The 55,360-nt window shown below is 67.5% G+C and carries 54 protein-coding genes (2 of these 54 running past the window's edge); 26 read left to right on the plus strand and 28 right to left on the minus strand.

Annotated features, from left to right (window positions below):
- Positions 1 to 164, minus strand: partial view of a TRAP transporter substrate-binding protein gene (locus KQH53_09450; protein ID MCB2226891.1) — the 5' end (the start) only. Its footprint begins 820 nt before the window's first position; 164 of the gene's 984 nt are visible here — the first part of the coding sequence; its start codon is at positions 162 to 164; the stop codon falls past the left edge of the window.
- A 467-nt stretch (positions 165 to 631) separates the two neighbouring features.
- Entirely contained in the window at positions 632 to 1,336 is a 705-nt protein-coding gene (locus tag KQH53_09455; GenBank protein MCB2226892.1) for a Crp/Fnr family transcriptional regulator, read from the minus strand.
- A 193-nt stretch (positions 1,337 to 1,529) separates the two neighbouring features.
- Between KQH53_09455 and KQH53_09460 the strand changes: the two genes are divergently transcribed.
- The gene (locus KQH53_09460) at positions 1,530 to 2,006 is read left to right on the plus strand and encodes a hypothetical protein (protein MCB2226893.1); all 477 of its coding nucleotides are present in this window, start codon (positions 1,530 to 1,532) and stop codon (positions 2,004 to 2,006) included.
- A 130-nt stretch (positions 2,007 to 2,136) separates the two neighbouring features.
- Positions 2,137 to 4,095, plus strand: coding sequence for a PAS domain S-box protein (locus KQH53_09465; protein ID MCB2226894.1), 1,959 nt, complete (start codon positions 2,137 to 2,139; stop codon positions 4,093 to 4,095).
- 9 nt (positions 4,096 to 4,104) lie between these two features.
- On the opposite strand, the gene KQH53_09470 is transcribed toward KQH53_09465, so the two are convergent.
- The 4 genes from KQH53_09470 to KQH53_09485 form a co-directional block, all read right to left on the minus strand.
- Positions 4,105 to 4,896, minus strand: coding sequence for an AAA family ATPase (locus KQH53_09470; protein MCB2226895.1), 792 nt, complete (start codon positions 4,894 to 4,896; stop codon positions 4,105 to 4,107).
- A 284-nt stretch (positions 4,897 to 5,180) separates the two neighbouring features.
- A complete protein-coding gene (locus KQH53_09475; GenBank protein ID MCB2226896.1) occupies positions 5,181 to 5,975 on the minus strand; it encodes a transporter substrate-binding domain-containing protein in 795 nt (264 codons plus the stop codon).
- Positions 5,972 to 6,826 carry a 2-oxoacid ferredoxin oxidoreductase gene (locus tag KQH53_09480; protein ID MCB2226897.1) on the minus strand — a complete coding sequence of 285 codons (855 nt, stop codon included), beginning with the start codon at positions 6,824 to 6,826 and terminating at the stop codon, positions 5,972 to 5,974. Before KQH53_09480 ends, KQH53_09475 begins: the two co-directional genes overlap by 4 nt.
- 10 nt (positions 6,827 to 6,836) lie before the next feature.
- Positions 6,837 to 8,519: a 2-oxoacid:acceptor oxidoreductase subunit alpha gene (locus KQH53_09485; protein MCB2226898.1), complete on the minus strand. Its 1,683-nt coding sequence runs from the start codon at positions 8,517 to 8,519 to the stop codon at positions 6,837 to 6,839.
- Between the two features lie 228 nt (positions 8,520 to 8,747).
- Between KQH53_09485 and KQH53_09490 the strand changes: the two genes are divergently transcribed.
- A complete protein-coding gene (locus KQH53_09490; GenBank protein ID MCB2226899.1) occupies positions 8,748 to 9,632 on the plus strand; it encodes a hypothetical protein in 885 nt (294 codons plus the stop codon).
- Here KQH53_09490 and KQH53_09495 read toward each other — a convergent pair.
- On the minus strand, positions 9,629 to 10,501 hold the full coding sequence (locus KQH53_09495) for a CoB--CoM heterodisulfide reductase iron-sulfur subunit B family protein (GenBank protein MCB2226900.1): 873 nt from the start codon (positions 10,499 to 10,501) through the stop codon (positions 9,629 to 9,631). The genes KQH53_09490 and KQH53_09495 overlap by 4 nt on opposite strands.
- Positions 10,501 to 12,162 (minus strand): 4Fe-4S dicluster domain-containing protein, encoded by a 1,662-nt coding sequence (locus KQH53_09500; GenBank protein ID MCB2226901.1) that lies wholly within the window; start codon positions 12,160 to 12,162, stop codon positions 10,501 to 10,503. The genes KQH53_09495 and KQH53_09500 overlap by 1 nt, the downstream gene beginning before the upstream one ends.
- 222 nt (positions 12,163 to 12,384) lie before the next feature.
- Between KQH53_09500 and KQH53_09505 the strand changes: the two genes are divergently transcribed.
- Genes KQH53_09505 through KQH53_09515 form a run of 3 tightly spaced genes read left to right on the plus strand, consistent with a single transcriptional unit; the run spans position 12,385 to position 14,791 of the window.
- The gene (locus KQH53_09505; GenBank protein MCB2226902.1) at positions 12,385 to 12,900 is read left to right on the plus strand and encodes a type 1 glutamine amidotransferase; all 516 of its coding nucleotides are present in this window, start codon (positions 12,385 to 12,387) and stop codon (positions 12,898 to 12,900) included.
- A gap of 16 nt (positions 12,901 to 12,916) precedes the next feature.
- Entirely contained in the window at positions 12,917 to 13,849 is a 933-nt protein-coding gene (locus KQH53_09510) for a hypothetical protein (protein ID MCB2226903.1), read from the plus strand.
- 24 nt (positions 13,850 to 13,873) lie between these two features.
- Complete coding sequence (locus tag KQH53_09515) at positions 13,874 to 14,791, plus strand: hypothetical protein (GenBank protein ID MCB2226904.1); 918 nt, start codon at positions 13,874 to 13,876, stop codon at positions 14,789 to 14,791.
- On the opposite strand, the gene KQH53_09520 is transcribed toward KQH53_09515, so the two are convergent.
- Both KQH53_09520 and KQH53_09525 read right to left on the minus strand, forming a co-directional pair.
- Positions 14,788 to 15,849 carry a tRNA pseudouridine(13) synthase TruD gene (locus tag KQH53_09520; GenBank protein ID MCB2226905.1) on the minus strand — a complete coding sequence of 354 codons (1,062 nt, stop codon included), beginning with the start codon at positions 15,847 to 15,849 and terminating at the stop codon, positions 14,788 to 14,790. The genes KQH53_09515 and KQH53_09520 overlap by 4 nt on opposite strands.
- On the minus strand, positions 15,846 to 17,318 hold the full coding sequence (locus KQH53_09525) for a deoxyribodipyrimidine photolyase (protein ID MCB2226906.1): 1,473 nt from the start codon (positions 17,316 to 17,318) through the stop codon (positions 15,846 to 15,848). The genes KQH53_09520 and KQH53_09525 overlap by 4 nt, the downstream gene beginning before the upstream one ends.
- A 104-nt stretch (positions 17,319 to 17,422) precedes the next feature.
- On the opposite strand from KQH53_09525, the gene KQH53_09530 reads away from it, so the two are divergent.
- The gene (locus KQH53_09530) at positions 17,423 to 18,391 is read left to right on the plus strand and encodes a DUF523 and DUF1722 domain-containing protein (GenBank protein MCB2226907.1); all 969 of its coding nucleotides are present in this window, start codon (positions 17,423 to 17,425) and stop codon (positions 18,389 to 18,391) included.
- Positions 18,392 to 18,395: 4 nt separating this feature from the next.
- Here KQH53_09530 and KQH53_09535 read toward each other — a convergent pair whose 3' ends face one another.
- The 4 genes from KQH53_09535 to KQH53_09550 form a co-directional block, all read right to left on the minus strand.
- Positions 18,396 to 19,190, minus strand: a complete 795-nt coding sequence (locus KQH53_09535; GenBank protein MCB2226908.1) for a transporter substrate-binding domain-containing protein — start codon at positions 19,188 to 19,190, stop codon at positions 18,396 to 18,398.
- 128 nt (positions 19,191 to 19,318) lie between these two features.
- Positions 19,319 to 19,723 (minus strand): cytochrome c family protein, encoded by a 405-nt coding sequence (locus KQH53_09540; protein MCB2226909.1) that lies wholly within the window; start codon positions 19,721 to 19,723, stop codon positions 19,319 to 19,321.
- Between the two features lie 49 nt (positions 19,724 to 19,772).
- Positions 19,773 to 21,218 carry a (Fe-S)-binding protein gene (locus KQH53_09545; protein MCB2226910.1) on the minus strand — a complete coding sequence of 482 codons (1,446 nt, stop codon included), beginning with the start codon at positions 21,216 to 21,218 and terminating at the stop codon, positions 19,773 to 19,775.
- Positions 21,219 to 21,259: 41 nt separating this feature from the next.
- Positions 21,260 to 21,925, minus strand: coding sequence for a hypothetical protein (locus KQH53_09550; GenBank protein MCB2226911.1), 666 nt, complete (start codon positions 21,923 to 21,925; stop codon positions 21,260 to 21,262).
- 532 nt (positions 21,926 to 22,457) lie between these two features.
- Here KQH53_09550 and KQH53_09555 point away from each other — a divergent pair.
- The gene (locus KQH53_09555) at positions 22,458 to 23,441 is read left to right on the plus strand and encodes a diguanylate cyclase response regulator (GenBank protein MCB2226912.1); all 984 of its coding nucleotides are present in this window, start codon (positions 22,458 to 22,460) and stop codon (positions 23,439 to 23,441) included.
- A 99-nt stretch (positions 23,442 to 23,540) separates the two neighbouring features.
- Positions 23,541 to 24,521 (plus strand): diguanylate cyclase, encoded by a 981-nt coding sequence (locus tag KQH53_09560; protein ID MCB2226913.1) that lies wholly within the window; start codon positions 23,541 to 23,543, stop codon positions 24,519 to 24,521.
- 13 nt (positions 24,522 to 24,534) lie between these two features.
- On the opposite strand, the gene sfsA is transcribed toward KQH53_09560, so the two are convergent.
- From sfsA to KQH53_09575, 3 genes are read right to left on the minus strand one after another with little or no spacing between them, the layout of a single operon-like run.
- Positions 24,535 to 25,266 carry a DNA/RNA nuclease SfsA gene (gene sfsA / locus KQH53_09565; GenBank protein ID MCB2226914.1) on the minus strand — a complete coding sequence of 244 codons (732 nt, stop codon included), beginning with the start codon at positions 25,264 to 25,266 and terminating at the stop codon, positions 24,535 to 24,537.
- Positions 25,263 to 27,392, minus strand: coding sequence for a DUF1926 domain-containing protein (locus KQH53_09570; protein ID MCB2226915.1), 2,130 nt, complete (start codon positions 27,390 to 27,392; stop codon positions 25,263 to 25,265). Before KQH53_09570 ends, sfsA begins: the two co-directional genes overlap by 4 nt.
- Positions 27,389 to 29,776, minus strand: coding sequence for a DUF3536 domain-containing protein (locus tag KQH53_09575; GenBank protein ID MCB2226916.1), 2,388 nt, complete (start codon positions 29,774 to 29,776; stop codon positions 27,389 to 27,391). The genes KQH53_09570 and KQH53_09575 overlap by 4 nt, the downstream gene beginning before the upstream one ends.
- 101 nt (positions 29,777 to 29,877) lie before the next feature.
- On the opposite strand from KQH53_09575, the gene KQH53_09580 reads away from it, so the two are divergent.
- The 17 genes from KQH53_09580 to KQH53_09660 all read left to right on the plus strand — a co-directional run bounded on the left by KQH53_09580 (position 29,878) and on the right by KQH53_09660 (position 48,720).
- Positions 29,878 to 30,123 carry a hypothetical protein gene (locus KQH53_09580; protein ID MCB2226917.1) on the plus strand — a complete coding sequence of 82 codons (246 nt, stop codon included), beginning with the start codon at positions 29,878 to 29,880 and terminating at the stop codon, positions 30,121 to 30,123.
- Positions 30,120 to 31,541, plus strand: coding sequence for a SagB family peptide dehydrogenase (locus KQH53_09585; GenBank protein MCB2226918.1), 1,422 nt, complete (start codon positions 30,120 to 30,122; stop codon positions 31,539 to 31,541). The genes KQH53_09580 and KQH53_09585 overlap by 4 nt, the downstream gene beginning before the upstream one ends.
- Before the next feature lie 144 nt (positions 31,542 to 31,685).
- Positions 31,686 to 32,648, plus strand: a complete 963-nt coding sequence (locus KQH53_09590; GenBank protein MCB2226919.1) for an ABC transporter ATP-binding protein — start codon at positions 31,686 to 31,688, stop codon at positions 32,646 to 32,648.
- Entirely contained in the window at positions 32,645 to 33,412 is a 768-nt protein-coding gene (locus KQH53_09595) for an ABC transporter permease (protein MCB2226920.1), read from the plus strand. Before KQH53_09590 ends, KQH53_09595 begins: the two co-directional genes overlap by 4 nt.
- Positions 33,409 to 35,010, plus strand: coding sequence for a GldG family protein (locus KQH53_09600; protein MCB2226921.1), 1,602 nt, complete (start codon positions 33,409 to 33,411; stop codon positions 35,008 to 35,010). Before KQH53_09595 ends, KQH53_09600 begins: the two co-directional genes overlap by 4 nt.
- Positions 35,007 to 36,392, plus strand: coding sequence for a DUF4340 domain-containing protein (locus KQH53_09605; GenBank protein MCB2226922.1), 1,386 nt, complete (start codon positions 35,007 to 35,009; stop codon positions 36,390 to 36,392). Before KQH53_09600 ends, KQH53_09605 begins: the two co-directional genes overlap by 4 nt.
- Positions 36,393 to 36,404: 12 nt before the next feature.
- Positions 36,405 to 36,734 (plus strand): DNA-directed RNA polymerase subunit omega, encoded by a 330-nt coding sequence (gene rpoZ, locus KQH53_09610; protein ID MCB2226923.1) that lies wholly within the window; start codon positions 36,405 to 36,407, stop codon positions 36,732 to 36,734.
- A gap of 27 nt (positions 36,735 to 36,761) precedes the next feature.
- On the plus strand, positions 36,762 to 37,925 hold the full coding sequence (gene dnaJ / locus KQH53_09615) for a molecular chaperone DnaJ (protein MCB2226924.1): 1,164 nt from the start codon (positions 36,762 to 36,764) through the stop codon (positions 37,923 to 37,925).
- A gap of 10 nt (positions 37,926 to 37,935) precedes the next feature.
- Positions 37,936 to 38,406 carry a cyclic pyranopterin monophosphate synthase MoaC gene (gene moaC / locus KQH53_09620; protein ID MCB2226925.1) on the plus strand — a complete coding sequence of 157 codons (471 nt, stop codon included), beginning with the start codon at positions 37,936 to 37,938 and terminating at the stop codon, positions 38,404 to 38,406.
- A gap of 83 nt (positions 38,407 to 38,489) precedes the next feature.
- Positions 38,490 to 38,852, plus strand: coding sequence for an RNA polymerase-binding protein DksA (gene dksA, locus KQH53_09625; GenBank protein ID MCB2226926.1), 363 nt, complete (start codon positions 38,490 to 38,492; stop codon positions 38,850 to 38,852).
- Between the two features lie 60 nt (positions 38,853 to 38,912).
- Positions 38,913 to 40,310, plus strand: a complete 1,398-nt coding sequence (locus KQH53_09630) for an undecaprenyl-phosphate glucose phosphotransferase (GenBank protein MCB2226927.1) — start codon at positions 38,913 to 38,915, stop codon at positions 40,308 to 40,310.
- 12 nt (positions 40,311 to 40,322) lie between these two features.
- Complete coding sequence (locus KQH53_09635; GenBank protein MCB2226928.1) at positions 40,323 to 41,105, plus strand: ABC transporter permease; 783 nt, start codon at positions 40,323 to 40,325, stop codon at positions 41,103 to 41,105.
- Positions 41,102 to 42,346: an ABC transporter ATP-binding protein gene (locus tag KQH53_09640; protein MCB2226929.1), complete on the plus strand. Its 1,245-nt coding sequence runs from the start codon at positions 41,102 to 41,104 to the stop codon at positions 42,344 to 42,346. The genes KQH53_09635 and KQH53_09640 overlap by 4 nt, the downstream gene beginning before the upstream one ends.
- A complete protein-coding gene (locus KQH53_09645; protein ID MCB2226930.1) occupies positions 42,343 to 43,596 on the plus strand; it encodes a class I SAM-dependent methyltransferase in 1,254 nt (417 codons plus the stop codon). The genes KQH53_09640 and KQH53_09645 overlap by 4 nt, the downstream gene beginning before the upstream one ends.
- Before the next feature lie 3 nt (positions 43,597 to 43,599).
- On the plus strand, positions 43,600 to 45,945 hold the full coding sequence (locus KQH53_09650) for a glycosyltransferase family 4 protein (protein ID MCB2226931.1): 2,346 nt from the start codon (positions 43,600 to 43,602) through the stop codon (positions 45,943 to 45,945).
- Positions 45,942 to 47,123: a glycosyltransferase family 4 protein gene (locus KQH53_09655; GenBank protein MCB2226932.1), complete on the plus strand. Its 1,182-nt coding sequence runs from the start codon at positions 45,942 to 45,944 to the stop codon at positions 47,121 to 47,123. Before KQH53_09650 ends, KQH53_09655 begins: the two co-directional genes overlap by 4 nt.
- Before the next feature lie 13 nt (positions 47,124 to 47,136).
- Positions 47,137 to 48,720 (plus strand): hypothetical protein, encoded by a 1,584-nt coding sequence (locus KQH53_09660; GenBank protein ID MCB2226933.1) that lies wholly within the window; start codon positions 47,137 to 47,139, stop codon positions 48,718 to 48,720.
- 202 nt (positions 48,721 to 48,922) lie between these two features.
- Here KQH53_09660 and rplQ read toward each other — a convergent pair whose 3' ends face one another.
- The 11 genes from rplQ to rpmD all read right to left on the minus strand — a co-directional run.
- Positions 48,923 to 49,291, minus strand: coding sequence for a 50S ribosomal protein L17 (gene rplQ, locus KQH53_09665; GenBank protein MCB2226934.1), 369 nt, complete (start codon positions 49,289 to 49,291; stop codon positions 48,923 to 48,925).
- Positions 49,288 to 50,292, minus strand: coding sequence for a DNA-directed RNA polymerase subunit alpha (locus KQH53_09670; protein ID MCB2226935.1), 1,005 nt, complete (start codon positions 50,290 to 50,292; stop codon positions 49,288 to 49,290). Before KQH53_09670 ends, rplQ begins: the two co-directional genes overlap by 4 nt.
- A gap of 16 nt (positions 50,293 to 50,308) precedes the next feature.
- Positions 50,309 to 50,935 (minus strand): 30S ribosomal protein S4, encoded by a 627-nt coding sequence (rpsD, locus tag KQH53_09675; protein MCB2226936.1) that lies wholly within the window; start codon positions 50,933 to 50,935, stop codon positions 50,309 to 50,311.
- A gap of 35 nt (positions 50,936 to 50,970) precedes the next feature.
- On the minus strand, positions 50,971 to 51,366 hold the full coding sequence (gene rpsK, locus KQH53_09680; protein ID MCB2226937.1) for a 30S ribosomal protein S11: 396 nt from the start codon (positions 51,364 to 51,366) through the stop codon (positions 50,971 to 50,973).
- Positions 51,367 to 51,738 carry a 30S ribosomal protein S13 gene (rpsM, locus tag KQH53_09685; protein ID MCB2226938.1) on the minus strand — a complete coding sequence of 124 codons (372 nt, stop codon included), beginning with the start codon at positions 51,736 to 51,738 and terminating at the stop codon, positions 51,367 to 51,369.
- Between the two features lie 12 nt (positions 51,739 to 51,750).
- Positions 51,751 to 51,867 (minus strand): 50S ribosomal protein L36, encoded by a 117-nt coding sequence (rpmJ, locus tag KQH53_09690; protein MCB2226939.1) that lies wholly within the window; start codon positions 51,865 to 51,867, stop codon positions 51,751 to 51,753.
- Between the two features lie 71 nt (positions 51,868 to 51,938).
- Positions 51,939 to 52,688, minus strand: coding sequence for a type I methionyl aminopeptidase (map, locus tag KQH53_09695; GenBank protein MCB2226940.1), 750 nt, complete (start codon positions 52,686 to 52,688; stop codon positions 51,939 to 51,941).
- 29 nt (positions 52,689 to 52,717) lie between these two features.
- The gene (locus tag KQH53_09700) at positions 52,718 to 53,359 is read right to left on the minus strand and encodes an adenylate kinase (protein ID MCB2226941.1); all 642 of its coding nucleotides are present in this window, start codon (positions 53,357 to 53,359) and stop codon (positions 52,718 to 52,720) included.
- A gap of 70 nt (positions 53,360 to 53,429) precedes the next feature.
- Positions 53,430 to 54,737 (minus strand): preprotein translocase subunit SecY, encoded by a 1,308-nt coding sequence (gene secY / locus KQH53_09705; GenBank protein MCB2226942.1) that lies wholly within the window; start codon positions 54,735 to 54,737, stop codon positions 53,430 to 53,432.
- Between the two features lies 1 nt (position 54,738).
- Positions 54,739 to 55,182: a 50S ribosomal protein L15 gene (gene rplO / locus KQH53_09710; protein ID MCB2226943.1), complete on the minus strand. Its 444-nt coding sequence runs from the start codon at positions 55,180 to 55,182 to the stop codon at positions 54,739 to 54,741.
- Between the two features lie 9 nt (positions 55,183 to 55,191).
- Positions 55,192 to 55,360, minus strand: the 3' portion of a protein-coding gene (rpmD, locus tag KQH53_09715) for a 50S ribosomal protein L30 (GenBank protein MCB2226944.1). The gene runs 32 nt beyond the window's last position; 169 of the gene's 201 nt are visible here — the last part of the coding sequence; its start codon lies beyond the right edge, outside the window; its stop codon occupies positions 55,192 to 55,194.

The following is a 55,360-nucleotide window of genomic DNA, read 5'->3' on the forward strand; positions in this document are numbered from 1 at the left end:
AAGTATTGCACCTTCACCTTGCCCTTGGTGCGCTTCTCGACCTCTTTGCACCAGGCGTCGGCCAATTTGGACTGGATGTGGCTGGGCGGGAAGAAGCAAGAGTAGGTAAGCTTGATCTCCTCCGCCGCGGCCGCCGGCAGGGCAGTGATGGTGAATGCCGCCATCAACGCTGCTGCCAGAACTAGCACCATGAACTTTTTGGACATGATTCCCTCCCGTGTGCGGCGGCCTGCCCAAAGGCCGCGCAAGTAACCTTGTTTCCAGCCGCAGCCGGACATCCTTCAGATGTTCAAGCAAGGTTGCGAATCTGCGAGAAGGATAATATACGCGCGTACGCGGTTGCAAACGCGGCCTGCCCCCCGAGGCCGCGATTATTATCAGGTCCCGAGGGGGATGGCGTCTTGCCGGGCGGCGAAACCGCCCCCAGGGGCCGCTGGGCCGTGGGGCGCGCCGTACGTCCGGCCGGAGCAGGTGCTTTTCTCGGAGGTGTGGTTCGCGGGGATGATCATGAGCCGATCATAGAGACCCGGCCTCGCGCCAAACCATGACGGCGGTCATGTAGCGCATTTTTCCCGCTGGGGCCGCAAAGGGCCCTTGGCAACGCCGTATGCCGGCGCCCGGCGACGCCGAGCTAAACCCAGAGGGGGTCGTCTTCCAGATTTTTGAGCGAGGTGGGGGAGATGATGCGCACCTGGCCCCGGCGGCTCTCCACGATGCCCAGGCTCCTGAGGCGGCCCATGGTGCGCAGGGTGGATTCGGTGGTGGTGCCGGCCAGCTCGGCCAGCTCGCCGCTGGTCAGCTTTATCTCGGAGCCGAACTTATCGAAAAGGGTGGTGAGCACCCGGACCAGGCGCTGCTCCACCCGCTTTTCCACCATGTCCACGATGCGGCTGTTGGCGCTGTCGATGGCCTTGCCCAGGATGGTCATGATGTTGGCCAGGAGCAGGGGGTTGGCCAGGGCGAAGGCCACGAACTCGGTGCTGGGGATGCAGGCCACCACGCTTTCCTGCATGGCCTCGGCCGAGAGGATGCGGGGGCTGCCGGTGAAGGGACCGATGAGGTTGAGGGGCTCGCCGCGCTTGGCCAGAAGGTAGGTGACGCAGATGCCGCTGGAGGAGGAGATGAAGACCTTCACCAGGCCCTCGGCCACCAGGTAGAAGAACTCGCAGGGGTCCTCCTGCAAGAACACCGGCGCGCCCTTGGCGTAGTGGGCGTAAAAGGACATCTCGGCGATCGCCGCGATCTGCTCCGGCCCCAGGCCCTCGAAGCCCATGGCCCGCCCGAACAGCTCCCTGCGCTGCTCCGGTGTGCTCTCCAGCACCGTCCCCCGCGCCATGACCACCCCTTGCCGCGACAGGCCCTCGCCCCGCCGCTCAACGCCCCTCGATAGCATTCGGCTGTAGGGGCCCAGAATATCCGAGCCTCCCCGGGCCAGTCAAGGCGCGCCCGGGCTTGGCCCGCCGCCCGGCCCGGCGGTAAAATTAGAGCAGGAGGATCGCGGGAGAGCATTCAACCATTGGGGAGAGCGTATGGCCTTGACGAAGAGCAAGCGGGCGCGGGGCATGGCCCTGCTGCTGGCCGGTCTGATCCTGCTGGGGGCCGCGGCCTGCGGCGAGTATTACCTGGACCCCGGCCCCAACCCGGCGCGCATCCGGGTGAAGCTGTGGGCCATGGTGCCGGCCAGCCTGAAACAGACCCCGGGCGAGTGGATCTACTGGGACTGGAGCCTCAGGCTGGTGGCGCCCCAAGGGCCCTACCCCATGCTGCCGCCCACCACCAAGCAGGACTTCTACACCATCCCCAACACCAACCCCCTGGTGCGCGACGTGACCTTCCTGGCCCCGCCGGGCAAGCACAAGTACCTGCTGGAGGTGTACGGCTACGCCATCCGCCAGCGGGGGGAGCACTCCGGGCCCAAGGTGCTCACCGCCCTGCAACAGACCATCGAGCTGGATCTGGCGCCCGGAAGCAGCACCACCCTGGAACGCAAGGTGGGCGGACAATAGGGACGGGGGTGGTTCCCGGCTGAACCCGGCCGGGAGCTGCCTTATAATGAAACTATAGGGATGTCTGCCTGGTGGAGCCGCAGGTGGCTCCGCCCAGCCCGCCGTCCGGGCCAGGGAAAGGAGGCGCGCCATGGTGCCGAAGCATCCCCCGCCGAGCCAGGCGCAGCAGGAGATCGAGGCCCTGGAGAGCCGCCTGCGCGAGCTGCGCGGCGACGGCATCGCCAGCCGCCTGGAGCAGAGCGAGGCCAAGTTCCGGGCCCTCACCGAGACCGCGGCCTCGGCCATCTTCATCATCCAGGACGGCCGCTTCGTGTACATGAACCCGGCCGGGCAGAAGCTGGGCGGCTACGGCATGGACGAGCTGGGGGCCATGGACTCCCTGGCCATCGTGCACCCGGAGCACCGCGAGCTGACCGGCCGCTACGCCAGAGACTTGCTTGAGGGCCGCCAGGTCCCCGCTCATTACCAGATCAGGATCCTCGCCAAGGACGGCCGCGAGCTGTGGGCCGAGCTGACCGCCGCCCACTTCGAGCACCAGGGGCGGCCGGCCATCATCGGCACGGCCACCGACATCACCGAGCACAAGCAGGCCCAGGAGTCCTTGCAGGAGTCGCAAAAGCGCCTGGCCGACATCATCAACTTTTTGCCCGACCCCACCTTTGCCATTAACCGTGCGGGCCAGGTGATCGTGTGGAACCGGGCCGTCGAGGAGCTCACCGGCATTGCGGCCGAGGACATCGTGGGCAAGGGCGACTACGAGTACGCCCTGCCCTTCTGGGGCGAGCGGCGGCCCATCCTGGCCGACCTGGCCATGGAGTGGGACCAGAGCTACGAGGACCGCTACCCCTTTGTGAGCCGCCAGGGCCACACCCTGCTCACCGAGGCCTTCGCGCCGGGCATCCCGCCCGACGGGGCCTACCTCTGGGGCAAGGCCTCGGCCCTGTTCGACAGCCAGGGACAGGTGGCGGGGGCCATCGAGACGGTGCGCGACATCACTACCCGCCGCGACATGGAAGAGGCCCTGCGCGAGTCGGCCGCGCACCACCTGGCCCTGGTCAACAGCCTGCCGGTGGGGGTGATCTCGGTGGACCCGGATTTCCACATCACCGAGATAAACCCCCAGGGTCTGGCCATCCTGGGCTACGGCCCGGAGGAGGTGTTGGGCCTCCCCTGCGGCGAGGTGCTGCGCTCCGAGGCCTGCCACGGCACCTGCCCCATCCGCCAGTCCCTGCTGAGCCGCCTGCCCACCGGGCCGGTGGACACCAGCTTCGTGAGCAAGCACGGAGTGCGCAAGGCGGTGCGCCTGAGCGCCTCGGGGCTCTACAACGCGGCGGGCGAGCTGGTGGGCGGGGTGGAGGTGTTCCAGGACGTGAGCCAGCTCAAGGCCCTGGAGCGGGAGCGGGCCAACCTGGTGTCCATGTTCGCCCACGACATGAAGACCCCCCTGGTGGGCATCCAGGGCTTTGCCCTGCGCCTAATCAAGCGGGGTGAGCAGACCGAGCCCGCCAAGCAGCGGCAGTATCTGGAGGTGATCCGCCGCCAGGCCGAGCAGCTGGAAAAGATCATCAACGACTTTTTGGATTTCGCGCGCCTGGAGACCGGGCGGCTCAAGCTGAACTTCAGCGCGGTGGACCTGGAAAAGGAGGTCACCGAGCTGATGGAGGACTTCTCGCCCCGCTACGCCCAGAAGGGCCTGGAGCTGGTGCTGACCAGCGGGGAGAAGCTGCCGGTGATCGAGGCCGACCCGGTGCACCTGCGCCGGGCCCTGGGCAACCTCTTGGACAACGCGCTCAAGTATTCGGACCAGGGCGGCACGGTGAGCATCGAGTTCCAGGACGAAGGGCCCAAGGTGACCCTCAGGGTGCGCGACCAGGGGGCGGGCATCCCCCCGGCGGACCTGCCCTACATCTTCGACATGTTCTACCGCTCGGAAAGTCAGGGCAAGAAGGCGGGCCACGGCCTGGGCCTGGCCGGAGTGGAGGCCATAGCGCGGGGCCACGGCGGACGGGTGTTGGTGACCAGCGAGCCGGGGAAGGGCTCGGTTTTCAGCGTGGAGCTGCCCAAGCAGCAACCCCTGGAACAGGAGTAAGGCTCGAAGCTAATCCAGGACCGGCAGGGTCTTGGGCCGCAGGGTGGCGCCGAAGGCTTTTTCCAGCAGATCCTTGCTCTCGGCGCGCCCGGCGGCCTTGGCCGGCTCGTGGGGCGTGTCGTAGGAGATGCTGGCCTTGCTCGGCGGCAGCTTGCCCCGGCCCAGGGAGTAGTCGATGCCCTGCAAATGGCGGGGCCGCCGGCGGCGTTCGCCCTTGGCCTGGGGCACCGGCTCCTTGGGCTCCAGGCGCCGGAAGCGGCGCAGGTTGTGCTTGAGGTTGGTGGCGCCCATGCGCTCCAGCACCGGCAGAATCTGGGGCCGGGCGAAGAGGAACAAGTTGAGCACCCGGGGGGAGAACTGGTCGGTGTTGCCCAACAGCTCCAGCTCCTGGAGCATCTCCTCGCTGAGCAGGTGGGCGTCCTTGACCAGGAGCAGAATCTTGCGGCAGTCGCGGTGGCAGGTCTCGATCTGGGCCCGGAGGTCCAGGAGGAAGCGGGCCTTGTAGTTGCACTCCGGGATGTCCAGGCTGGGGCCCAATTCGCGGCAAAGGTCCATGGGCGAGTGCACCTTCTGGGCGGTGACCACCACGGTGAGGTACTGCGGGCCCAGGGCGGCCTTGAGGCAGTCGATCAGCTCGCCCTTGCCGCTGCCCGCCTGCCCCACCACCATGGCCCAGCCCTCGCTGCGCTCGGCGGACACGATGAGCGTGGCCAGAGCCTCCCGCTGGCTGGGGGTCAGGTCGCAGTCTTCCCAGTTGAGGGCGCCTTCGGGCTTGTTGTCGCTAGGGCGTGATGGTGCCACGGCTAAAGTTCTCCCGGCATGAATGCCAGTCCCAACTTTGCGCGGCCGGGGGGCGGGATTCCGGGGAAACTCGGTTAGCGCATCAAGTCAGGGTGCCAAGGGTCGAAGCTGTCAATCGTCTATCTATATCAGGATACTGCCGGATTTCCTCTCCGGCAACTCTAATCCAGCACGGATGCTTACTAATAATGATAATCAGCTTTGGAGGTCCTGCAAACTCTCCGTGGCCGATGCCACACAAATGTAACTATTTTAGTGGGAAATGATTCCCCCACGCCTACGCTTCAGCGAATATAGCGCTCCCGGATGCGCTGGATCTCCGCGCCCGAGACCAGGGCCAGGCCCTTGTTGAGGATGGACAGGAGCACCTCGTTGCCTTTTTTCACCGGCAGGGCCAGGTCGCTGCGCTCCACCACCGCGTTGCCCGGGGCCCAGGAGATGCGGTCGCCCAGCTTGAGGCGGTCGCGCCAGTAGAGCATCACCGGATCGTCCATGACCGCCGCCTCCACCCGGTTCGCGCCCAAGGCCTGCACGCAGGCCTCGTAAGTGTCGTAGAGGATCGGCTTGATGCCCGCCTTGATCAGCGCGGCCGCGCCGGAGTCGCCCTTGACCGCGCCGGTGGGCACCCCGTGCAGGCCGTCCAGCCCGCTCGCCGGCCGGCTGCCGATGTTCAAAAAGATGGCGGTGGTCACCGGGTAGAAGGGGTTGGAGAAATCCAGGTACAGCCGGCGCTCGGGCAGGGGGAACATGCCGGTGCTGGAGTCCAGGGTGCCCTGGCGCAGATCGGCGATCTCCTTGGAGTCGGCCATGGTCAGAAACTTGACCTGGAAGCGCAGCTTCTCGGCCATGACCTTCCACATGTCCACGCAGATGCCCTCGGGCTGGCCCGTGTTGCTCACGAAGGAGAAGGGGTGGTAGGAGAAATCGGTGGCCACGCTCACCGGACCGTGCTCCTCCAACCAGGAGCGTTCCTTGTGGCTCAGCGGGTCCTGGGCGTCTATCTGGCCACAGGCCGCGGCCAGGAGCAAAAGGACCAGCAGGCAGGCTGTCCGGGTGATGGGGCCGGGTTTTTTTATCAAGCGTAGCTCTCCAAGATTCCCTTGAGCTTGCCGTAATCGGTGCCCTGTCCCGCCAGGGGGCCGTCTTTGAGCACCGGGAAGAACTCCTGGAACGAGGCGCGCTGATTCTCGTAGATGACCCCCAGGGGGATGCTGTCGCCGAACTCGTAGCTGAGCTTGATGGCCGCCTCCCAGTCGGTGGGGTCGTGCTCGCCTTTTTCCAGCTTGCGCACCCTCTGTTTATACCACTCATAGGTGTTGAGTTTGTTGAAGGAAACGCAGGGTTGCAGAATATCCACCAGGGCCAGGCCCTTGTGCTCCAGGGCCTGGGCGATGAGCCCGGCCAAATGCTCCAGCTCTCCGGCGAACCCCCGGGCCACGAAGCCCACGTGCAGGCTGACCGCCACGGCCACCGGATTGAAGGGCACCAGGTGCACCCCGTGGGGCTGGGCCTTGGTGTGCATGCCTTCCAGGCTGGTGGGGCTGGCCTGGCCCTTGGTCAGGCCGTAGATCTGGTTGTCGTGCACCAGCATGGTCAGGTCCACGTTGCGCCTGAGCCCACCCAGGAAATGGTTGCCGCCCTCGCCGTAGTTGCAGCCGTCGCCGCTGGTGAGGATCACCTTGAGCCCGGGATGGGCCAGGGCCGCGCCGGTGGCCGCGGGCAGGCCCCGGCCGTGCAGGCCGTTGAAGGCGTTGCAGGGGATGTAGTGCGGGGTCTTGGCCGCCTGGCCGATGCCGCTGACCAGCAGGATGTCCTGGGGCGCCAGGCCCTTGTCCACCAGGGCCCGGATCAGGGCGTTCCTGATGCCGAAGTTGCCGCAGCCGGGGCACCAGGCGGTTTCGATCTCGCCGTAATCTTCTATCTTGACCATGACGGCCCTCCTAGTTGGCCAGTTGGCGCAGGATGTATTCCGGGGTGAGGTTCAGTCCGTCGAAGCGCCCGATGAAGCGCTGGGCGATGATGCCCGCCTCTTTCTTGAGCAGGCCCGCGAACTGGCCGGTGGCGTTGCCTTCGATGACCACCACCGAGCCCGCCCGGGCCATGCGCGGGGCGAACTGCTCCGGGTCCAGCGGCCAGACCTGGCTGAAATGGCAGGTGCCCACGGACTGGCCCTCGTCGCGCAAACGGCGGGCCGCCGCGGCCACCGGCCCCTGGCTGCTGCCCCAGCTCACCAAAAGCGTCTCGGGCTCCTCGGGACCGGCGAAGCTGGGCGGGATAGTCTCGGCCTTGAGACCCTTTTCCTTGAGCATGCGCTTGTGCTGCATGCGCACCCGGAGCTCCAGGTCCTCGGTGATGTGGCCCTGTTGGGTGTGCTCGTCGCTGTCGGCCACCACCAGCTCCGGGCCCATGCCCGGCAAACGGCGGGGGGAGATGCCGTCGGGGGTGATTTCGTAGCGCCGGTAGTCCGCGCCCTCTTTCCCCTGTCCTCCTGGGCGCACCGCCTCGCGGCCCTCCAGGCCGAAGGGCTCCAAGGCCCTGAGGCTGTCGGCCAGGAACTGATCGGTGAGGATAAACACCGGACCCTGGTATTTCTCGGCCAAATGCAGGGCGCGGTAGCCCGCCTCGAAGCACTGCTTCACGTCGCCCGGAGCCAGGATGGCCCGGGGGAACTCGCCGTGGCCGCCGTGCAGGGCGAACAAGAGGTCGCCCTGCTCGGTGCGGGTGGGCAGGCCGGTGGCCGGGCCGGGGCGCATGGCGATGGCGATGACGATGGGGGTCTCGGTCATGCCCGCCAGGGAGAGGCCCTCGGTCATCAGGGCATAGCCCCCGCCGCTGGTGCAGACCAGGGCCGGGGCCCCGGCATAGGACGCGCCCAGGGCCATGTTGATGGCCGCGATCTCGTCCTCGGCCTGCTCGTAGACCACGCCCAGTTCGTCGGCGTGGGCGATGATGGTGAGCGCGATGGAGGTGGAGGGGGTCATGGGGTAGAAGGCCAGGAACTTGAGCCCCGCGGCCAGGGCCCCCAGGGCAATGGCCTGGTTGCCGCCCAGCATCATGCGGGGCGGCGCCTCCTGGGGCTTGGGCAGCACCCCGCAGTCCGCCTCCTGCTTGGCCAGCCAGTCAAAGCTGGCGGCCAGGCCCTCGCGGTTGGCGGCCACCACCTTGTCGTCTTTCTTTTTGCCCAGGGCGGTGGTCAGGGTGTCGGCCACCAGCTCCTGGTCCAGCCCCAGCAGCCCGGCGGTCACCCCCAGGGCGATGGTGTTCACGTGGCGTCCCTCGGCCAGCTCTTTGTAGGGCACGCCCAGGCAGCGGGCCCCGGCGCAGGTCAGATCCTGGCCGGCCACCACCACCGCGCCGGAATTGAGCTCCTTGCCGTGCAGGTCCAGGGTCTCTTGGTTCAGGGCCACCAAGAGATCCACTCCCTCGGTGGGGCTGTCCAGCTCGCGGGCCGCAGCGCGGATGGTGAAGGTGTTGTGCCCTCCCCGCACGCGGGACATGTAGTCCTGGGTGACCAGGATGTGGTAGCCGCTTTTTATGAGGCACTTGCTCAGGACCTGGCCGATGGTGACCAGGCCTTGGCCGGCCTCGCCGCCGATCATGATGTTAAGGCTGTCACGGGACATGAGTTCCCCTCTTCCTGCCGTAAACAAGCAAGGCGGCCCGCCCGGCGTGGGCGATCCGCGCACATGGTGCTTTCATGGTAGCAAAGGGGCGGTGGCCCAACCAAGCCCGGCCTTTGAAGGCCCTGTGGCGGCGGACGTGGCACAAAAGGCGCGGGCGTGGGAAAATAGGGGCGAGCAAGAAAAGCACAACCCCGGCCCCGGCCGGGACACGCGCGCGGGAGGCGAATGATGAAATACCTGATTGCCCTGTTGATGGCCCTGACGCTTCTGTCCGCCGCGCCGGCGCTGGCCGCCTGGCACGTGGTGTCCGACAAGCAGCTGACGCTCCAAGGCCACCCCGAATCCGTGGCCTACGATGCCGCCGGCAAGGTGCTCTACGCCAGCAACTTCGGCGACGCCTTCAAGCCCGCCCTGGCCGACGGGGAGGGCTTCATCAGCAAGCTGGACCTCAGCGGCAAGGTGCTGGACAAGCATTATTTGCCCGGGCCGGGCCAGAAACTGAACAAGCCCAAGGGAATGTGGGTGGAGAACGGCCGCCTGTGGGTCACGGACATCGACGCGGTGTGGTGCTTCGACCTGGCCAGCAAGCAGGGCAAGCGCCTGGTCCTGCCCGGGGCCAAGTTCCTTAATGACCTGTGCGTGGGCGAGGGCAAGCTCTACGTGAGCGACACCGCCGCGGGCAAGATTTTCCTCATCGCCCCGGCCGACTTCCTGAAGGCCGAGCCCGCGGTGCGGGTGATGCTGAGCCCGCCGGGCTTCCACCCCAACGGCCTGTGGCCCCAGCCCGGCGGCGGGGTGATCATCGCCGCGCGCAGCGATATGAAGGGCCCGGGCGGCCTGTTCAAGGCCCGCGACGTGGGCCAGATGCAGCAGATACGGGGCGGTATGGGGCGGCTGGACGGCGTGGCCCTGTTGCCCGATGGGGCCATCCTCTACACCGACTGGGCCAAGGGCGGCCTGTTCCTTTTGCAGGGCGAGGCCGCCCCGGTGCAACTGGCCGGCGGCTTCGGCGGTCCGGCCGACTTCGCCCTGGTGCCCCGGGACAAGGGCTTCTTGGTGGCCGCCCCGGATTTGGTCACCGGCAATCTGCGCCTGATCGAGATAATGCCCTAGGGCCGGGGCAGGAAGCTCAGAAGATATTCCGCACTGGGGATGTTTTGGGTCAGGGCCAGCTCATCCGGGCCCAGGCCCATGCTCAGGCCCAATAGCTGGGGATAGAGCACCGGCCCCTGGATCAACTCCCGCTGGGGCTCGGGCCCGGCCAGGGTGTAGGCCCACTCGGCCTGCATCTGGGAGTAGGGGCAGGCGATGACCAAGATATGGGCCCCGGCGTCGCGGGCCTCGCTCAGGCGGTCCCGGATCATGGCCAGGGACAGCTCCTCGTTGCGCTCGCGCACCGGCGCGCCACAGCAGTTGAGCCGTCCGGCATAGGGCACCGGCCGCGCCCCGGTGAGGCTCACCAGCTGGTCGATGATATGGGGCCGGGCCGGGTCGTCGAAGCGGGTTATCTTGCTGGGCCGCACCAGATGGCAGCCGTAGAGCACCGCCGCGTCGAGGCCCTCGAAGGGCCGCACCACCCGCTCGCGCAGGGCCGGGGCTCCCAGCTCATCGTGCAGCACCTGCAAAATATGCAGCACCCTCGCCGCGCCGGTGTAGGCCAGCCCCTCTTCGGCCAGCTCTTGGTTGATCTCCTCCCGCAGCTCCGGACGCTCTTCCAAAAAGGCCCGCACCCGCTGGAGGCTGCCGAAGCAGCACTTGCAGGGCGTCACCAGGTCCAGGCCCCGGGCCTCGCTCAGGGCCATGGCGCGGGCCCCGGCGAGCAGATAGGAGCGGAAGTAGAGGTGGCGCAGGGGGTAGCCGCAGCAGGGGAACTCCACGTCCACCAGCTCCACCCCCAGCTCGGCCATCACCCGGCGGGTGGCAATCTCGTAATGCGGCACGTAGGCGGGAATCTTACAGCCCAAAAACAGCGCAAAACGCATCACACCGCCTCCCCCTGCCCCTGATCCCGGGCGGCCAGGTTCCTCAGCTCATAAAGAATGTCGGTCACTCGGACTCCCATGGGGCAGGCCTCCTGGCAGCGGTAGCAGGTGAGGCAATGCCAGGTCATGCGCGCGCCCATGGCCTCCTGGGCCATGCCAAGGCCCAGGCTGTGCATGATCTGGTGGGGCAAGAGGTCCAGGGCCTTCATGGGCTCCTCGTGCTGGGCCACCACCGGGCAGGCCACGCTGCAAGTGGTGCAGCAGTAGCAGGCGCGGAAGGTGTCGGCCTGGGCCGAATGCAACAGCCCCTGCTGAAAGCCGTTGGCCTTGGGCACCACGGGCTCTTGGCTTCGCTGGGCCTCGGCCTGGGCGTGGGCCTGGCTGCCCACCGCCAGGGTGGTGGGGCCCAGGCCCAGGGCGGCTAGCTCCTCCTTGAGGGCCAGCCAGAGGTCTTGCAGATCGATGCCCACCGGGCACAGGCGGGTGCAGCGCAGGCAGCTGGTGCAGATGTAGGCCCCCTGGCGCGTGGCCTGGGCCGCCTCGGACTCGGGGCGCGGCCTTTGGACCAGGGCTTTGAGGGCGGCCAGCTTTTCCGAGGGCAGCAGGGCCAGGTTGGGCACGTGGCGCAGGGCCGGGGCCACCGAGCAATGGGCCGAGCAAGCCCCGCAACGGGTGCACACGTCCAGCTCCAAGGCCCGGAGCAGGGCCAGGGAGGCGGGGCTCAGGGACTCGCGGGGCCGGCCCGCCCGGGCCATGAGCAGCAGGGGCCCGGTGAACAGGTGCAAAAACTTGGTAAAAGGCAACAGAGCCAGGGCCAAGAAGGCGGCCAGATAGTGCAGGTGCCACAGCGCCTGCTCGGCCAAGGCGCCGCCACCCAGGCGGGCCAGGGGGGCCAAGGCCCGCGACAGGGGCCAGGACGCAAAGGCCCATTGGGGCCGGGCGTGGCAATCCAGGCAGCTCTCGGCGTTGAGCTCCTCGCCCCGCGCCATCAGCTCCGGGGTGGGCGCCGCCTGGCCGGAGGGGAAGACCACGCCGTAATGCTCTTGCCAATAGACGGCCAGGGCCCGGCGGTCCGGGGCCTCATCCAGCAGGCCGTATTCCTCCACCATGCGCTGGTAGCTGGCCGCCGAGGTGATCTTCAGCCCTTGCAGGCCAAAGCCGGAGAGCACCAGCAAGGCCAACAGCCCCAGGGCCAGGCGGTCCGGCCAGCGGGTGACCCGCCCCAACAGGGGCAGCTTGCGGCGGCGGAAGATCACCAGGGCCACCCCGGCCAGGAGCATGAGCCCACCCAGGTCGCGCAGGAACAGCCAGGGGTTCAGGGTGGCGGTGAAGTCGGGGATGAGCACGGGGCCCAGGGCGTGCAAAAAGATCAGGCCCATCATGCCCCAGAACATGAGCAAGTGGGCGATCCAGGCCAGGGGGCTGTGGGTCCGGGAGCGGGCCTGGAACAGGCCGTCCCTGACCAGGGCCCAGAGCATGGCCCCGCCCCGGCGGCTGAGCAGGGCGCGGCCGAATCCCCCGGCTCCGGCCCGCAGGCGGCGCAGGGGCGGAATGTCCCGGCAGGCGGGCCCGATGTCGATGCGCGGCCAGGACCAGAGTTTGTAGGCCAGGCCCAGCAGCAGGGCGGCCAAGGAGAGGTGAAGGCTCCAGGTGAACAACATCCGAATGCTTACTCCGTGCCGAACTGGGTGGCTGGTGCCCCACGGGGCGGCCTGGCCATCGGGGACGGCGCGGGGCCACATACACCACCGCGCCGCTAGGTTTTAATATATCACGAACGCACAACCAGACAAGCCCCGGCAGCTTGACTGGGGCGGCGGCTGCCTTTTTAATGGAACAAAAGGCCGCCCCTTTTCATTTTCCACGACCATGAGGAGAGAGAAATGCCTCTTGACGGCAAAAGCATCGCGGTGCTTATCGAGGATTTGTTCAATGAATTCGAGCTAATCTACCCCTTCTACCGCCTGCAGGAGGCCGGGGCCAAAGTCACGGTGGTGGGCACCCAGGGGCAGCACACCTATCACGCCAAGAGCGGCCTGGGCTTTGCCAGCCACAAGGGCATCGGCGAGGTGAGCGCGGCCGAGTTCGACGGCCTGGTGATCCCTGGCGGCTACGCCCCGGACTTCATGCGCCGCCATACGGCCACGGTGCAGCTGGTCAAGGACATCTTCGGCGCGGGCAAGCCGGTGGGCACCATCTGCCACGCGGGCTGGATGCTGGCCTCGGCCGAGGTGGTGAGCGGCAAGCGCTGCACCAGCTTCTTCGGCATCAAGGACGACCTGATCCACGCCGGGGCCGACTGGGAAGACGCCGAGGTGGTGGTGGACGGCAACTTGATAACCAGCCGCACTCCGGACGACCTGCCCGCCTTTATGAAGGCCTTCATCGCGGCGTTCTAGGCTGGGCCGGACCGTCTTGCCTCTGCCCATCCCCCAGCGGTTGCAGCGCAGCCAGGAGTTTCTTCTGGCCTGCGCCGTGGCCCTGGGCCTCGCCCTGCCCCAGCCCGCCGAACTGCTGCGCACGGTCATGCTGCCCGCCCTGGGCGGCATCCTTTTCTTTTCGTTTTTGGCCGCGCCCGGGGACATCTTCACCCGGCCCCGCCTGCTCTTGCACGCGGGGCTCCAGGCGGTGTTGCTGAGCTTCGTGCTATTGGGCGGGTGCATCCTGGGCCTGAGCCAGCTTCTGTTCAGCGATCCCCACTTTCGCACCGGGTACGTCTTTTTGGCCGCCGCGCCCCCGGCCAGCGCGGTCTTCGCGGTCACCTACTCCCTCAGGAGAGAGGCGGACCACGCCCTGCGCGCGGTGCTGGGGGCTTATCTGGCTTCCCTGATCATCACCCCCCTGCTGATTCTGTTTTTCCTGGACCAGCGTTTGGCCCTGGAGCCCCTGGCGGTGTTCGGGCGGGTGGCCCTGGTGATCCTGTTGCCCCTGGCCGCCTCGCGGGCGGCCCATGGCCTGGGCTGGCAGGCCCGGCTGGACCCCATCAAGGGCAAGGCCATAAAATGGCTGTTCTTTTTGGTGTTTTTCATCCTGGCTGGGGTGAACCGGGGAGTGCTGCTCCACGAGCTACTCCTGTTGTGGCGTTCGGCCCTATTGGCCACGGGCTGTTTCCTGGGCCTGGGCGGGACGGTGTTCCTGCTTAACCGCAAGATGGGGGCCGGACCGGCGCGCGTTGCGGTGCGCACCCTGCTGGCCACCTGCAAGAACACCGGCCTGGCCGGCGGCCTGGCCCTCAGCCTGGCCGGGGCGCGGGTGGCCGCGCCCAGCGTGGTGGCGGTGGTGTTCATGCTGGCCTTCCTGGCCCTCATGAAGCTATATCTCCGCCGCCATGGCCGCCAGCCGGCCTGAGGCTCGTGTGTTAGAGTTGCGGCCATGACCGCGCCCTACCTATCGCTGGCCCCCTTGGTGCCCTGGAAGCAGCTGCCCCGCCCCCTGGATTGGACCGGGCTCTTTGGGCGGGAGGCGCCCCTGGAGCTGGAGATCGGCTGCGGCAACGGCGAGGTCTTGGTGCGCCGCGCCCTGGCTAAGCCGGGGGTGAACCTGGTGGGCCTGGACCACGACTGGCCCTCGGCCCGGCGGGCGCTACGGCGCATCAACCTGGCCGGGGTGCTCAACGCGCGCATCTTGCAGACCGAGGCCCGCCTGGGCCTGGAGCGGCTGTTCGTGGAGAACTGCCTCTCTCGGGCCTGGTGCTTTTTCCCCCGGCCCTGGCCCAAGCCCCGCCACGAGCCGCGCCGTCTGCTCTCGCGCCGCTTCTTGCGCCTGCTTTGCAGCCGCCTGGCCCTGGGCGCGGCCTGCACCATGGTCACCGACCACCGGCCCTATCTGGAGTGGTCCCTGGCCCAGGCCAAAGACACCGGCCTGGCCGCGAGCTGGCAGGAGCGGCCGCCCGGCCTGGACAGCAAGTACGAGCGCAAGTGGCAGGGCGAAGGGCAGGAGGTATTCTATGAGCTCACCCTGGTCAAACGGGAGCACGTGGCCTGGCCCGTGCCCGAGGAGCCCGAGTTGCACTACCCCCTGATCGCCAAGCTGGACCCAGCGCGCCTGGAGACCTTCGAGCACTGGGGAGAGACCCCGGTGCTGTGCAAGGACGTGCTCTTCGACGCGGCCTCGGGCCGGGGCATGCTGCGCATGGTGGTCTTGGAAGACGGCCTGGAGCAGGCCTTTTATCTGGAGCTCTTGCCCAGCGAAGGCGGCCACATCCTGCGCCCCGCGCCGGGCTGCGGGGTGCTGCCTTCCTTGGGGGTGCTGGCGGCCATGGAGATGGTGGCCGCGCGGCTGGAGCGCTAGTCCTCGCCCGGCAGGGCGGCCTCGTTCTTCATGAACTCGCGCATCACCACCGTGGCGTAAGAGCCCTTGGGCAGGCTGAAGGAGAAGCTTAGGCCCTGGGGCGCGGGCTCGATGGCCAGGTCTTCCAGCAGCAGGCGGGCCACGCGGCGCGAGCCCATGAGCCGCGCTTTTTTCAGATCCCCCTCGCTCACCTCCTCGTCGGCCAGGACCTCCCGTTCATAAGAAGCGGCCGGCTCGTTGGGCCAGCGCATCTTCTTGCCGAACATGGGTCCGGTGTAGGTGATGGCCCCCGCGTCCAGGCGGGGCTGCTCCACGGCCAGATCCTCGGCGGTGAACATGCCGCCGGTGTCGGTCTTCTTGGCCAGGTCGCCCTTGATGAGCTTGGCGAACTCACCGCGCACCAGGCGGCGGGTGAGCCAGGCGTTGAACAGGGCCGATTGCCAGGCGCTCAAGAGCAGCTTGCGCAGCCACTTGTCGCGCGGGCCCCGGCCCAGCAGGGCCGCCCGGCCCTGGATGGCATTGTCGCCGTCCATGCCGAAGCGCTGCGCGCCGTAGAAGTTGGCCACCCCGCGCTCGGCCAAGGCGGCGGCCACCGCCTGGGCGGGCTCCAGGGCCGTTGGTTCCACCCCGCTGAGTAGCAGGGTGAAGCGGTTGCCCAGCAAATGGCCGGTCTTGAGCTTGTTGGGGTGTGGCGCGGCCTCCAACACCTCCAGGCCCAGCTCGCCGCTCACCCGTTTGGCCGCCTCATCCGGCGCGATGCCGGTGAGCGGCAGGGAGAAATACTGCACCGCGCGGGCCTGCTTGTCCTTGAGCCCGGCAAAGCCCACCTCGCCGCGCTGCAGGCCGAAGAGGCGGGCCAAACCGTCGGCCACCTGGCGGGTGGTCATGCCCTCGCGGGCCAGGCGCAAATAGAGATGCCCGCCCACGCCCTCGGGCAGATACAGGGGAATCTCCTCCACCACGAAATGGTCGGGCGAGGCCTTGAGCGCGCCGCCGGTGCCGGGCAGCTCCGGGGTGATGAAAGGCAGGGCCGTTTGCCGGCTGGGCAGCTCGCTCATGCGCCGCGCTTCCCGTTGTAGCGGGCCATGTATTCCTTGAGCCTGAGCTTGGCGCGGGCGCTGCGGCTGGTCATGCAGCGCACCTTGCCGAACACCGGCCGCTGGGGCCAGGGATGGTCGAAGCGGCCCAGCACCCAGAAGATGCCGCCGATGCTGTTGGGGTCGCGGCCGTCCAGGGCGTAGCGGTCGTTCAGCTCCAGCATGGCTCCCAGGGCCTGCTTGGCCGAGGAGCTCCAGGCCAGGATGTTCTTGCCCCAGAGCATGCGCAGGTAGTTGTGAATGGCGCCCTCGGTGAGAAGCTGACGCTGCGAGGCGTTCCACAGGGTGTCGTGGGTCTCGGCCCGGCGCAGCCAGTCGCGGCCGTAGACGTAGGCGCGCTCGTCCTCGGCGTGCTCGGCCAGGGTTTCGCGGGCCCAATCGGGCAAGGACTCGTACTGGTCGTAGTCCGAGCGGAAGCGGCAGAAGGTGTAGCACAGCTCCCGCCAGGTGATGAGCTGGTCCAGAAAGGCCTCGGCCCCAGGGCTCATGCCCCACCAGCCTTCGCGGCGGCCTCCCGCGCCCTTGCCCAGGCGGGCGGGCGACCACTCTTCATGCTCGGCCACGGCCAGGAAAATTTCGTGGGCCGAGATGTGGCCGAAGTGCAGATAAGGGCTCAGGTGGCTGGTGCCGTGGAAGGAGTCGGGCTGGCGGCATTCCTCGGGGTAGTCGGCCAGGCCCTCGGCCACGAAGCGCTTCAAATGGCGCAGGGCCTGGGGATGGCCACCCTTGGCCGGGGCCGGGGGCACGCCATGGTCGATGGGCAGGCGGGCCAGGGCCTCGGGCTTGGCCGCCAGCAGGGCGGCGGTGGCCGCGGGCCACTTCTTGCTTATCTCCCCGGCCAGGCGGCCCGCGCCGGGCAGCTCCCCGGCCAGGGGGTCGGCCTGGGGCGGCTCGGCCAGGTGCACCGGCAGCAGGCGCTGCAACAGGCTGCGAAAGGCGCGGGCCGTGGCGTGGTCCCCGCCCGCCGCGCACAGGGGCAACAGGCCGCAAGAGTCCACCGCCTCCAGGCGCACCTTGAGCTTGGCCCCGGCGGCCGCCACCATGCGGGGCAAAAAGAACGAGGGGAAATCATCGGTGACCACCAGGCAGGCCTTGGCGGCCATAGCGGCCAACAGCCCCTTGCCCTGGCCCTTGGCCCGCTCCACGTAGGGGTGGTAGCGCACCCCCTTGGCCTTGAAGGCCTTCTGGTTGGCGGCCATGCCTTGCAGCACAAAGGCGTGCAGCCGGTCGCTGGCATAGGGGTAGTCGCAGCGCAGGGCCTCCAGCACCACCAACGGCTTGCCCAGGCGGCGGGACTCGGCGGCCGCGCGCTCCAGGGCATAGTTGTAGTTGGTCCGGCGGGTGGCGATCATCCAATAGAGGACATAGTTGCCTGCTGAATTAACTGGGCGGTCGTTGACCGCTCTGATGCGCACACTCTTTACGGGCACAGCTTCCTCCAATGGGCCCAAGCTTATGACAGGCGGGCGCCCCCAGGCAAGGGCGTTGACACCGGGAAAGGCATCCCGGGAAAATGACACAAAGGGAGGTGTTTATGGGGGAATTTGCCCGTCCCCTGGTGGTGGCCAGCCGCTGCCTGGGTTTTGCGCCCTGCCGCTGGAACGGCGAGGCGGTGCACGAGGAATTCGTGGACAAGCTGGGCCCCTTTGTCACCTGGCGCCCGGTGTGCCCGGAGGTGGAGATCGGCCTGGGGGTGCCGCGCGATCCGGTGCGGGTGGTGGAAGCTAAGGGCTGCGCCCGCCTGGTGCAGCCGGCCACGGGCCGCGACTGCACCCCGGAGATGGAGGCCTTTGTGCGGGGCTATCTGGACGCCCTGCCCCCGGTGGACGGGTTCCTCCTGAAAAGCCGCTCGCCCTCCTGCGGGCCTCTGGACGTGAAGATATACTCCAGCCCCAAGCCCGGGGCCTCCTCCCGGCGGGGGGGCGGGTTCTTCGGCGGGGCGGTGGCCGAGCGCTTCCCCGGCCTGGCCGTGGAGCACGAAGGGCGGCTGAACAACTTCATCTTGCGCGAACGCTGGCTGACCCGGCTGTTCACCCTGGCCGAGTTCCGCGCCCTGCCCCGGAACCGGGGCCTGGGGCCCCTGGTGGCCTTTCACAGCCGCCACAAGCTCTTATTGATGGCCTACAACCAGCGCCGCTTGCGCCTCATGGGGCCCATGGTGGCCAACCCGGACCAGCGCCCGGCGGCACAGGTGTGGGCCGCCTACGGCCAGGAGCTGGGCCTGGCCCTGGCCCGCTCGCCCTCGGCCGGGGCGGTGATCAACGTGCTCATGCACGCGGAGGGCTATTTCAAGAAGCAACTCAACCCGCGGGAGAAGAAGCTGTTCAGCGAGAGCCTGGAGGAGTACCGGGCCAGGAAGCTGCCCCTTTCGGCCCTGCTAACCCTGCTGCGCTCCTGGATCGCCCGCTTCGGCCAAGACTACCTGGCCGGGCAGAGCTTCTTCGCGCCCTATCCCCCGGAGCTCAGCGAGATCAGCGACTCGGGCAAGGGCCGGGACTACTAGGCCCCTAGCGCCCCAGCCAGCGCTTCTGGATGGCCTTGATCTCCGCCGGGCTGATGGCGGCCACGCCCTGATTCAGGATATCCAGGAGCATGGCGTTGCCCTTTTGCACGGGCAGGCACATACGGCCGCCGTCCACCGCCGCGCCGCTGTGGCGCACCATGCCCTCCAGGTTGCGCTGCTTCAGGTAATAGGCGGCCACCAGCTCGTCCATGACCATGGCCTGCACCTGGTCCTTGGCCAGCGCGTCCACCACCTCGGGATAGTTGGCAAAGGCCTTGGGGCTAAGGCCGTTGCGCTGGGCCAAGACCTGGCCCGAGTCGCCCTCCACCACCCCGACCTTGAGCTCCTTGAGCCCGGCCCAGCCCTGCACCTCGGGCTGGCCGGGGCCCACCCAGATGTAGGTGTTGATGGCGTAGTAGGGCTTGGTGAAATCGAAGGTCTTGCGCCGGGAAGGCAGGTCGAAGATGCCGGCCAGGGAGTCGAAGCGGCCGGATTTGAGGCCCTTGAGCTGCTCGGCGAAGCCCACGCACTCGAAGCTCACCGGCACGAATATCTTTTCAGAAAGCTTGCGCCAGAAGTCGATGGACATGCCCCGCACCTTGCCCTGGCCGTCCACGAAGCCGAAGGGCGGGTAATCCTTGAACGCGCCCACCTTGATGGGCCCGTGCTTTTTCACCCAGGCGCGCTGGGCCGGGGTCAGGGGGTCGCCACCGGCCAGGGAGGGCAGGGACCAGGCCAGGAGCAGGGCCAGGGCCGCGAAGGCCACGATGAGTTTCCGGAGGCTGCCTGATCCGCGCATGGGTTTCTCCCGGGTGACAGGGATGAAAAGTGTCGCTTTTTTAAAGAGTAGCACTCCGGTTGGATCGAGCCCACAAAATCGCCCCGCCCGGAGTCCGGGCGGGGCGCTGGCTGGCTAGCGGGAGGCGGCTACTTTTTGGCCGCCAGCTTGGCGCCGCGCTTGTGGCAGTCGCCGCACATGATGGGCCCGGTCTTGGGGGCCTTCAACTCCAGAAGATTGGCGTGGCAGCGCTTGCACTGCTGGTGGAAGGCCTGGGTGAGGGTGGTGGGGTTCTTGGCCGTGGCCGAGACCTGGTGGCAGTCGGCGCACTTGCCCCCATCGCCGCCGGTGTTGTTGAAGTACTCGTCGTACTCGTGGTGGCAGGCGGTGCACTCGTAGAGCTCGGAGTGCTTGGCGTGGCTGAACGCCACCGCCGGGCGCTGGGTCAGGCCCTGCTCGGCGCTGGAGAGCATCATGGTGTCGTCCTGGCCCACGGCCGGCACGGCCAGGGCCATGACCAGCAAAAGGGCGCAAATTAGCATCACATATTTCATGGGACCACTCCCGGGGTCGCGGGCTCGGGTTGGGATGGCCGGGGCCGGGCTAGTTGCCTTCGACCTCGCTGGCCTCCTTGTTGGCCTCCTCGGAGACCTCTTCCATGGCCTCTTCCTGGGCCAGGGCCTCTTCCTCGTCCTCCTCGGGCGGAATCATGCTCTCGGGGATGACCATGAGCTCGGTTATGATTTCCTTGAACGACACTACCTTCACTCCCAGTTCGTATTCCTTGTTCAGGTCGTTGATCTGGTCGAAGCAGTTGTGGCAGGGAACGATTACGTAATCGGCGCCGGTGGCCTTGATCTGGTCGGCCTTCACCTTGCCCGAGATCATGCGGCGTTTCTTGAAGGGCGGGCCCATGGGGATGTAGCCGCCGCCCCCGCCGCAGCAGTGGTTCAGCTCGCGGTTGGGGCTCATGTCCACGAAGTCCTCGCAGAGCAGGTTGACCAGCTCGCGCCCCACGTCCCAGAGGCCGCCGTTGCGGCTGACGTTGCAGGGGTCCTGGTAGGTCACCTTGTGCTTGAACTTGTGCTTCAGCTTGATCTTACCGTCACGCATGATGTCGCGGAACAGCTCCACCGAGTGGATCACCGGCACCGGCGGCTTGCCCCCGGGGATGCCCAGGAAATAAGGCCCCTCGAACTTGGCCGAGCGGAAGGCGTGGCCGCACTCGGTGATGACGATGGCGCCCACCCCCAGCTTCACCGCCGCGTCGTACATGTTCTTCACCGGGATGGCGGCAACCGCCTTGTTGCCCGCGAACATGGCCAGGTTGGTGGCGTCCCAGCCGGTGGAAGGCACGGTCCAGTCGAGGCCCGCGAGGTGGAAGATTTCGGCGGCCATGCCCACGTCCTGGGGATAGTACATGGGCTCGCGGGGGTTGACCGTGTACATGTAGTCGGCCCCCTGTTTGTCCACCGGAATCTCCAGGCCGTAGATCTCCTCGCCGTACTCCTCGGCCATCCAGTTGCAGGTCTCGATCCATTCCTCGTCGGGCATCTCCATTTGGTTGCCGGTGCGCAGGATGTTGTCCGTGGTGCGGGCCAGGCCGTCGGGCACGATGCCCTGGGAGTAGCACACCGCCCGGGCCACCGCGATCATGGAGGCGATGTCGATGCCGAAAGGGCAGTACATGGAGCAGCGCTTGCAGGTGGTGCACTGGCCCCAGATCACGTCCTCCAGGCTCTCCAAAAACTCGCGGCTCACCTCGCCCTTGGCGCGGTAGAGCTTGCCGATGCTGTTGATGGCCTTGTAGGCCGGGCTCAGCTTGGGGTCCTTGTTGTTGGCCAGGTAGAAGAAGCAGCTCTCGGCGCAGAGCCCGCAGCGGGAGCAGATGCTCAGCCACATGCGCATGCGGGCGCTGTCGTTGGCCTCCAGGATGGCCTTTATCTTGCCCACGTCCACCGGCTTGGGGGCCTCGGGGGCCTCGGCCGGAGCGGGGGGTGCCGCGGCGGGGGTTGCTTCCTGCCCGGCGTTTTGGCTCTGATCACTCATTTATCTCGCTCCCATGAAGATGGGGTCGTAGCTCGTTTGCCCTACCAGACCCTGGCGCCGCGGCGGGTGCCGAAGTCGTATCCGATGCTGGCCCGGCTGACGAAGAACAGAACCAGGTGCCCCAGCTTGGAGAAGGGGATGATCACCAGGAGCACCTCGGCCAGGAAGATGTGCAGGTTGAGCATCAGGCCGTAGGGGCCGACCTGGTGATAGGCCAGCCAGCCGGTGGCAAAGGGCGACAGGGCCAGGAGGATCAGGAAGTAGTCCCAGGCGCTGGTGAGGACGCGCACCTCGGGCCGGGTCAGGCGGCGCACCAGGAAAAAGAGCACGCAGGCGATGACCACCAGGGTGAGCCAGTCGGCCAGCCCGGCGGGCAGGCTGGGCAGGCTCCAGCCCCAGGCCTCCTCGAAGAGCAGGTTGTGGGCCTCCAGGAACAGGGGCACCCCGATCCAGAGGATGTGGAAGACCCAGACCGCGCCGGTGAACACGGGCTGGCGGCGGCTGGACACGCTGAGCCAGGGCAGCACCCAGTGGATGATGGAGCGCCAGGCCCACTTGGGGTCCTCGAAGTCATGCCAGGGCTTGTCGCGCTCACGGCTGAGACCATAGAGCCAGGCCAGCCGGACGGCCAGGCCGCCCACGAAGACTATCACCGCCACCCAAAGCGCCGGACCTATAAGAAACTCGTAGAGCTTATCCATTGCCATGGCGCAATACTTTCCTCCCCGAGTCCGCTGAACCGCTTATTTGCTCACCCCGAGCACTTTGGTTCCCTAAACTATCGGCAAACCCTACCCACGCAATAAGTTTCACAATGTTATGGGGCGCCGGCCCGGCAAGTCAAGGCATAACTTATTCTCAATCAACAAAATTTCACGATTTGCCCTCTGGCCTTTTTCCGCTGTGCTTTCTCTGGAATCAGCATAATAAATGCCGGTTTTTTAAACCTTACTAAATGCATGTTATTATAAATTTTAACATACTCGCAAAATCAATACCTCGTCACTTGTAGTATTATTTTTTACCGGTCAAATGCAGCGGCGCTTTTACTCCGGCAAACGGCCATTGCCCGGGGGCCGTCCCGGCGGAGCGGGGGCCGGGCCAAGGGCTCCGGGGGTTGAATAATATTCATTCACATGTGGGTGCATTGACATGCCCCCCCGCCAAACTTATTATTACCAAATGCCATGGGATCATTAGCTATAGCCCCGCCCTGCCCCGGGATGGAGCCTTAGGCGTATGACAGACAAGCCCGCCCACCAAGAAGTGAAACCCACGCCGGCCAGCCATTGCTGGCTGGAGGTTCCGGACCTGAGGTCCGTGGACCATGAGACTCCCGCGCACATTTTGGTGGTGGGTTCCGGTTCCGAGGACGCCTCCGCGATCATGGATATCCTCCAAAAGCTGAGGCACCGGGTGAGCACCGTGGCCGACTGGGAGGAGGCGCTGCGCTGCCTGGATGACGATCCCGAGTTCGAGCTGGTCATCTGCGCCCACGACTCCCCCGGCCGGTCCGGGCTGGGCCTGGAGCACTACCTGTCCGAGCCGCATTTGCTCGCATCCCTGCCGGTGCTGATTGCCTGCCAGGAAACCGATCTGGGGCCCATGATGGGCCTGCTGGCCAACGGGGCGGTGGACTTCCTGAGCCACCCCATAAACCCCCAGGAGCTGGCGGTCAGGGTGATGCGCTCCATCATCCAGGCCCGCACCATGCGCCTGTACCTGAGGGCCGCCCACCGCGACCCCCTCACCGGGCTCTACAACAAGCGGGTGTTCAACGAGCTGATGCCCCGCGAGATGAGCCGTTCCCGGCGCGAAAACGTGCCCCTGGGCCTGCTGTTCGCCGACCTGGACCATTTTAAGCAGATAAACGACAACCACGGCCATCTGTCCGGCGACCAGACCTTGCAGGTCTTTGCCAGGCGGCTGTGCATGTGGGTGCGCGAGGGCGACCTGGTGGCGCGCTACGGCGGCGAGGAGTTCGTGATCCTGGCCCCCGGGGCCGGCCGCCAGGGAGTGAGCATCCTTGGCGAGCGCATCCGCGAGGCCATGGAGCGGCCCATCACCACCCGCGCGGCCGAGTTCACGGTTACCGTGAGCCTGGGCGCGGCGGTATACGAAGGCCAGGACGACCTGAAGCCGGAGGAGTTCCTGGAGATGGCCGACGAGGCCTGCTACCGGGCCAAAAGGCAGGGGCGCAACCGGATGGTCTTGGCGCCCTGAGCCCTAAAGCATTGACAAGCCACCCCGGCGGCATCTAAATTCCAAGTCAATTTTTTCGCGATAGAGTCCGGCTTGCCTGTCCCGGGGAGTCCGCATTTCATGAGTCATATCCCTGAGCGCAGGGACGCCTCCGGGAAACCGGGGGGCCAGTCTCCTGTGGTGGCGGAGTTCGCCTTGCACGAGCACGAGGCGCCCGCCCATATCCTGCTGGTGGGGCAAGACCTGTTCCCCCACCAGAACATGTACCTGGCCCTGGCCCAGGCGGGTCACTACCTCATCCGGGCGGCCGACTGGATGCAGGCCCTGAGAATCATCGAGGAAAGAAGCGAGCTGGAGCTGATCATCAGCAACCGGGCCGCCTCCGACCCCGTCGGCCAGGGGTTGATGCACTACCTGGCCCAGCCTCATCTGCTCGCCTCCCTGCCTGTGGTCGTGGTGTGCCGCGAGCCGGACCTGCACTCCTTGCAGGGCCTTTTGGCCGAGGAGACCGTCGACTTCCTGAACACCCCCTTCAGCGAACGGGAGCTGGTGCTCCGGGTGCGCAAGTCCCTGATCCAGTACCGCACCGGCCGGCAGCGTCTGCATTCGGCCCGGCGCGACCCCCTCACCGGCCTATATCAGCAGCGCGCCTTCATGGAGATGCTGCCCCGGGAGATGAACCGGGCCCGGGCCGCCGAAACGCCCCTGGGCCTGCTGTTCATTGATTTGGACCGCTTGCATGAGATCAACGACAGCCAGGGGCATCTGACCGGCAACCAGGTGTTGCAGGTCTTTTCCCGCCGCCTGTGCACCTGGGTGCGCGAGGGCGACCTGGCCGCCCGCTACGGCGGGGAGGAGTTCGTGGTGCTGGCCATGGGGGCGGGGCTCAAGGGCATAGCCCTGATGGGCGAGCGCATCCGCCGCAACATGGAGGCCGCGGTGCTCACCCGCACCGGCAACTGCGTCGTCACGGTGAGCGTGGGCGCGGCGGTGTTTCGCGGCGAGACGCACCTGAGCGCCGAGGAGTTCGTGGGCCAGGCGGACAAGGCGTGTCACCGGGCCAAGTCGCAGGGGCGCAACAGATTAGTTTTGGCGCATTAGCGGCTGCGGCCGCCTAATCGACGATGGGCAGGCGGCGCACCAGGCTGATGGCCTGGGGCGTAACCAAGGCCTCCACCGCCACCAGCTCCACCCCCGCGGCCTTGGCCTGGTGGAACAGCTCGGCGTAGGTGGGGTCTATCTCCTTGGCCGGGCCCATGGCCCGCGCGTCGGAGCGCTGCACCAGATAGAACATGGCCGCGTCCGCGCCCGAGCGCTTGAGCTCCATGAGCGTCTCAAAGTGCTTGGCCCCCCGCGTGGTCACCGAGTCCGGGAAGCGGGCCACCCCCTTTTGCACCAGGGTGACGTTCTTCACCTCCACGTACAGCGGCCCCTTTTTGCGCTCCACCACCATGTCCAGCCGGGTGTGCGGCCCCACCACCACCTCGCGGCGCACCGAGCGCGTCCCGGCGAAGAGCCGGATGGCCCGGGCCTGGGCGCAGGCCTCGGCCAGGCGGTTGGGCAGCATGGTGTTGATGCCGATCCAGCCGCCGTTGAGATAGATCATCTCCCAGGTGTAGGGGGTGCGGCGGGCCGGGTTGTTGGCCCGGCTCAGGTACACCGGCGCGTCGTCGCCCAAACAGCCCAGCATGGAGCCGGAGTTGGGGCAGTGGGCCAGGACCTTCTCGCCGTTCTCCAGGCGCACGTCGGCCAGAAAGCGCTTGTAGCGCCGGATCAGGCGACCGGGGACCAGGGGCTCTGGGAAGGGCAGGCGCACCGAGGCCAGGCGGGGGGCCGGGCGGCTCAAACCAGCTCCAGCTCCAGGCCGAAGCGCCAGGAGCCCGCCCCGCCGGGCACCGGCCAGATAAAGCTCAGGCTCGATCCCTGGTAGGTGCGCTCCAGGCCGGACTCGGAGTTGGAGACCGTCTCCACCGGGAAGTGCCACAGCCCGGCCGGGCTAGTGGGGGTCATTTTCAGGCCGAAGCCGTCGTGCTGATCGTTGAGACTGATCAGCTCGATGTCGGGCAGCTCGAAAGGCTCATCCAGGGCCATGGCCCGGCCCGCGAACTCCAGGTGCTTGGCCGGGTCGGAGGCGGCCAAGAGGGTCAGGTTCAGCTCCACGGCCAGCCGGAAGGCCGGGGTGTTGGGGTCGCTGAGGGTCAGGGCGTAGTCCGCCCGCAGGCGGCCGCCCTCCAGGGCGAAGCGCTTTTGCATGGTGAGAGGGAAGGGCCCGCCCGGCGCGTAGAGGAAGCTGGCCCGTTCCAGGGCGCACCAGGCCTGGGCCCCGGCCACGCCGTGGTCCACGACCTTGTAGCGCCCGGTGACCAGATCGCCCCACTCGCCGTAGTCCGGCTTGGCATACTTGGCCAGGTCCGCGCCCGGGGCCAACAGGTGGTCCTGGAAGCAGGCCCGGTCGTACCAGTCGTAGATCAGGTACTGCTCCAGGTTCTCTTCCTTGAACACCACCCGGTCGTGGATGGAGGCCACCTCGCCCTCGCTCTGCTTGAGCTCGGCCTCTTCCTGCTCGAACTGCTTGTGATAGGCCTCGAAGCGCCGGGTGAGGGTGTCGGCCAGGTTCATGGCCTGGGGCCGCAGGTTCAAGACGCTCAGCGAGCCGCCGTAGGCCGGGTGGGCCACGGTGTCCAGAAGCGGCGAGGCCAGGATCACCTCGTCGTTGCCGTCGCGGTCCAGGTCGTTGACCGCGCAGGCGGCCCAGGGCCCCTCGCCGTGAGCCTCCGCGTCGCTCAGGGCCTCGGCCCGGATCAGGTGCTCGTGGATCGCCTGGCGCAGATGGCCCAGATAGAGCCCGCCGAACAGGCCGTGCCAATAGGCGCAGTTGCACTGGGCCTGCAAGAGGTGGTCGTAGGCCGGGCCGCGCTCGCCGCGCCGCTCCAGCTTGTCGCCCACCCAGAGCATGCGCTTGTGCATGAGGTTGGACTCGCGGTACTTGATCAGGAAGTTGTCCCACTGCCCACCGCGCAAGAAGCGGCGCATCCGCTCGAAACGGCCTTCCTCTTCCAGCTCGTGGATCAGGTGCTCCAGCTCGGCGCTGGCCTCGGCAGGCAGGGCCCAGGTGAGCATCTCCTCGTAAGACGCCGTGGGCGGGTAGACCCGGCCCTGGGGCGGGTTGGCGGCCAGGAACTCGCCCGGGGTGCTGGTGGCCAGCCAATCGCTCTCGGCCAGGAGCGCGTCGAAGAACCTGAGCAGCCATCCCTGGCCAAAGACCCACTCCCAGGTGTCGGGCCACAGGCCGAACTTCTCCATATCGTCGCCATAGGTGGCCGAGGTGGGGCCTTGCTCCTCGAAAGAGGCGCGCAGGAACTCCACCGTCTTGGCGGGCTCTTGAAAGGGGATGGTGTAGCGCAGGCGCTTGTGGGTGGGGAACAGGGCCAGGGTGTGGCCCTCGCGCTCGGTGAGGTGGTAGCCGAACATGGCCCCCGCGCCCAGGCCCGCGTAGTAGAAGTGGGTGTCGTCCACCAGGGTGTAGGCCAGCCCGGCCGGGGCCAGCTTGGCCGGGAGCGATGGCTCCCAGATGCGCTCGGCCAGCCAGAAGCCCTTGGGCTCGCTGCCGTAGAGGCGGCGGGTGGCCTGGTTCATCATCTCCATCTGGGCGGCGGAGTCCCGGGCCGGGATGGAGGCCAAGAGCGGCTCGTAGTAGCCGCCGGAGAGCATCTCCACCTGGCCCCGCGCGGCCAGCCCGGCAATGCTGGCGATCAGCTCCTGGTCGTGGGCCCTGAGGTAGTCCAGCAGCGGCCCGGAAAAATGCAGGCCGCAGCGGATCTCGGGATAGGCCTCCAGGGCCAGCACCACCGGGCGGTAGCATTCCTCCACCGCCCGGGCGAACACCGCCGGGAAATTGCCCACCGGCTGGTGGGCGTGCAGGACCATCAGGAGGTTCATCTTGCCGTTGGCGGCGGGCGGGCTTGAGCTCATTTGGCTGGCGTTTCCAGGTTGAGGCGGCGGCCCAGGTCCATCAGGCCTTCGCCGAGTTGCCCGGCCCCGGCCTTTTGGCCCAGGCCGAAGAAGATGTTCTGGGCCTCCCACAGGTTGGGCTCCAGGTTCAGGGCGTCCGACAGGTCCAAAATGCTCACCGCCCGGCCCAGGGTTTCGGCGTCGCCGGGGTCGTTTGCCAGAGCGCCCACCTCGCGGGTCAGGGCCTCTTCCACCGCGCGGCGCACCCGGGGCCCCTTGAGGTCCAGGTCCAGCTCGCGGGCCTGGCCCACCAGCTCGCCAAGGCGCTCGGGGCTCAGGGAGCGGCGGTCGCCGTAGAGCAAGCGGATCAGCTCGCCGGCCAACACCGCCTGGGCCAGGGCCTCGAAGAGCTTGGGCCGGGGCACGTTGATCTCGCGCAAAAAGGCCATGGTGTCGCGGTGAGTGTCGTAGAGGTTGCTGGCCAGGTCGAACTCGCTCTTGAGGGTGCGCTCCAGCATCTCCTGGGCCAGGGAGCGGCGGCCCTCCAAAAAGAGGTCGCCCAGGGCGAAGGTCTCGCCGCCCAGGCTCTTTTGCAGCAGGTCGGCCAGCCCCCGGCGGTCCAACATGCGCAGCAGGGGCTCCACCGGGGCCTCCAGGGAGGACGGATCCCAGGAGCCCTGGTCATGGGCCACCCGGGCGATGAACTCGTGGCCGCCGGGGTGCAGGGCCGCGTAGATCAGCCGGTGCGCCTGGCCCAAACGGCGGTGGGTGACGCTGACCCGGCCCCAGGACAGCTCCATGCCCAGGTTGGAGCGGTGGCGGTGGCCGCTGGGGGTCAGATCGTAGATGAACAATTCCTCGGGCGGAGGCTCGGAGCCCAACACCCCGCTGATGGCCGCGTGGGCCGCCACCCGGCGGGGCCCCACCCGGGCCGGGGCCACCCGGCGGCGCCAGATGTCGGCCCCGTTGCCCTCGCCGGGGTCGTTGCTCATAGCCGCAGCCAGGATGTCGATCATATCCTCTTCCCAGCCGCCGCCGTTAAGCTCGCCGGCCAGTTGCAGGGCCCGCGCCGCGAAGCGCAGGTTCTGCACCGCCTCGATGCCCGCCAGGTCGTCGAAGAACCAGGCGCAGCTGGTGGCCGCGAACAGGCCCCAGCGTTGGCTCTCCAAAAGCTTGAGCGCCTTGATGCGCTCATCCTCGCTCAGCTCGTGGGACTGGTGGGCCCTGAAAAACTCGTCGCGCTTGTCCTGGCTCTCGTCCAGGATCAGCCCGATGTAGTCGTCGCGCGCGGCCCAGGGGTCGCTGAAGAACTCGGAGCCCACCATGTCCAGCAGGCCGGTGAGCCGGGCCAGGAGGCCGTCCACCGCCCGGCGCAGGGGGCCGCGCCAGGCCTGGTTGCCCACCCCCGGGTTGACCGCGCAGCCGCAGTCCGAGCGCCAGCGCTCCACCCCGTGCACGCAGGACCAGGAGGTGTTCTCCGCGATCTGGGCCTCCCAGGCGGGGGGGTGGGCGGCCAGATAGGCGGCCAGGTTGGTCAGCTCCACGGACGGGTCCTGGTCCAGCTGGTTCAGGGCAAAGGCCAAGGCCATCTCGCCGAAGCGGTGATGATGGCCGTAAGACTCGCCGTCCGTGGCCATGGCCAGGATGCTGTCCTCGCCGCCCTCGGGGGGCAGGCTCTCTTTGATGCGCTCGGCAAAGCGGGCCCCGTCGTCCAACAGGCCCTCGAAGGCCACCCCCCGGCTCAGGGGGCCCTGATAGAAAAACACCGCGATGTCGCCCGCCCGGGTGCTCACCCGGTAAGGCCGCCGGAAGTCCACCCCCTCCGAGCCCACGGTTTGCCAGTCCTCGCCCTCGGGGCGCACGGCTTTGGCCTGGTGGGGGGCCAGGATGGTGAACTTGATGCCCTCCCCGGCCATGAGCTCCAGGCTCTCCAAATCCACCGCGGTCTCGGCCAGCCACATGCCTTCGGGTGCGCGGCCGAAATGGTGCTGAAAATCCTCGATGCCCCAGCGGATCTGGGTGAGCTTGTCGTGGCGGGAGGCCAGGGGCATGATCAGATGGTTGTAGACCTGGGCCAGGGCGTTGCCGTGGCCCCAGCGCTCTTGGCTGATGCGGTCGGCTTCCTTGAGGGCCTGAACCACCTCCGGGGCCTCGGAGTCCATCCACCAGAGCAGGGTGGGCCCGAAGTTGAAGGAGATGAGCTGGTAGTTGTTGACGATGTTCTCGATGGTGCCCTTGGGGCAGAGCATGCGCGCGGCCGCGTTGGGCGCGTAGCACTCAGCGGTGACCCGCTGGTTCCAATCGTGGAAAGGCGCGGCGCTGTCTTGCACCTCCACCGCTTCCAGCCAGGGGTTCTCCCGGGGTGGTTGGTAGAAGTGCCCGTGAATGCAGAAGAATCGGCTCATAGCTCCCCTTGGGTCTTGCCGGGGACCAGGCAGCGGCCCCTGCCCTGTATAATAGCGTAAAGCGCCCTTGGAACCAGAGAAAAGCCTTGGGGGGAGCAGCCATGCCTCGCGAAAATCCCGACAGCATCGCCGAGCTGGCCCGCCGGGTGGAGGCCGCCCGCGCCGCCGCCCAGGGGGGCCAGCCGCCCTCCCCGGCCGAGCTGGCCGCCCTGTTGGCCGCCTGCCGGGAACGGGCATCGGACCACGAGGCCCTGGCCCTGGGCGCGGGCCTGGTGGAACTGATCCTGGACCTGGCCCGCGAGGCGGGTCCGCAATATTTGGCCTGCCTGGACCGGGAGGCGTCATGAGCCTGGAGTATCACCAGCACACCGCCTATAGCCGCGAGAGCATGAGCGGCGGGTATATGGACTGGGCCAACCAGCCCTGGCCCTTCAAGCGCTATCCGGGCACCCCACCCCGCGAGCTGCCCCAACCCGAGTTGCCCAAGGCCGCCTTCTGGCCCCTGGCCTTGCAATGGCCCCTGCCCCAGCGAGGCGAGGCCAAGCTGAACCCGGCCCGCGTCTCGGGCCTGCTGGCCTTGGCCGCCGGGCTAACCGCCCAGAGCCAGGGCGGGGTGTATCTGCGCGCCCCGGCCAGCGCGGGGGCCCTGTACCCGGCGGAGCTGTATTTCTGCGCCCAGGGCCTGGAGGGCCTGCCCGACGGCCTATGGCACTACGCCCCGGACCAGGGCGGCCCCCGCCTGCTGCGCGCGGGAGACCTCAGCGCCGGAGCGGCCGCCGCCCTGGGCGGACCGGCGCGGGAGCTGAGCTTTCTGATCAGCGGGGTGTTCTGGAAGAGCGCCTGGAAGTACAAGACCCGGGCCTGGCGCTACTGCCTCTTGGACGGCGGACATCTGTTGGCCAACCTGGAGCTGGTGCTGGCCGCCTATGGTCTGGGGCAGCGTTTGTGCCTGGACTTTGCCGAGGCCCCGGCCCAGACGCTCCTGGGCCTGGACCCGCAGCGCGAGGCCCTGGTGGCCGGGGTGGCCGCCGGGGGCGAGGTGGCGGCCGGTCCGCCCCTGGAAGGGGGCTGGGTGCATCCACCCGAGGAGCCGCATTCGCCTCGCGAGGGGCGCGACGCGGTGATCGCCGAGGCTGCCACCTTGGGCGGCCTGGCCGAGGCGCGGGAGGCCCCGAACTGGCCGGAGGACGAGGCCCCCGAGGAGGCGCCCCGCCTGAAGCCCGCGCCGCCCGAGCCCGGCCCGGAGCTGGCGCGGACCATCATCAGCCGCCGCTCGCGGCGCAACTTTTTGGCCGAGCCATTGGGGCCGGGGCAGCTCACCCTGCTGCTGAACGCGGCCCTGCCCGCCGAGAGCCCCCTGGGGGCCACGGTGCTCCTGGGGCCGGGGGGCGAGCACCCCGTGGGGGCCTACGTCTGGCACGCCGGGGCCAAGGCCCTGGAGCGCCTGGGCCGGGTGGATCAGCGCCGGGCCGCGGCCGCGGCCAGCCTGGGGCAGATGTGGGTGGGCCAGGCCGCGCTTAATCTGGTGCTGTGGGCCGACCCCGCCCGTTTGCAAAAGACCGCCGGGGAGCGGGGCTACCGCCACGCCATGCTGGCCGCGGGGCGGGCCGGGCAGCGGCTCTATCTGGCCGCGCAGGCCCTGGGCCTGGGCTGCTGCGGGGTGGGTGCCTTTTACGACGCCGAGATGGCCGGAGCCGCCCTGTTGCCCCCCGGCGCCGAGCCCCTGTACCTGTTGGCCGCCGGGCCGGTGAAGGGCGGGGCTTAGCCGACGCGGCAAAACGCCTCTTGTTCATAAGAATACAACCCTTTACATAACCTGCGCGGGCTGGTAGGTTTATGTGCTCAGCCGGGGGTGACTCCTGCATTCCCGGCCCGAAAATCCCCTTCTCAACGACCCCAGGGAGCTCAGATGATCGAAGTTCGTGATCTGACCAAGCGCTTCGGGGCCACGGTGGCGGTGGACCGCCTGAATTTCAGCCTGGACCAGGGCGAGATCCTGGGATTCCTGGGCCCCAACGGGGCGGGCAAAACCACCACCATGCGCATTCTCACCGGCTTCTACCCCCCCACCGCCGGTCAGGCCTTTATCAACGGCCATGACGTGGTGGAGGAGCCCATGCCCGCCCGCCGGGCGGTGGGCTATCTGCCCGAGAGCGTGCCGCTCTACGTGGACATGCGGGTGGAGGAATACCTGCGCTTCGTGGGCGAGGCCAAGGGCCTGGCCCCGGCCGAGGCCAAGCGCGAGGCCGGGCGCTGCATGAGCGCGGTGGGAGTGCAAAAGCGGGCCCGCCAGCTCATCAAGCAGCTTTCCAAGGGCTACCGTCAGCGGGTGGGCCTGGCCCAGGCGCTCATGGGCGATCCGCCGGTGCTGATCCTGGACGAGCCCACCATCGGCCTGGACCCCGGGCAGATCGTGGAGATCCGCAGCCTCATCCGGGGCTTCGCGGGCTCCAAGACCGTGGTGCTATCCAGCCACATCCTGCCCGAGGTGGCCGCCACCTGCTCCAAGGTGGTGATCATCAACCAGGGCCGCCTGGTGGCCGAGGGCCCGCCCGAGCTTCTGCGCTCCGGGCGCGGCGACGGCTCCAGCCTCAAGGTTCGGATCGGCGGCCCCGCCGAGGAGCTCGCCGGGCTTCTGGAGCGGGTGCCGGGGGTGGAGTCGGTGGCCTGCTCCCTGGAGAGCGCGCCGGGCGGCGGTTGCTGGTTCATGGTGGAAACCGGGGCCGACGACGAGGTGGCCTCCCGGGTGGCCCGGGCGGTGGTGGAGGCGGGGCACGCCCTGCACGAGCTGAGCCCGGTCACCGCCAGCCTGGAAGAGGTGTTCATGCAGCTGACCACCAGCGAGGCTAGCGGAGGGGAGGAAGCGGCATGAGGGCATTTCTGGCCATCTACAAACGCGAGTTGAAAGCCTACTTCCACTCGCCCGTGGCCTACGTGGTGCTGGTCTGCTTCCTGGCCATCAGCGGCTACTTCTTCTACGCCGGGGTGAGCTTCTACTCCCTGGCCAGCTTGCAGGTGATGCAGAACCCCATGATGATGGAGCTGAACCTGCAAACCCACCTCATCGCCCAGATGGTATCCAGCGGGGCGGTGATCCTTCTGTTCGGCACCCCGCTGTTGACCATGCGCCTGTTGGCCGAGGAAAAGAAGAGCGGCACCATCGAGCTGCTGCTCTCTTATCCCCTGAGCGACGCCAGCGTGGTGCTGGGCAAGTTCTTCGCGGCCTGGAGCGTGACCGCCATCCTGGTGATCGCCACCTGGGTGCAGCTGGCCCTCTTGGCCCCCATGGCCGATCTGCCCTGGCGGCCCATCATGGTCTCCTACGGCGGGCTGCTCCTATTGTCCGGAGCCATGGTGGCCTTCAGCCTGTGGACCAGCTCCCTCACCGAGAGCCAGCTGGTGGCCGCCTTCCTGGGTTTCCTGGCCTTGCTCTTGTTGTGGGCGGTGGGCTGGGCCGCGCCCCTGGTGCAGCCCTCCCTGGGCGAGCTCCTCAAGGGCCTGAGCCTGGGCAGCCACTTCGAAAACTTCCCCAAGGGCCTGGTGGACACCACCGACCTGGCCTACTTCGTACTGTTCATAGGGCTGTTCCTGTTCCTTAGCATTCGCACCCTGGAGGCTAAGCGGTGGAAGGCATGAGACACAACCCGACAGCCAAGTGGCTGGCCCTCGTTGGCCTGATCGTCATGGCCTGCGGCGGCCTGTTCTATGCCCTGAGCATCCGGCACGACCTCTACGGCGCCATCGCCGCCGGGGTGGGCCTGCTATTGGTGCTCGTCGCCGCCCTGATGGCCCGCGAGGCGGTTGGGGCCTTCTTCGCGCGGCGCTCGGCCCGTTTGGGCCTGGGCAGCGGTGTGGCCATCCTGGCGGTCTTGGCCCTGGTGCTCTTCCTGGGCGCCCTGGCCACCCGCCATCACCTGCGCTGGGACTTCAGCCAGGGCTCCTCCTACACCCTCTCGGCTCAGACCGTTCAGGTGTTGAAGGGCCTCAAGAAGCCGGTGAAGGCCTACGCCTTTTTCAAGGACGCCCAGGCCGGACGGGCCCAGGCCGCCGAGGAGCTGGAGAAGTACGCCTACGTCAGCCGCCAGTTCACTTATCAGATGGTGAACCCGGACCACCAGCCCACCCTGGCCAAGAGCCTGGGGGTGCGCAACTACGGCACCGTGGTTTTGGTGAGCGGGGGCAAGGACGAGCGGGTGCAGCTGCCCGAGGAGCAGGAGCTGACCAACGCCCTGATCCGCCTGGGCCGCACCGAGAAAAAGAAGGTCTACTTCCTCACCGGCCACGGCGAGCCTTCCCTGGACGGGGTGGGCAAGGAAGACCTGAGCAGCTTCCGGAAGGCCCTGGAGGCCAGCAACTACGAGGTCAAGAGCCTGATGCTGGTGACCTCCAGCCAGGTGCCCCCGGACGCGGCGGTGGTTATCGTGGCCGGGCCGGAGCAGACGCTCAGGCCCCAGGAGACCCTGCGCCTGGCCGCCTACCAGGCCAAGGGCGGCGCGGTGCTCTTGCTCCTGGACCCGGACAGCGACGCGGGCCTGGCCTCCTGGCTGGACAAGCGCGGCGTGGTCATCGGCCAGGACATTATCATCGACCAGGCGGCCCGCCTGGCCGGCCTGAGCCCCCTGGTGCCGGTGATCAGCGAGTACGGCTTCCACGAGATAACCAAGGTGCTCTCCGGCACCATCTGCTTCTTCCCCCAGGCCCGCTCGGTGCGGATGAGCCCCAAGCCCCCGGCCGGGGTCAAGGGCGAGGAGCTGGTCAAGTCCAGCCCCGCCTCCTGGGCCACCAACTACAAGGAATTCCTGGCCTGGTACCAGGCCCAGGTGGACAAGATCAAGCAGAACCAGGAGCAGCAGAAGTCCATCGAGCTTAAGCCCGGGCCCAAGGACACCAAGGGGCCCATCAGCCTGGGCGTGGCCGTGAGCATCGAGGGCAAGGCCCCGGACCAGGGCAAGGCACCCTCCCCGGCCCGCCTGGTGGTCTTCGGCGACGCGGACTTCGTGAACAACGAGTTCCTGGACCTGGGCGGCAACCACGACCTGGTGATGAACAGCGTCTCCTGGCTGGCCAAGGACGATGACCTGGTATCCATCCGGGCCAAGAAGAAAACCAGCCAGCCGCTGTTGCTCCAGCCCGCCCAGGAGCGTCTGCTCTTCTGGATACCCCTGGTGGTGTGGCCCCTGGTGGTGGCGGTGATCGGCGCGGTGATGATCCTGCGGAGGCGGCGCGGCCGATGACCCCCAAGAAGATCATCATATGGGTGCTGTTCCTGGCCGTGGCCGCGGCGCTCTATTTCCTGTCCGACGCGGTGGACCGCCGTTCCCAGGAGCAAGAGCGCGAGACTAACCGAATAGTCACCCTTTCCGATCCCCTCAACGTGGCCAGCCTGGACATCGAGGGCCAACAGATGCCCAAGGCCATCCGCATCGAGCGGCGCGACAAGGAGCACCGCTGGGACATGGTGGCCCCGGTGAAGTCCCAGGCCGACGGGATGCAGGTGGGCCGCCTGCTCTCCACCGTGCTGGAGGGCCAGGTGAAGGGGCGCATCGAGAACCCGGGCAACCTGAAGGACTTCGGCCTGGACCCGGCCGCGCTCAAGCTGACCCTGACCGACCGCAAGGGCGGCCAGGCGGTGTTGCTCCTGGGCAGCCTCAGCCCCACCAAGGAATTCGCCTATGCCGCCGCGCCCGGGGGCAAAGAGGTGTGGATGGTGGAGCCCACCCTGCGCGGGGCGGTCAACCGCAGCGTCTTTGAGCTGCGGGACAAGGCGGTCATGGACTTCGTGGTGAGCAACGTCACGCGCCTGGAGCTGAACACCGGCAAGGAAGAGATCAAGGTAAAGCGCCTGCAAGGCGGCGCGGCCCCCCGCTGGCAGTTCGCGGACGGCGGCGAGGCCGACCCCTCGGCGGTGGAAGACCTGTTGTTCATGGTGCACGGCCTCATGGCCCTGGACTTTTTGGATCAGGGCATCCATCTGAAGAAGATGGGCTTCGAGCCGCCCCAGGCCGGGGTGGTGCTGGACATGGAGGACGGGAGCAAGAAGGGCCTATTGGTGGGCGGCAAGGTGACCGGCCGCGAGGAGCGCTACGTTCGCCGCCTGTCCGGCGGGCCGGTGATGGTGCTCAAGCAGGCTGCCCTGGACCGCCTCTACAAGGCCAACCGCTTCTCCCTGAGCCAGCGGCGGCTGATGCGCTTCGAGCGCGACGCGGCGGTGGCCCTGAGCGTCACGCGCGGCAAGGATGAGCTCAAGTACGCCAAACAAGGCGGGGTTTGGGTGCGCACCCAACCGCCGGGCGACGAAAAAAGCGGCGAAGCTGCCAGCCTTCTGGTATGGGATTTGGGTAATCTTAAATGGCAGAAGGTCCTGGGCACCGGAGGGCTTTTGGGGCTGGACAATCCCAGCGCGGTGATTAAATTGACCCTAGAGGCTCCGGCCAAGGACGGCGAGGCGCCCACGGTGCAAGTGAAGACCCTTTCCCTGGGACGGGTGGACAAGGCCAGCGGCCTGTTGGCCGCCCAAATCGGGGGGGATGAGCGCGTGTTCGGCCTGGCCGCCGACTTCGCGGACAACCTGCCCGCCGCCCAGGCGGAAAAAACGGCCCCCAAGGGCCAGAAATAAAGGATTGATCAGATGGCTCGAGTAACGGTGGAAGACTGCCTGCGCGAGGTGCCCAACCGCTTCTCCCTGGTGCATTTGGCCGCCAAGCGGGTGCGCCAGCTCCGGGAGGGCGCGCCGCCCATGATCCAGGTGAAGAACAAGGAGATCGTGGTGGCCCTCAGGGAGATCGCCGCTGGCGACGTATACCCTGTGAGCGCCGCCGAGGCCGAGAAGGAACGCGCCGAGGCCGAGGCCCGCGAGCGCGACCGCCTGGCTCAGGCCCAGCAGGCCCTGGAAGCGGCCCAGGAGGCCGGCGAGGCCCTGGAAGAGGCCGTGGAAGAGCTGAAAGACGAAGACAAATAGCCCTGCATTGGCACCATGTCCGCATCAATGAGTAAACGCTGCTATTACGAGATCTTGGAGGTCGAGCGCACCGCCGACCACGAGACCATCAAGAAGGCCTATCGCCGCATGGCCATGGAGTGTCATCCGGACCGCAACCCGGACGACCCCGAGGCCGAAAACCGCTTCAAGGAGGCCTCCGAGGCCTACCAGGTCCTGAGCGACCCGGAGAAGCGCCAGCTCTACGACACCTATGGTCACGACGGGCTGAAGTCCACCGGCTACCAGGGCTTCAACGGCATGGGCGACATCTTCAGCGCCTTCGGAGACATCTTCGAAGGGTTGTTCGGTTTCGGCGGGCCCACCCGCGACCCCGGCGGGCCCCATCCCGGCCGCGACCTGCGCTACGACATGGAGCTGAGCCTGGAGGAGATGGCCAGCGGCCACACCGCCAACATCCAGGTGCACCGCGAGACCGCCTGCGGCGAATGCGGCGGCAGCGGCCAGGCCGGGGGCGAGGAGCCCCAGGTCTGCTCGGTGTGCGGCGGCCAGGGCCAGGTGGCTCGGGCCCAGGGCCTGTTCCGGGTGGTCACCACCTGCCCCCAGTGCCGGGGCGAAGGCCGGGTGGTCACCGACCCCTGCCCCGAGTGCCGAGGCCGGGGCCGGGTGCGCGAGCAAAAGGAACTCACCGTGCAGGTGCCCGCGGGCATCGAGCACGGCCAGCGCCTGCGCATGCGTAGTGAGGGCGAGGGCGGCTACGCCGGCGGCCCCCACGGCGACCTCTACGTGGTGCTGCATCAGATGCAGCACCCGGTGTTCGAGCGCCAGGGCAACGACCTCTACCGCCGCCTGGAGGTGAGCATGTTCCAGGCCGCCCTGGGCCAGGAGGTGGGGGTGGCCAGCCTCATCGACGGCGAGGTGCCCCTGGAGATTCCCGCCGGGGCCGACACCGGCGAGATGCTGCGCATAAAGGGCCTGGGCATGCCCAAGCTGCGCTCCGGCCGCCGGGGCGACATGTACGTGCAGCTCGTCGTGCGCACCCCGCGCAAGCTGAGCAAGGCCCAGCGCGAGCTCATGGAGCAGGCCATGGCCCTGGGAGACCAGGAGGCCGCTCCCCTGCTGGGCGAAAACGGCGGCGAGGAAAGCGCCGAGGAGCCCAAGGGCAAGGGCAAGAAGAGAAAGAAAAAGCGCGGCCTGTTCTCCCGGGACTAGGAGGCGAAACATGGGCCTTAGTCATCTCGACGACAAGGGCGCCGCCCGCATGGTGGACGTGGGCGCCAAGCCCATAACCACGCGCCGGGCCGTGGCCGAGGCCTGGGTGGAGCTGGCTCCCGCCACCCTGGAGCTGATCGCCCAGGACGGCCTGCCCAAGGGCGACGCCCTGGCCGTGGCCCGCCTGGCCGGCATCATGGCTGCCAAGAAGACCCCCGACCTCATCCCCTTGTGCCATCCCCTGCCCCTGAACGGCGTCAGCCTGGAGCTGACCCCTCAAGAGGGCGGGGTGCTCATCCAAGCCACCGCCTCCACCAACGCCAACACCGGGGTGGAGATGGAGGCCATGACCGCCGCGGCCGTGGCCGCCCTGGCCCTGTACGACATGGTAAAGGGCGTGGATCGGGGAGCCCGGCTGGGGAGGGTGCAGTTGCTACTCAAGGAAGGGGGCAAGAGCGGTCTCTGGCGCCGGGAAGATTAGTCCTGCCGCCTCTTTACAGCCAGAGGCCCACATGCTAGATTTACCCGCTATCGTTTTGGTTCCGCTAGCTACGGAGTGACGACATGAACCAGAAAAAGCTCGAGTCTTTCCGCCGCCTTTTGGAGGAAAAGCTGGATGAGCTGCTCAAAGAAGCCGAGCGCACCGTGGCGGGCATGACCGATAGCAAAGAAAATTTCCCCGACCCCACCGACCGGGCGGCCATGGAGTCGGACCGCAACTTCTTGCTCAGGATCCGCGACCGGGAGCGCAAGCTCATCAGCAAGATCCGCGAGGCGCTGGAGCGCATCGAGGACGGCTCCTACGGCATCTGCGAATCCTGCGGCGAGGATATCAGCGAAAAGCGCCTCAAGGCGCGGCCGGTCACCACCCTCTGCATCGACTGCAAGAAGCGCCAAGAGGCCAACGAAAGAGCCCGCGGCCTCTAGCACTGCGCCCACCGCGGGCCGGAGGGGCGGCCACCAGGAAAGCGGGGGCTGATCCAAGCGATGTTTCAGCAGCGGCTCAAGTTCTTCCGCTCCATCCTCTACATGGGCGATCTCGCCCTGGTGGCGCTCTGTTGGTTCGGCGCCTACTTCGTGCGCTTCTATCTGCCCATCGTGCCCGTCACCAAGGGCGTCCCCGCTCTTAGCCTCTACATAATGCTCTTTCTGGTGGTGCTCATCGATTTCGCGGTGGTGCTGCCGGTCAGCGGGCTATACAAGCGCCCCTGGGCGGGCACGGGCCATGCCCTGTGGCCGGTGCTCCGGGCCGTCTTGGTGGGCGTGGTGGTGGCCATCACCCTCACCTGGTTCCTCAGGCCCTACGACTTCAGCCGCCTGGTGTTTTTGCAATTTTTCGTGTTCACCTGCCTGGCCCTGCTCATATACCGCCCGGTGCTGCGCCACTTCTGGCGGCGGGCCTACCCCGAGAACGCGGGGGAGCGCGTGTTGATCGTGGGCGCGGGCGATCTGGCCCGGCAGGTGGCGGCCAACGTCCGGGCCAACCCGGTGCTGGGCCTGAGCCTGGCGGGCTTCCTCACCCGCGACCGGGGCAAGGTAGGCCGGGAGATCGAGGGCCTGCCCATATTGGGCCACTTCAGCCAGACCGGGGACATCGCGGCTTCCCACCACGTCCAGGTGGTGATCATCGCCCTGCCCCTGGAGGCCCACGAGGACCTGCCGGTTATCCTGGAGGGGCTCTCCCAGGAGATGGTGGACGTGCGCATCGTGCCCGACCTCTACCGTTTCATGAGCTTGGGAAGCACGGTGGAGTCCTTCGAGGGGATGCCCATCATCGGCCTCCGGGGCAGCCGCCTGGAGGGCTGGCCCCGGGTGTTCAAGCGCGCGGTGGACGTGGTGGGCTCCCTGGCCCTGATCACCCTGTTCAGCCCCCTGATGGTGCTCATCGCCATATTGGTTAAGCTCACTTCGCGGGGCCCGGTGCTCTACCGCCAGCGGCGCATGGGCCTGGACGGGGTGGAGTTCATGATGCTCAAGTTCCGCTCCATGCGCCCCAAGGCCGAGGCCGAGACCGGGGCGGTGTGGGCCTCGCCCGACGACCCCCGCCGCACCCCCCTGGGCAAGATACTGCGCAAGACCTCCCTGGACGAGCTGCCCCAGTTCTTCAATGCCCTCAAAGGCGAGATGAGCCTGGTGGGCCCCCGCCCCGAGCGGCCGGAGCTGATCCAGGAGTTCCGCAGCCAGATTCCGGGCTACATGCTTAGGCATATGGTCAAGGCGGGCATCACCGGCTGGGCCCAGATAAACGGCTGGCGGGGCAACACCGACCTGAACAAGCGCATCGAGCACGACCTGTACTATATTGAAAACTGGTCGCTGTGGTTCGACCTCAAGATCATGCTGCTCACCCCCTTCCGGGGCCTGATCAGCCCCCATGCCTACTAGAGTGGCGATTCGATGCGCTTCACGTCCCATTTAGCCGAACTCGCCCACAACAAAGGGCTCCTTTGGGCCCTGACCACCCGCGAGCTCAAGGGCCGCTACCGGGGCTCGCTGTTCGGTTTCCTGTGGACCTTCCTGAACCCGCTGATGCTCCTGGGGGTCTACGCCCTGGTCTTCTCGGTGTACTTCCGGGTGCAGATGGACCACTACGCGGTGTTCATGTTCACCGGCCTGTTGCCCTGGGTGTTCTTCTCCCAGAGCCTCAACGAGGGGGCCGGGGCCATCACCGATGGCGGCAGCCTGGTCACGAAAGTGCTGTTCCCATTGCAGATACTGCCCGCGGTCAAGGTGGCGGCCAACTTCGTGAACTACCTCTTGAGCCTGCCCATCCTCTTCGCCTTTTTCATCGCCGACGGCGTGGCCTTTCACTGGACCATGTTCGGCTTCCTTATCGTGGCCACGGTGCACCTGGCGTTCACCTACGCCCTGGCCGTGCTGCTTTCGGCGGCCAACGTGTTTCTCAGGGACACCAAACACATCATCGGCAACCTCCTGACCCTGTGGTTCTTCCTCACCCCCATCCTCTACCCCCTGGCCCAGGTGCCCCAGGCCTTTAGGCCCCTGGTCTACCTGAACCCAGCGGCGGTGATCACCCTGGCCTATCACGACGTGTTCTTCTGGGGGCGCTGGCCCGCCTGGGGCCCGCTGGCCGGAGTGGCGGCGCTCAGCCTGGTTCTGTTGTTCGTGGCCGTGGTAATCTTCGAAAACCACAAGGAGTACTTCGCCGAGAAGATATGAGCGACCCGGCTGCCATAGAAGTAAAGGGCCTGGTGAAGCGCTTTCGCCGCGAGATGCTCAAGCGCGATTACACCACCTGGAAGACCCTTTTGCTGCGCCCCTTCCAGAAGCGGGGGCCGGACGACTATCTCACCGTGCTGGACGGGGTGGACCTGAGCGTGTCGCCGGGGCGGACCCTGGCCATCATCGGCGAGAACGGCTCGGGCAAGTCCACCATGCTCAAGATTCTGGCCGGCATCTACAAGGCCGACCAGGGCACGGTGGAGGTGCGCGGCCGGGTGAGTAGCCTCATCGAGCTGGGCGCGGGCTTCCATCCCGAGTTCAGCGGCCGGGAGAATATCTTCCTTAACGGCACCATCCTGGGGCTGAGCAAGAAGGAGATCCAGGCCCGCTTCGAGGACATCGTGGAGTACTCGGGCCTGGGCGATTTTATCGAGGCCCCGGTGAGGACCTACAGCTCGGGCATGTACGTGCGCCTGGGCTTCGCCGTGGCGGTGAACGTTGACCCGGACGTGCTCTTGGTTGACGAGGTGCTGGCCGTGGGCGACGAGGCTTTCGCCCACAAGTGCGAGACCAAGCTGAACCAGTTCCGCGCCGCCGGCAAGACCATCGTGCTGGTGAGCCACGACCTCATCGCGGTGAAGAAGTTCGCCGACGAGGTGGTGTGGCTGGACAACGGCAAGGTGGCCGCCCAGGGCGAGCCGGCCATGGTCATCGACGCCTACCGCCAGGGAGTGGCCCGGCGCGAGGACCAGGCCGGGCGCGAACGGGCCAAGGCCAGGAGCGGCCTGGACCCCAAGCGGCGCTGGGGCCAGGGCGAGGTGGAGATAACCGGGGTGCGCCTGCTGGACGATGGCGGCCAAGCCCATGCGGTGTTCACCAGCGGCAAGCCCCTGAGCCTGGAGATCGACTACGCCATGCGCCAGGAGGTCAGCGACCTGGTCTTCGGGGTGGCGGTGCACAACAGCGCCGGGGTGCTCTGCTACGGGTCCAACACGGCCATCGACCAGGCCGCCCTGGGCGATCCGCCGCCCGTGGGCACGGTGCGCCTGGAGCTGGAGCGCCTGGACCTGGTGCAGGGCAGCTATTTGCTGGACGTGGCCGCCCATGCGGCCGACGGTCGGGCCTATGACTATCTGACCCAGGTGGCCGCCTTCGAGGTGCGGGGCGGGCCGGGCGACGAGGGGGTGTGGCGGCCCCCGCACGCCTGGAGCCTGGCGGCCCGGGGAGAGAGCGCATGAGCGGCGAGACGAGCAAACCCGGCGTGGACCTGGAGGCCATCCTGGCCGAGGTGGACGCGGCGGTGGAGGAAAAGAAGGCCTCCGGCTATTACGACCCGGCCGAGCTTCGGCGGGTGGAGGAGGCGGCCCTGGCCGCGCGCAGCCTAGACGACGAGCCGGGCAACCTGATGAAGCTGCACCACGCCAAGCTCAAGGAGCTGTGGGAGCCCACCGGCTGGGGGGTTTCCACCCACCGCGCCGGGGCCAAGGGCAAGCTGATCCTGGGGCTCAAGAAGCTCATCTACAAGCTGAGCCGCTTTCCCATGAGCGTATGGCTGGCCCGCCAGGCCCGCTTCAACGACGAGACGGTGCATTTGATCACCGTGCTCCTGCCGCTCATAGCCAATGTGCGCTCCCGTTTGCCCCAGGCCGAGAAGCGCCTGGATCAGATGGAGCTGGCCCTGGCCCGCACCGCCCCGCGCGTGGAGGCTCTGCTGGCCCGTTTGGAGGAGGTGGTCGCGGCCCAGGAGGCCAAGGGCGAGGCCGCTCCCGGCGCCGCCGCCGAGGTGCGCCGGGCCCGCTTCCAGAGCCGGGGCGCGGCCTACCTGGATTTCGAGAACCAGCACCGGGGCGAGCGCGAGCTGATCAAAGAGCGCCAGAGCGTTTATCTGCCCATCTTCGCCAAGAGCGTGACCCCGCAGGCGCCCCTGCTGGACATCGGCTGCGGCCGGGGCGAGTTTCTGGAGGCGGCCAAAGAGGCTGGGCTCGCGGCCAAGGGCCTGGAGCTCAACCCCGAGATGGTGGCCCTGGGGCGCGGGCGCGGCCTGGATATCGCCGAAGGCGACATCATCGAGCATCTGCGCAGCCTGCCCGACGGCAGCCTGGGCGGCATCCTCATGGCCCAGCTCATCGAGCACCTGAGCTACGACGAGCTCAGCGAGGCGGTGAGCCTGGCCGTGGCCAAGCTGGCCGAGGGCGGCTGGCTCATCGCCGAGACGGTGAACCCCGCCTGCCTGAGCACCCTGGCCGGGGCTTTTTATCTGGACCTGACCCACAACAAGCCCATCCACCCCGAGGCGGCGCGCTTCCTGTGGAAGTGGGCCGGGCTGCGGGACATAGAGGTGCTCTATCTCTCGCCCTACCCCGAGCAGTACCGCTTGCCCGCCTCGCCGGAACAAACCCCCACGGCCCAAGCCATGAACCAGGCGGTCAAGCAGCTCAACGACCTGCTCTATTCTTATCAGGACTACGCGGTGGTGGGGCGCAAGTAGGCCATGGCCGCGCCCGGCGAGCTCCGCTGCACCTTTGTGCTTCCCTGGTATGGGGAGCAGGTCCCCGGCGGGGCCGAGGCCGAGGCCCGGCTGACGGCCGAGAACCTGGCACGGGCCGGGGTGCGGGTGCAGGCCCTGGCCACCACCCTGAGCGGCCTGGGCTCGGACTGGGACGGCGAGGCCCTGCCCGCGGGCGAGACCATGGAGAACGGCGTCACCGTGCGGCGCTTCCCCATCGCCCCGCGCGACGCTGCCCGCTTCGACGGCCTGAATATGCGGGTGCTGGCCGGGGCCACCCTTTCGCCCGAGGAAGAGCGTGCCTTTTACGCCAACATGGTCTACAGCCCCGAGCTGCTGGAGCACATCGCGGCCCACCCCGAGGAAGGCCCCTTCTTTTTCATTCCCTATCTATGGACCTCCTCGGCCTGGGGGCCGCTGATCCACCCCAGCAAGAGCCTGATCATCCCCTGCCTGCACGACGAGGGCTACGCCCGCATGGCCGGGGTCAAACGGGCCATGGAGAGCGCCCGGGCGGTGTGCTTCCACGTCCCGGCGGAGCGCGACCTGGCCGCCCGGCTCTACGACCTGGGGCGCACCGAGCCCATCATCGTGGGCGAGGGCATGGACACCCACTGGACCCACGACGCGGCGCGCTTCCGGCGCGACTTCGGCTTGGAGGAGCCCTTCATCCTCTACGCGGGGCGCAAGGACCCGGGCAAGAACACCCCGCTGCTGGTCCATTACTTCCTGCGCTACAAGGCCGAGGGGCGCGGGCCCCAAGGGCTCAAGCTGGTCTTGATCGGCAACCTGCCGGCCGAGATCCCGCCTGGCGGCGAGGCGCATGTCCTGGACCTGGGCTTCGTGGAGATTCAGCAGAAGCACGACGCCTATGCGGCCTGCGAGGTGTTCGTGCAGCCCTCGCTCATGGAGAGCTTCTCGCGGGTGATCATGGAGGCCTGGCTGGCGGGCTCGCCGGTGATGGTGCACGCCGACTGCCCGGTGACCCGCGACCACGCCCTGATCAGCGGCGGCGGCCTGGCCTTTGGCGACTACCCCCACTTCGCCGAGTGCCTGGACTATCTGCTGGCGCGCCCCGAGCTGCGGGCCGAGATGGGCCGGGCGGGCGCGGCCTATGTGCAGGGCAACTTTGCCTGGCCGGTGGTGGTGGACAACTACCTCAAGGTCATCGAGCGGGTAAGCGCCGAGCCGATGCCCGCCCCCACCAGCGCGGACAAGGCCCTGGCCCCCAAGCCCAAGGCGCGGGCCAGCGGCCCGGCGGTGCACCAGATGGTGCCGGACTTCAGCTACGGTGACGCCATCGGCAACGACGCCCTGGCCATCCAAAAGACCCTGCGCTCCTGGGGCCTGAACTCGGACATCTTCGCGCACAGCATCCACCCCCGCCTGGCCGACAAGGCGCGGCCCATTGCCGAGTATGCCAAGCAGGCCCGGCCCGAGGACGTGCTGCTTTTCCATTTCTCCATCGGCCACGAGGCCGCCGAGCTGCTGCCCGGCCTGCCCGGCCGCCGGGTGCTCCGGTACCACAACATCACCCCGGCCGAGTATCTGGACCGCTGCAACCCCGAGAGCGCCGCCCGCGCCCGCCTGGGCCGCGAGCAGCTGGGGCGCATCGCCCCGGCGGTGGAGCTGGGCATGGGGGTTAGCGACTACAACTGTCTGGAACTGGGCCAAGCGGGCTGCCCGGCCACGGCCACGGTGCCCATCGTGATCGACACCTCGGTCTTGGACACCGCGCCCGACGCCTTTGTGGCCCACCGCTTTGACGACGAGCGCCCGGCGGTGCTGCACGTGGGCCGCTTGGTGCCCAACAAGGCCATCGAGGATTTGATCCGGGCCCAGTACTGGCTCTCGCGCCTGGTGCCGGGCACGCGGCTCATGATCGTGGGCTCGGAAGTGGGCTGCGAATCCTACGCCGAAAGCCTGCGCGAACTGGTGGACCGCCTGGCCGTGCCGGGGGTGCACTTCTCGGGGCATGTCTCCCTGGCCGGGCTCATGGCCTATTACCGCCGGGCGAACTGCTACCTCTGCCTCTCCGAGCACGAAGGCTTCTGCGTGCCTCTGGTGGAGTCCATGCACTTCGGCATCCCCATCGTGGCCCACGCCGCCGCCGGGGTGCCGGGCACCCTAGGCCAGGGCGGCCTGCTCCTGGACAGCAAGGAGCCCCAGCGGGTGGCCGAGGCGGTGGCCCGGGTGCTGAGCGACGCGCCTCTGGCCGAGGCTCTGCGCCTGGCCGGGCGGGCTCGCTTGCAGCGCTTCGCGCCCCAGCGGGTGGCTCGCGACTTGCGCGAGGTGCTCACCGAGCGCCTGGGCCTGGAGCTCAACCCATGAGCGCCCGGCCTCTCGTGGACGCGCGGCCCTTGCAGCCGGGCTACAAGCAACACGCCCAGCGGGGCATCGGGCGCTACGCCAAGAACCTGCTGGGCGCCATGCTGGCCCAGGTGGGTGAGCAGGGCTTGGAGCTCATGGTGCGCTCCGACCTGCCCGATCCGCCCTTGGGGCAGGCCGCTCCGCGCCTGGCCGTGGGGCCCGGCCCCACCTGGCTGCCCTTGGGCGAGCGGATCATCGGCCAGCACCGCACCCTTTCCCGCGCCCTGGCCCCGGCCTGGCGCTCCGGGCGCGTGGTGCACATCCTCAGCCACGGCGACGCCCCGGCCTGCCCGGGCCCGCGCACCGTGATCACCTGCCACGACCTGATCTACCAGCGCATGGAGGCGATTTACACCGAGGGCAAGAGCAAGCTGCCCTTCCGGGCGGCCCGTTGGCTGGAAACGCGTTGCCTGCCGCGCGCGGCCATGATCATCGCGGTGAGCCAGTGCACCGCCCGCGACGTGGCAGAGCTTTACGGTGTGCCCGGGGAGCGCATCCGGGTGATCCCCGAGGCGGCCGACCCAGGCCTGGCCCCGGTGAGCGACCCTGCCGTACTGGATGAGGTACTGAGCCGCCACGGCCTGGCGCGCGGGGGTTACGTCTTTTATTTGGGCGGCATCGATCCGCGCAAGGACCTACCCACCCTGCTCCGGGCCCTGCTAAGATTGCGTGAGGCGGGCAGCCCCCTGGTGCTGGCCCTGGCCGGACCGGTGCAAGAAGACAAGCACTACCCCGCCCTGGCCACGGCTTTGCGCGACCTGCGCCTGGGCGAGGCGGTGAAGCTCCTGGGGTTCGTGGCCGAGGCCGATCTGCCCGCGCTCTACTCCGGCGCTGCCGCCTTTGCCTTCCCCTCGCGCTACGAGGGCTTCGGCCTGCCGCCCCTGGAGGCTATGGCCTGCGGCGCGCCGGTGGTGGTCGCCCGCGCGGCGGCGGTGCCCGAGGTGGTGGGCGAGGCGGGGCTGCTCTTCCCGCCCGGAGACGACGCGGCCCTGGCCGAGGCCCTGGCCAGCCTGGCGGGTAACCCGGAGAGGGCCGGCGAGGTGAAAGCCAAGGGACTGGCCCGCGCGCGGGAGTTTTCCTGGGAGCGGGCCGCCCGCGACACCCTGGCCCTGTACGAGGAGGTGCGCGCTGCAAACTGAAGCCCGCAGCCGTGTGGCCGGATGGGTGCTGGAGAGCGCCCTGGCCGTGGTCATCGCCCTGTCGGTGTGGTGGCTGTGGTCCCGGCTCGCCCTGCCCAGCATGGGCCAGGAGAAGATATGGTTCTCCCTGGGCTGGCTGGTGGCCCTGGGGCTGGGCGCGGCCTGGCGGGCCTTGTGGCCCCAGCCCAAGGGCGACGAGGCCCACCATCTGCTGCGGGCGGGCACCTGCTCCTATGGCGCGCTGCTGTTGGCCGTGGTCTTCGTGGCCCTCTTGGTAGGGGCCGAATCCCTGGGCAACTACAAACTCTGGCTGGGCGTGGTCTATCTGGGCGGCGTGACCCTGAGCCTGGCCAGCCTGACGCTGCGCCTGCGCTCCCGCCTGGCCGCCAAGCCCAGGCAGGAGGCCTTCTCCGCCCTGGCCGGGGCGGCCATCGCCTTCATGGCCTGCCTGCTCATCCTGCCCTGGGTGCGGCCCGACCTCACCGCCCTGTGGCCCCCGCCCGCCGGCGAGATGTGGCAGCCCCTGGCCGCGGCGGCGCTGTGGGGGGGCGTGGCCGGGTCCAGCCTTCTGGTGGTGCGTTTGCTGGGCGGCGGGCGCCGCCTCTCCTGGATGGTCTATCTGGCCGTGGGCCTGGGGCCCGGCCCGGCCCTGGCGGTGAGCTGGCTGCCGCTTATTCCCCTGGGCCTGGGCTGCGCCATCATGGCCGGGCTGGCCGCTCTGCGCCTGATCATGATGCGTGGGACTACTCCCGGCGTGACCGGCGAAGGCGGCCCGGCCCAGCCCCTGTCCTTTTACTGGCTGCTGCGGTCGTTGATGCTCATCTGGTGGGGCGTGGGCGCGGCGGTCACCCTGGCCGCGGCCTGGTGGTATCCCCGGGTGGGGGCCATGTTCCTGGAGGCGGACTGGCTGCGCGCCGTGGCCATGGGCGCCTTCGTGGTCACCTGCGTGGGGCTCCTGGGCGAGTACGCCCTGCCCCTACTGGGACGTAGCGAGGGCGTGCCCCTGGGGCCGGAGCGCAAGGTGGTGGGCATCTTCTGCTCGGTGCTGGCCTTCCTGGCCGCCATGAGTCCCTTTTTGCTCATGCAGCCGCCGGCGGGCGCGGCACTGCCGCCCTACTTCGCCGAGGGCGCCCGCGCCGTGCTCCTGGAGCCCGAAACGGTGCTGGGCCCTGACAAGCGCGAGGTGGAGCTAAAGCCGCCCACCTGGCTCACCGGCCTGAGCCGGGTGTTCGTAATCAGCTATCTGAGCAACGGAGCCAAGGTGAAGCAGGGCGAGACGATAGCCCAGCTCATCGCCACCGACGAGCAGGACCTGCCTCACGTTTACCAGCTGCGGGCGGGCATCGACACGGCGGAATGGGCCCTGGATCAGCGCGAACTGAGCCTGGAAGCCCGACACCGCCCGGCCCGTCTGGCCTCCACCTGGCTCATCTACACCGCCACCGGCGAGTCTTTCCGGGCACACAGCTATCTGACCGGCCTCTACCTGGGCCGCCGGGTGGAGCGCCTTACCAGCGTGCGTCTGCGCTACCTTTACAAGAACCCGCCCGGCGAGCCGCCGGTTAAGCTGGTGCTCAGGCGAGTCTTTCTCTACTAATTTTTTCGGTAACAATTATGACCGACGCGCTCCCGTAGCTGGGAGGCAAGGCGCGGGCAAGTGAGCTCCGCGGGCACGCCGAGGAAACCAGCGCCGCCCGCAACGCAGTTTCCCGCCGCCTGGCGAAGCCGGTGGCCCACAAGAAGAGCGGGGCTCCCGAAGGAACCCCGCTCGTTGCGAACCGTCTTTGGCGCGGGCAATATTACTTGCCGGCGGCCTCGTCCACCAGGGACACGATGGCCATGGGCGCGGCATCGCCGCGGCGGACCCGGGTGGGCAACACCCGCACGTAGCCGCCTTGGCGGCCGCCGTAACGGGTCTTGGCATCGTCGAAGAGTTTGCCGCAGACCTTGTGGCTGCGCATATAGGACTCGGCCTGACGGCGGGCATGAAGGTCGCCCCGCTTGGCCAGAGTGATCATCTTTTCGGCCACCCGCTTGAGCTCCTTGGCCTTGGCCTCGGTGGTCTCGATCTGGTCGTGCTCGAACAGCGAGGTCACCATGTTGCGAAGCATGGCCCGGCGGTGCGGGGTGGTGCGGCTAAGCCGGCGGTTGTCCTTGCGGTGTCTCATTTTTCCTTCGTCCTGGCTTCCAGCTCTTCCCGGGTGGGGAAGTCGTCCAAACCCATGCCCAGGGTCAGGCCCATTTCGGTGAGCATTTCCTTAATTTCGTTCAAGGACTTGCGGCCGAAGTTCTTGGTTTTGAGCATCTCCGACTCGCTCTTTTGCACCAACTCGCCGATGTACTTGATGTCGGCGTTCTTCAGGCAGTTGGCGCTGCGCACGCTGAGCTCCAGCTCGTCCACGGTGCGGAAGAGGTTTTCGTTGAGGCTGGGCTCCTCGACGCTCTCCTCCTGATCGGGCTCGGGCTCCTCCTGGAAGTTGATGAAGATCGACAGCTGTTCCTTGAGGATCTTGGCCGCATAGGCCACCGCGTCCTCGGGCCGCACCGCGCCGTTGGTGAAGACCTCCAGGGTCAGCTTGTCGTAGTCGGTAATCTGGCCCACGCGAGCCTGGGTGACCACGTAGTTGACCTTGATGATGGGGCTGAAGGCGGCATCCAGGGCCACCACCCCAATGGGGTCTTCCTCGTTCTTGTTGCGATCGGCGGTAACGTAGCTCTTGCCGGTCTTCACCGTCAGCTCGGCCCGGAGGCTGCCCTCGGGGCCCAGGGTGGCGATGGCGTGCTCGGGATTGAGTATCTGCACGTCCGGGGGCACGTTGATGTCGCCGGCGGTGACCACGCCCTCGCCGTTGGCATCGATGCTCATCACCGCGGGGTCGTGGCCCAGGTACTTCAGACGCACGCCCTTCAGGTTGAGGATGATGTCGCTTACGTCCTCCATCACACCGTTGATGGTGGAGAACTCGTGCAAGACTCCATCCATGCGAACGTTGGTGATGGCCGCCCCCTGCAAGGAGGAGATCAGGATGCGCCTGAGGGCGTTGCCGATGGTGTGGCCGAAGCCCCGCTCCAGCGGCTCGCAGGAGAACTTGCCGTAGTACTGGGTGTGCGACTCCTCGTCCACCTCCAGGCGCGACGGCCTGATGAGTTCTCTCCAGTTTCTCTCCATGACCTCTCTCTAATCGCTAGCGGGAGTAAAGCTCAACGATGAGCTGCTCCTGCATGGGGATGGTCAGCTCCTCGCGGGTGGGCTGGGCCTTGATGGTTCCGCGGAACTTATCGGCCTCCAGCTCCAGCCACTCGGGCACGGTGCGCCGGGCAATCGCCTCCAGAGACTCCTTGAGCTGGGGAATCTCGCGGCTCTTGTCCTTGACCGCCACCACGTCGCCGATCTTCACGCGGGCCGAGGGGATGTCCACCCGGCGCCCGTTGATGGTCACGTGGCCGTGGCGCACCCAATGGCGGGCCTGGGCCCGGCTGCCCGCGAAGCCCAGGCGATAGACCACGTTGTCCAGCCTCGTCTCCAAGAGCATCAGCAGGTTGTGGCCGGTCACCCCGCGCATGCGGGCGGCGCGCTTGTAGGTCAGGTTGAACTGCTTCTCGGCCAGGCCGTACATGCGCTTGACCTTCTGCTTCTCGCGAAGCTGGAGGCCATAATCGCTGACCTTGGTCCGCCGCTGGCCGTGCTGCCCCGGAGGGAAGGCGCGGCGCTCCACGGCGCACTTGTCAGAAAAGCAGCGGTCACCCTTGAGGTAAAGTTTCTGCACCTCGCGCCGGCAAAGCCGGCACACGGAACCTCTATATCGAGCCAAAACAGCTCCTCCGTTCGACTAGCGGTGGCCCCGGATCACACCCGGCGCCGCTTGGGGGGGCGGCAACCGTTGTGGGGCACGGGGGTTACGTCGCGGATGACGGTGACGGTGAAGCCGACATTGCCCAGGGCCCGAAGCGCGGCCTCGCGGCCGGAACCGGGTCCCTTGACGTTCACCTCGACCGTGCGCATGCCGTGGTCCATGGCCTTCTTGGCCGCGTCCTCGGCGGCAAGCTGGGCCGCGAAGGGGGTGGACTTGCGCGAGCCCTTGAAGCCCTGCACGCCCGAGCTGGACCAGCTCACGGTGTTCCCTTGGGGGTCGGTGATGGTGATCACCGTGTTGTTGAAGGTGCTGGCAATGTGCACCACCCCGTTGGGGATATTCTTCTTTTCCTTGCGTTTGCGAACGCCTTTTTTCACCGCTTTGGCCATTTACTTCTTCCTCTTGCCCACGACCGCGCGGCGGGGACCCTTGCGGGTGCGCGCATTGGTGCGGGTGCGCTGGCCGTTGACCGGCAGACCGCGGCGATGCCGCAGGCCGCGGTAGCAGCCCAGGTCCATCAGGCGCTTGATGTTCATGGAGATCTCGCGCCTGAGATCGCCCTCCACCTTGAAGGTGGTGTCGATCACCTGGCGGATGTTGTTGATCTCCTCGTCGGTCAGATCGCCGGCCTTGGTGGCCGGGTCAACCCCACTGGCCGAGCAGATCTTGCCCGCCGAGGTATGACCGATGCCATAGATGTAGGTCAGCGCGATCTCAATGCGCTTGTTGCGCGGGAGGTCTATGCCTGAGATTCTGGCCACGCCTCTTCTCCCTTAACCTTGCCGCTGCTTGTGGCGCGGGTTCTTTTTGCAAATCACCCGAACCACGCCACCGCGCTTGATTATCTTGCAGTCCTTGCACATGCGCTTGACCGATGCCCGAACCTTCATGGGACCGTCTCTCTTTGCAAGCGTTGCCGGTTGCGGCCTTTGGGGCCGGCCGGCCTTCGTTAATCCCCGCTCTAAACGAGCAGGCTTAGTATGCGTGGCCCGTCATCCGTGACGGCCACGGTGTGTTCAAAGTGGGCCGAAAGTTTACCGTCAGCGGTGACCGCCGTCCAGCCATCGGCCAATATCTTTACTTCGTGGCGCCCGGCGTTGACCATCGGCTCTATGGCCAGGACCAACCCCGGTTTCAGCTCCACGCCCCGGCCCGGCGAGCCGAAGTTGGGCACCTGCGGGTCCTCGTGCAGGCTGCGCCCGATGCCGTGGCCCACGAACTGCCGGACCACGCTGTAGCCCGCGCCCTCGGCCACCTTTTGCACCGCCGAGGAGACATCGCCCAGCCGGTTGCCGGGCCGCATCTGCTCGATGCCCGCGGCCAGGGAGCTCTCGGTGGCCTGCATCAAGGCCTTGGCCTGGTCGCTCACCCGGCCCACGGCCACCGTGGTGGCCGAGTCGCCGTTGAAGCCGTCCAGCACCACCCCGAAGTCCATGGAGAGAATATCTCCCTCCTTCAGGGGTTCGCGGCGCGGGAAGCCGTGCACCACTTCGCTATTTACCGAGCAGCAGAGGCTATAAGGATAGCCGTGATAGCCTTTGAAGCTCGGGGTGGCCCCGGATTGGCGGGCCATTTCCTCGGCCATCGCGTCCAGGTCCAGGGTTCGGACCCCTGGCTTGACCTCGGCCTTCACCGTTGCCAGCACCCGGGCCACAACTTGGTTGGCCCGCGCCATGGCCTCTATCTCGGCCGGAGTCTTAAGGACGATCATGCCGTTTGGCCCAGCCGCCTCCGAGTGCCTTAGCCCAGCACCGCCTTGATGCGGTCCAGGATCTCGCCCATGGCGCCCACGCCGTCGATGGGACGGAGCAGGCCCTTGGTCTTATAGTAGTCGATGAGCGGGGCGGTCTGGTCCTCGTAGACCTTCAGCCGGTTGCCCACCGTGGTCTCGTTGTCGTCGTCGCGCTGGTACAGCTCGCCGCCGCACTTGTCGCACACGCCCTCGACCTTGGGCGGATCGAACATCACGTGGAAGCCCTGGCCGCAGGCCTTGCAGGTGCGGCGGCCGGTCAGGCGGCCCATCAGCTCGCTGTTGGGCACCTCGATGCTGATCACGTGGTCGATTTTCTTACCCATGCCCTCCAACACCTTGTCCAGAGCCTCGGCCTGGGGCACGGTGCGGGGGAAACCGTCGAGCATGAAGCCCTTGGCGCAGTCGTCCTGGGCGATGCGGTCCTTGGCCAGGCCGATCACCACCTCATCGGGCACCAGCTGACCGGAGTCCATGTATTTCTTGGCCTCCAGGCCCAGCTCGGTCTGGTTCTTCACAGCCTCGCGCAGCATGTCGCCGGTGGAGATCTGCGGGATGCCATAGGCATCGATGAGCATTTTGGCCTGCGTGCCTTTGCCCGCCCCCGGAGGGCCTAACAAAATCAGGTTCATGTCTCGCTCCCTCTCTTCCGAAATTTCCCCGAATCTTCTCTAACGCGAGAAGCCTCCCACGATCAAATCGCTAGCGCCCCCGCACAACGCCCTTTTTCATGAACCCCTCATAGTTGCGTTGCAGCAGGTGGCTTTCGATCTGGGCCATGGTGTCCATGGCCACGCCCACCACGATCAACAGCGCCGTGCCGCCGAAATAGAACGGCACGTTGAACTGCCCGATCAGGATGGTGGGCAACACACAGACCGCGCTGACATACACCGCGCCACCCAGGGTGAGGCGGGTCAGGACCCGGTCGATGTACTCGGCGGTGCGCTTGCCGGGGCGGATGCCCGGAATGAAGCCGCCGTACTTTTTCATGTTGTCCGCCACGTCGTCCGGGTTGAAGGTCACCGCGGTGTAGAAGTAGCAGAAGAAGAATATCAGGATCACGTAGAGCAGGCTGTAAATCCAGCCGCCCGGGGTGATTGCGCTGGCCGCCGCCTGCACCCATTCCACCTGGATGAGCTGGGCGATGGTCGCCGGGAACATGATAATGCTGCTGGCGAAGATGGGCGGAATCACGCCGGAGGTGTTTATCTTCAGGGGCAGGTGGGTGGTCTGCCCGCCGTACATGCGCCGGCCCACCACCCGTTTGGCGTACTGCACCGGCAGCCGCCGCTGGCCCTGCTCCACGAACACGATGGCCGCGATCACCGCGATCATCATGACCAGGATGATCACCAGCATGAAGATGCTCATCTCGCCCAGGCTCACCATGCGGAAGGTGCTGTGGATCGCCGAGGGCATACGGGCCACGATGCCCGCGAAGATGATCAGGCTGATGCCGTTGCCGATGCCGCGTTCGGTGATCTGCTCGCCCAGCCACATGATGAAGCTGGTGCCCGCCGCCAGGGTGATCATGGTCATGAGCCGGAAGGCCCAGCCGGGGTTGGGCACCACCATGGCGCCGCCGGGGCTGGTCATGGACTCCAGGCCGATGGCGATCATGAAGCCCTGCACCATGGCCAGGGCCACGGTGCCGTAGCGCGCGTACTGGGTGATCTTCTTGCGCCCCTCCTCGCCCTCTTTCTTGAGCTGGGCCAGGTGGGGGATGACCACCGTGAGGAGCTCCAGGATGATGCTGGCGCTGATGTAGGGCATAATGCCCAGGGCGAAGATGCTCATGCGCTCCAGGGCGCCGCCGCTGAACATGTCGAACAGGCCCAGCAGGGTGCCCTGGTAACGGGCGAAGAAGGCGCTCAGGGCGTCAGCGTCGATGCCGGGCGTGGGGATGGCGCAACCCACCCGGTACACGGCCAGCATGACGAGCGTGAACAGAATCCGGCGCTTAAGCTCCGGGATCTTGAGCATATTGCCGACGCCAGAGACAGCCACCTTATACCAACTCCACCGTTCCGCCGGCTGCCTCGACCTTGGTCTTGGCGCCCGCGCTAATCTGGTCCACCTTAACGGTCAGAGCCACTTTGACCTCGCCCTGGCCCAGCACCTTGATGGCATCGAAGCAGCCCTTGATCAGGCCGGCCTCGGCCAGAGCCTGGGCGTCCACCACGCTGCCGGCCTCGAAGCTGGCCAGGTCGCGCAGGTTGACTTCGGCGATCTTCTTGCCAAAGGGGTAGTTGCTGAATCCACGCTTGGGCAGGCGCCGCTGCAGGGGCATCTGGCCGCCCTCGAAGCCGGGGCGCACACCGCCGCCGCTGCGGCTGTTCTGGCCCTTGTGGCCCTTGCCCGCGGTGCCGCCTTGGCCCGAGGCCTGGCCGCGCCCGATGCGCTTGCGGGCCTTTTTGGCCCCGGCGGGGGGCTTGAGTTCATTGAGCTTCATGATGGTCCTCTAATCCTCGTCCGGGAGCACCGTCACGAGGTGCTCGACCTTCTTGACCATGCCCCGGATGGCCGGGGTGTCCTTGAGGGTCACGACCTTGTTCATCCTGGTCAGCCCCAGGCCCTTGAGGGTCTTGCGCTGACGCTCGGGACGGCCGATGTAGCTTTTTACCTGTTTG

The sequence above is a fragment of the Desulfarculaceae bacterium genome, from assembly GCA_020444545.1.
Classification (GTDB): domain Bacteria; phylum Desulfobacterota; class Desulfarculia; order Desulfarculales; family Desulfarculaceae; genus Desulfoferula.

Coding starts and splice junctions, on each gene's coding strand:
- KQH53_09455 (MCB2226892.1), bottom strand. CDS start 1,336: ATGGCGCGGGGGACGGTGCTGGAGAGCACACCGGAGCAGCGCAGGGAG.
- KQH53_09460 (MCB2226893.1), top strand. CDS start 1,530: ATGGCCTTGACGAAGAGCAAGCGGGCGCGGGGCATGGCCCTGCTGCTG.
- KQH53_09465 (MCB2226894.1), top strand. CDS start 2,137: ATGGTGCCGAAGCATCCCCCGCCGAGCCAGGCGCAGCAGGAGATCGAG.
- KQH53_09480 (MCB2226897.1), bottom strand. CDS start 6,826: ATGGTCAAGATAGAAGATTACGGCGAGATCGAAACCGCCTGGTGCCCC.
- KQH53_09485 (MCB2226898.1), bottom strand. CDS start 8,519: ATGTCCCGTGACAGCCTTAACATCATGATCGGCGGCGAGGCCGGCCAA.
- KQH53_09490 (MCB2226899.1), top strand. CDS start 8,748: ATGAAATACCTGATTGCCCTGTTGATGGCCCTGACGCTTCTGTCCGCC.
- KQH53_09495 (MCB2226900.1), bottom strand. CDS start 10,501: ATGCGTTTTGCGCTGTTTTTGGGCTGTAAGATTCCCGCCTACGTGCCG.
- KQH53_09500 (MCB2226901.1), bottom strand. CDS start 12,162: ATGTTGTTCACCTGGAGCCTTCACCTCTCCTTGGCCGCCCTGCTGCTG.
- KQH53_09505 (MCB2226902.1), top strand. CDS start 12,385: ATGCCTCTTGACGGCAAAAGCATCGCGGTGCTTATCGAGGATTTGTTC.
- KQH53_09515 (MCB2226904.1), top strand. CDS start 13,874: ATGACCGCGCCCTACCTATCGCTGGCCCCCTTGGTGCCCTGGAAGCAG.
- KQH53_09520 (MCB2226905.1), bottom strand. CDS start 15,849: ATGAGCGAGCTGCCCAGCCGGCAAACGGCCCTGCCTTTCATCACCCCG.
- KQH53_09530 (MCB2226907.1), top strand. CDS start 17,423: ATGGGGGAATTTGCCCGTCCCCTGGTGGTGGCCAGCCGCTGCCTGGGT.
- KQH53_09535 (MCB2226908.1), bottom strand. CDS start 19,190: ATGCGCGGATCAGGCAGCCTCCGGAAACTCATCGTGGCCTTCGCGGCC.
- KQH53_09540 (MCB2226909.1), bottom strand. CDS start 19,723: ATGAAATATGTGATGCTAATTTGCGCCCTTTTGCTGGTCATGGCCCTG.
- KQH53_09545 (MCB2226910.1), bottom strand. CDS start 21,218: ATGAGTGATCAGAGCCAAAACGCCGGGCAGGAAGCAACCCCCGCCGCG.
- KQH53_09550 (MCB2226911.1), bottom strand. CDS start 21,925: ATGGCAATGGATAAGCTCTACGAGTTTCTTATAGGTCCGGCGCTTTGG.
- KQH53_09555 (MCB2226912.1), top strand. CDS start 22,458: ATGACAGACAAGCCCGCCCACCAAGAAGTGAAACCCACGCCGGCCAGC.
- KQH53_09560 (MCB2226913.1), top strand. CDS start 23,541: ATGAGTCATATCCCTGAGCGCAGGGACGCCTCCGGGAAACCGGGGGGC.
- KQH53_09570 (MCB2226915.1), bottom strand. CDS start 27,392: ATGAGCTCAAGCCCGCCCGCCGCCAACGGCAAGATGAACCTCCTGATG.
- KQH53_09575 (MCB2226916.1), bottom strand. CDS start 29,776: ATGAGCCGATTCTTCTGCATTCACGGGCACTTCTACCAACCACCCCGG.
- KQH53_09580 (MCB2226917.1), top strand. CDS start 29,878: ATGCCTCGCGAAAATCCCGACAGCATCGCCGAGCTGGCCCGCCGGGTG.
- KQH53_09585 (MCB2226918.1), top strand. CDS start 30,120: ATGAGCCTGGAGTATCACCAGCACACCGCCTATAGCCGCGAGAGCATG.
- KQH53_09590 (MCB2226919.1), top strand. CDS start 31,686: ATGATCGAAGTTCGTGATCTGACCAAGCGCTTCGGGGCCACGGTGGCG.
- KQH53_09595 (MCB2226920.1), top strand. CDS start 32,645: ATGAGGGCATTTCTGGCCATCTACAAACGCGAGTTGAAAGCCTACTTC.
- KQH53_09600 (MCB2226921.1), top strand. CDS start 33,409: ATGAGACACAACCCGACAGCCAAGTGGCTGGCCCTCGTTGGCCTGATC.
- KQH53_09605 (MCB2226922.1), top strand. CDS start 35,007: ATGACCCCCAAGAAGATCATCATATGGGTGCTGTTCCTGGCCGTGGCC.
- rpoZ (MCB2226923.1), top strand. CDS start 36,405: ATGGCTCGAGTAACGGTGGAAGACTGCCTGCGCGAGGTGCCCAACCGC.
- dnaJ (MCB2226924.1), top strand. CDS start 36,762: ATGAGTAAACGCTGCTATTACGAGATCTTGGAGGTCGAGCGCACCGCC.
- moaC (MCB2226925.1), top strand. CDS start 37,936: ATGGGCCTTAGTCATCTCGACGACAAGGGCGCCGCCCGCATGGTGGAC.
- dksA (MCB2226926.1), top strand. CDS start 38,490: ATGAACCAGAAAAAGCTCGAGTCTTTCCGCCGCCTTTTGGAGGAAAAG.
- KQH53_09630 (MCB2226927.1), top strand. CDS start 38,913: ATGTTTCAGCAGCGGCTCAAGTTCTTCCGCTCCATCCTCTACATGGGC.
- KQH53_09635 (MCB2226928.1), top strand. CDS start 40,323: ATGCGCTTCACGTCCCATTTAGCCGAACTCGCCCACAACAAAGGGCTC.
- KQH53_09640 (MCB2226929.1), top strand. CDS start 41,102: ATGAGCGACCCGGCTGCCATAGAAGTAAAGGGCCTGGTGAAGCGCTTT.
- KQH53_09645 (MCB2226930.1), top strand. CDS start 42,343: ATGAGCGGCGAGACGAGCAAACCCGGCGTGGACCTGGAGGCCATCCTG.
- KQH53_09650 (MCB2226931.1), top strand. CDS start 43,600: ATGGCCGCGCCCGGCGAGCTCCGCTGCACCTTTGTGCTTCCCTGGTAT.
- KQH53_09655 (MCB2226932.1), top strand. CDS start 45,942: ATGAGCGCCCGGCCTCTCGTGGACGCGCGGCCCTTGCAGCCGGGCTAC.
- rplQ (MCB2226934.1), bottom strand. CDS start 49,291: ATGAGACACCGCAAGGACAACCGCCGGCTTAGCCGCACCACCCCGCAC.
- KQH53_09670 (MCB2226935.1), bottom strand. CDS start 50,292: ATGGAGAGAAACTGGAGAGAACTCATCAGGCCGTCGCGCCTGGAGGTG.
- rpsK (MCB2226937.1), bottom strand. CDS start 51,366: ATGGCCAAAGCGGTGAAAAAAGGCGTTCGCAAACGCAAGGAAAAGAAG.
- rpmJ (MCB2226939.1), bottom strand. CDS start 51,867: ATGAAGGTTCGGGCATCGGTCAAGCGCATGTGCAAGGACTGCAAGATA.
- map (MCB2226940.1), bottom strand. CDS start 52,688: ATGATCGTCCTTAAGACTCCGGCCGAGATAGAGGCCATGGCGCGGGCC.
- KQH53_09700 (MCB2226941.1), bottom strand. CDS start 53,359: ATGAACCTGATTTTGTTAGGCCCTCCGGGGGCGGGCAAAGGCACGCAG.
- rplO (MCB2226943.1), bottom strand. CDS start 55,182: ATGAAGCTCAATGAACTCAAGCCCCCCGCCGGGGCCAAAAAGGCCCGC.